Source organism: Thalassovita sp., from assembly GCF_034670005.1.
GTDB lineage: Bacteria > Pseudomonadota > Alphaproteobacteria > Rhodobacterales > Rhodobacteraceae > Thalassobius.
Map to the genome: position 1 here is coordinate 115,343 of NZ_JAXMOH010000007.1, position 56,885 is coordinate 172,227.

At 59.1% G+C, this 56,885-nt stretch carries 54 protein-coding genes; 15 read left to right on the plus strand and 39 right to left on the minus strand.

Translation table 11 applies throughout. The annotated features are described in order from the left end of the window. Window positions 1–392: 392 nt before the first annotated feature. Both VOI23_RS13245 and VOI23_RS13250 read left to right on the plus strand, forming a co-directional pair. Window positions 393–1,358, plus strand: coding sequence for an XdhC family protein (locus VOI23_RS13245; RefSeq protein ID WP_323785348.1), 966 nt, complete (start codon window positions 393–395; stop codon window positions 1,356–1,358). Then, a complete protein-coding gene (locus VOI23_RS13250; protein WP_323785349.1) occupies window positions 1,355–2,353 on the plus strand; it encodes a molybdopterin-binding protein in 999 nt (332 codons plus the stop codon). The genes VOI23_RS13245 and VOI23_RS13250 overlap by 4 nt, the downstream gene beginning before the upstream one ends. Window positions 2,354–2,400: 47 nt before the next feature. Here the strand turns inward: VOI23_RS13250 and VOI23_RS13255 are convergent, their stop codons facing one another. Further along, window positions 2,401–2,874 (minus strand): hypothetical protein, encoded by a 474-nt coding sequence (locus VOI23_RS13255; RefSeq protein ID WP_323785350.1) that lies wholly within the window; start codon window positions 2,872–2,874, stop codon window positions 2,401–2,403. Window positions 2,875–3,178: 304 nt separating this feature from the next. On the opposite strand from VOI23_RS13255, the gene VOI23_RS13260 reads away from it, so the two are divergent. The 3 genes from VOI23_RS13260 to VOI23_RS13270 all read left to right on the plus strand — a co-directional run bounded on the left by VOI23_RS13260 (window position 3,179) and on the right by VOI23_RS13270 (window position 6,315). After that, the gene (locus tag VOI23_RS13260; protein WP_323785351.1) at window positions 3,179–4,189 is read left to right on the plus strand and encodes a C4-dicarboxylate TRAP transporter substrate-binding protein; all 1,011 of its coding nucleotides are present in this window, start codon (window positions 3,179–3,181) and stop codon (window positions 4,187–4,189) included. 81 nt (window positions 4,190–4,270) lie between these two features. After that, window positions 4,271–4,915 (plus strand): TRAP transporter small permease, encoded by a 645-nt coding sequence (locus tag VOI23_RS13265; RefSeq protein ID WP_323785352.1) that lies wholly within the window; start codon window positions 4,271–4,273, stop codon window positions 4,913–4,915. Next, window positions 4,915–6,315: a TRAP transporter large permease gene (locus VOI23_RS13270; protein WP_323785353.1), complete on the plus strand. Its 1,401-nt coding sequence runs from the start codon at window positions 4,915–4,917 to the stop codon at window positions 6,313–6,315. Before VOI23_RS13265 ends, VOI23_RS13270 begins: the two co-directional genes overlap by 1 nt. 52 nt (window positions 6,316–6,367) lie before the next feature. On the opposite strand, the gene VOI23_RS13275 is transcribed toward VOI23_RS13270, so the two are convergent. The 6 genes from VOI23_RS13275 to VOI23_RS13300 all read right to left on the minus strand — a co-directional run bounded on the left by VOI23_RS13275 (window position 6,368) and on the right by VOI23_RS13300 (window position 11,741). Then, a complete protein-coding gene (locus VOI23_RS13275; RefSeq protein WP_323785354.1) occupies window positions 6,368–7,456 on the minus strand; it encodes a DUF1513 domain-containing protein in 1,089 nt (362 codons plus the stop codon). A 3-nt stretch (window positions 7,457–7,459) separates the two neighbouring features. Beyond that, window positions 7,460–8,470 (minus strand): imelysin family protein, encoded by a 1,011-nt coding sequence (locus VOI23_RS13280; RefSeq protein ID WP_323785355.1) that lies wholly within the window; start codon window positions 8,468–8,470, stop codon window positions 7,460–7,462. Next, a complete protein-coding gene (locus VOI23_RS13285; protein ID WP_323785356.1) occupies window positions 8,471–10,015 on the minus strand; it encodes a di-heme oxidoredictase family protein in 1,545 nt (514 codons plus the stop codon). A gap of 67 nt (window positions 10,016–10,082) precedes the next feature. Further along, entirely contained in the window at window positions 10,083–11,348 is a 1,266-nt protein-coding gene (locus VOI23_RS13290; RefSeq protein WP_323785357.1) for an imelysin family protein, read from the minus strand. A gap of 58 nt (window positions 11,349–11,406) precedes the next feature. After that, entirely contained in the window at window positions 11,407–11,571 is a 165-nt protein-coding gene (hemP, locus tag VOI23_RS13295) for a hemin uptake protein HemP (RefSeq protein WP_416376534.1), read from the minus strand. Between the two features lie 5 nt (window positions 11,572–11,576). Continuing rightward, on the minus strand, window positions 11,577–11,741 hold the full coding sequence (locus VOI23_RS13300; protein ID WP_323785360.1) for a hypothetical protein: 165 nt from the start codon (window positions 11,739–11,741) through the stop codon (window positions 11,577–11,579). A 231-nt stretch (window positions 11,742–11,972) separates the two neighbouring features. On the opposite strand from VOI23_RS13300, the gene mnmH reads away from it, so the two are divergent. Further along, window positions 11,973–13,031, plus strand: coding sequence for a tRNA 2-selenouridine(34) synthase MnmH (mnmH, locus tag VOI23_RS13305; protein WP_323785362.1), 1,059 nt, complete (start codon window positions 11,973–11,975; stop codon window positions 13,029–13,031). Here mnmH and selD read toward each other — a convergent pair. The 15 genes from selD to VOI23_RS13380 all read right to left on the minus strand — a co-directional run bounded on the left by selD (window position 13,028) and on the right by VOI23_RS13380 (window position 33,253). Further along, window positions 13,028–15,202, minus strand: a complete 2,175-nt coding sequence (gene selD, locus VOI23_RS13310; RefSeq protein ID WP_323785364.1) for a selenide, water dikinase SelD — start codon at window positions 15,200–15,202, stop codon at window positions 13,028–13,030. The genes mnmH and selD overlap by 4 nt on opposite strands. A 140-nt stretch (window positions 15,203–15,342) precedes the next feature. Further along, a complete protein-coding gene (gene cysG / locus VOI23_RS13315) occupies window positions 15,343–16,725 on the minus strand; it encodes a siroheme synthase CysG (protein ID WP_323785365.1) in 1,383 nt (460 codons plus the stop codon). 52 nt (window positions 16,726–16,777) lie between these two features. Continuing rightward, window positions 16,778–19,423: a molybdopterin-dependent oxidoreductase gene (locus tag VOI23_RS13320; RefSeq protein ID WP_323785366.1), complete on the minus strand. Its 2,646-nt coding sequence runs from the start codon at window positions 19,421–19,423 to the stop codon at window positions 16,778–16,780. A gap of 61 nt (window positions 19,424–19,484) precedes the next feature. Beyond that, window positions 19,485–19,814, minus strand: coding sequence for a nitrite reductase small subunit NirD (nirD, locus tag VOI23_RS13325; RefSeq protein ID WP_323785368.1), 330 nt, complete (start codon window positions 19,812–19,814; stop codon window positions 19,485–19,487). Further along, window positions 19,811–22,252 (minus strand): nitrite reductase large subunit NirB, encoded by a 2,442-nt coding sequence (nirB, locus tag VOI23_RS13330; RefSeq protein WP_323785369.1) that lies wholly within the window; start codon window positions 22,250–22,252, stop codon window positions 19,811–19,813. The genes nirD and nirB overlap by 4 nt, the downstream gene beginning before the upstream one ends. After that, window positions 22,249–22,725 carry a globin family protein gene (locus VOI23_RS13335; protein WP_323785370.1) on the minus strand — a complete coding sequence of 159 codons (477 nt, stop codon included), beginning with the start codon at window positions 22,723–22,725 and terminating at the stop codon, window positions 22,249–22,251. Before VOI23_RS13335 ends, nirB begins: the two co-directional genes overlap by 4 nt. Window positions 22,726–22,731: 6 nt before the next feature. Further along, window positions 22,732–24,414, minus strand: a complete 1,683-nt coding sequence (locus VOI23_RS13340; protein ID WP_323785371.1) for a nitrate ABC transporter ATP-binding protein — start codon at window positions 24,412–24,414, stop codon at window positions 22,732–22,734. Window positions 24,415–24,419: 5 nt separating this feature from the next. Further along, window positions 24,420–25,514 carry an ABC transporter permease gene (locus VOI23_RS13345; RefSeq protein ID WP_323785372.1) on the minus strand — a complete coding sequence of 365 codons (1,095 nt, stop codon included), beginning with the start codon at window positions 25,512–25,514 and terminating at the stop codon, window positions 24,420–24,422. 76 nt (window positions 25,515–25,590) lie between these two features. Then, on the minus strand, window positions 25,591–26,958 hold the full coding sequence (locus VOI23_RS13350) for a CmpA/NrtA family ABC transporter substrate-binding protein (RefSeq protein WP_323785373.1): 1,368 nt from the start codon (window positions 26,956–26,958) through the stop codon (window positions 25,591–25,593). Between the two features lie 256 nt (window positions 26,959–27,214). After that, the gene (locus tag VOI23_RS13355; RefSeq protein ID WP_323785375.1) at window positions 27,215–28,387 is read right to left on the minus strand and encodes an ABC transporter substrate-binding protein; all 1,173 of its coding nucleotides are present in this window, start codon (window positions 28,385–28,387) and stop codon (window positions 27,215–27,217) included. Continuing rightward, window positions 28,384–28,968, minus strand: coding sequence for an ANTAR domain-containing response regulator (locus VOI23_RS13360; RefSeq protein ID WP_323785377.1), 585 nt, complete (start codon window positions 28,966–28,968; stop codon window positions 28,384–28,386). The genes VOI23_RS13355 and VOI23_RS13360 overlap by 4 nt, the downstream gene beginning before the upstream one ends. Window positions 28,969–29,140: 172 nt before the next feature. Further along, the gene (gene nadC / locus VOI23_RS13365; protein WP_323785378.1) at window positions 29,141–29,992 is read right to left on the minus strand and encodes a carboxylating nicotinate-nucleotide diphosphorylase; all 852 of its coding nucleotides are present in this window, start codon (window positions 29,990–29,992) and stop codon (window positions 29,141–29,143) included. After that, window positions 29,989–31,560, minus strand: coding sequence for an L-aspartate oxidase (locus tag VOI23_RS13370; protein WP_323785379.1), 1,572 nt, complete (start codon window positions 31,558–31,560; stop codon window positions 29,989–29,991). Before VOI23_RS13370 ends, nadC begins: the two co-directional genes overlap by 4 nt. A gap of 12 nt (window positions 31,561–31,572) precedes the next feature. Beyond that, the gene (gene nadA / locus VOI23_RS13375) at window positions 31,573–32,625 is read right to left on the minus strand and encodes a quinolinate synthase NadA (RefSeq protein WP_323785380.1); all 1,053 of its coding nucleotides are present in this window, start codon (window positions 32,623–32,625) and stop codon (window positions 31,573–31,575) included. A gap of 160 nt (window positions 32,626–32,785) precedes the next feature. After that, window positions 32,786–33,253 (minus strand): MarR family winged helix-turn-helix transcriptional regulator, encoded by a 468-nt coding sequence (locus VOI23_RS13380; protein ID WP_323785381.1) that lies wholly within the window; start codon window positions 33,251–33,253, stop codon window positions 32,786–32,788. 286 nt (window positions 33,254–33,539) lie between these two features. On the opposite strand from VOI23_RS13380, the gene VOI23_RS13385 reads away from it, so the two are divergent. The 8 genes from VOI23_RS13385 (at window position 33,540) to VOI23_RS13420 (ending at window position 41,376) form a co-directional block, all read left to right on the plus strand. After that, entirely contained in the window at window positions 33,540–34,235 is a 696-nt protein-coding gene (locus tag VOI23_RS13385; RefSeq protein WP_323785382.1) for a fumarylacetoacetate hydrolase family protein, read from the plus strand. A gap of 319 nt (window positions 34,236–34,554) precedes the next feature. Beyond that, on the plus strand, window positions 34,555–36,816 hold the full coding sequence (hypF, locus tag VOI23_RS13390; protein ID WP_323785383.1) for a carbamoyltransferase HypF: 2,262 nt from the start codon (window positions 34,555–34,557) through the stop codon (window positions 36,814–36,816). A 270-nt stretch (window positions 36,817–37,086) separates the two neighbouring features. Beyond that, window positions 37,087–37,428 carry a hydrogenase maturation nickel metallochaperone HypA gene (hypA, locus tag VOI23_RS13395; RefSeq protein WP_323785384.1) on the plus strand — a complete coding sequence of 114 codons (342 nt, stop codon included), beginning with the start codon at window positions 37,087–37,089 and terminating at the stop codon, window positions 37,426–37,428. Beyond that, entirely contained in the window at window positions 37,428–38,234 is an 807-nt protein-coding gene (hypB, locus tag VOI23_RS13400; RefSeq protein ID WP_323785385.1) for a hydrogenase nickel incorporation protein HypB, read from the plus strand. Before hypA ends, hypB begins: the two co-directional genes overlap by 1 nt. A gap of 209 nt (window positions 38,235–38,443) precedes the next feature. Beyond that, a complete protein-coding gene (gene hypC / locus VOI23_RS13405) occupies window positions 38,444–38,734 on the plus strand; it encodes a HypC/HybG/HupF family hydrogenase formation chaperone (RefSeq protein ID WP_323785386.1) in 291 nt (96 codons plus the stop codon). Beyond that, window positions 38,731–39,867 (plus strand): hydrogenase formation protein HypD, encoded by a 1,137-nt coding sequence (gene hypD / locus VOI23_RS13410; RefSeq protein WP_323785388.1) that lies wholly within the window; start codon window positions 38,731–38,733, stop codon window positions 39,865–39,867. The genes hypC and hypD overlap by 4 nt, the downstream gene beginning before the upstream one ends. Window positions 39,868–39,946: 79 nt before the next feature. Next, window positions 39,947–40,969, plus strand: a complete 1,023-nt coding sequence (hypE, locus tag VOI23_RS13415; protein WP_323785389.1) for a hydrogenase expression/formation protein HypE — start codon at window positions 39,947–39,949, stop codon at window positions 40,967–40,969. 233 nt (window positions 40,970–41,202) lie between these two features. After that, the gene (locus VOI23_RS13420; protein ID WP_323785390.1) at window positions 41,203–41,376 is read left to right on the plus strand and encodes a hypothetical protein; all 174 of its coding nucleotides are present in this window, start codon (window positions 41,203–41,205) and stop codon (window positions 41,374–41,376) included. A 165-nt stretch (window positions 41,377–41,541) separates the two neighbouring features. On the opposite strand, the gene VOI23_RS13425 is transcribed toward VOI23_RS13420, so the two are convergent. The 17 genes from VOI23_RS13425 to VOI23_RS13505 form a co-directional block, all read right to left on the minus strand. Then, entirely contained in the window at window positions 41,542–41,742 is a 201-nt protein-coding gene (locus VOI23_RS13425) for a hypothetical protein (RefSeq protein ID WP_323785391.1), read from the minus strand. 23 nt (window positions 41,743–41,765) lie between these two features. Then, on the minus strand, window positions 41,766–42,911 hold the full coding sequence (gene flhB, locus VOI23_RS13430; protein WP_323785392.1) for a flagellar biosynthesis protein FlhB: 1,146 nt from the start codon (window positions 42,909–42,911) through the stop codon (window positions 41,766–41,768). After that, entirely contained in the window at window positions 42,904–43,710 is an 807-nt protein-coding gene (fliR, locus tag VOI23_RS13435) for a flagellar biosynthetic protein FliR (RefSeq protein ID WP_323785393.1), read from the minus strand. The genes flhB and fliR overlap by 8 nt, the downstream gene beginning before the upstream one ends. A gap of 15 nt (window positions 43,711–43,725) precedes the next feature. Then, on the minus strand, window positions 43,726–43,992 hold the full coding sequence (gene fliQ / locus VOI23_RS13440; RefSeq protein ID WP_323785395.1) for a flagellar biosynthesis protein FliQ: 267 nt from the start codon (window positions 43,990–43,992) through the stop codon (window positions 43,726–43,728). 3 nt (window positions 43,993–43,995) lie between these two features. After that, window positions 43,996–44,748, minus strand: coding sequence for a flagellar type III secretion system pore protein FliP (gene fliP / locus VOI23_RS13445; protein ID WP_323785397.1), 753 nt, complete (start codon window positions 44,746–44,748; stop codon window positions 43,996–43,998). Then, the gene (locus tag VOI23_RS13450; RefSeq protein WP_323785399.1) at window positions 44,745–45,041 is read right to left on the minus strand and encodes a flagellar assembly protein FliO; all 297 of its coding nucleotides are present in this window, start codon (window positions 45,039–45,041) and stop codon (window positions 44,745–44,747) included. The genes fliP and VOI23_RS13450 overlap by 4 nt, the downstream gene beginning before the upstream one ends. Before the next feature lie 98 nt (window positions 45,042–45,139). Then, the gene (gene fliN / locus VOI23_RS13455) at window positions 45,140–45,475 is read right to left on the minus strand and encodes a flagellar motor switch protein FliN (protein ID WP_323785400.1); all 336 of its coding nucleotides are present in this window, start codon (window positions 45,473–45,475) and stop codon (window positions 45,140–45,142) included. Between the two features lie 31 nt (window positions 45,476–45,506). Further along, on the minus strand, window positions 45,507–46,481 hold the full coding sequence (fliM, locus tag VOI23_RS13460) for a flagellar motor switch protein FliM (RefSeq protein ID WP_323785401.1): 975 nt from the start codon (window positions 46,479–46,481) through the stop codon (window positions 45,507–45,509). Between the two features lie 8 nt (window positions 46,482–46,489). Further along, window positions 46,490–47,056, minus strand: a complete 567-nt coding sequence (locus VOI23_RS13465) for a flagellar basal body-associated FliL family protein (protein WP_323785402.1) — start codon at window positions 47,054–47,056, stop codon at window positions 46,490–46,492. Between the two features lie 11 nt (window positions 47,057–47,067). Beyond that, entirely contained in the window at window positions 47,068–49,161 is a 2,094-nt protein-coding gene (locus VOI23_RS13470; RefSeq protein WP_323785403.1) for a flagellar hook-length control protein FliK, read from the minus strand. Window positions 49,162–49,228: 67 nt separating this feature from the next. Beyond that, window positions 49,229–49,600: a hypothetical protein gene (locus VOI23_RS13475; protein WP_323785405.1), complete on the minus strand. Its 372-nt coding sequence runs from the start codon at window positions 49,598–49,600 to the stop codon at window positions 49,229–49,231. Next, a complete protein-coding gene (locus VOI23_RS13480) occupies window positions 49,587–50,942 on the minus strand; it encodes a FliI/YscN family ATPase (RefSeq protein ID WP_323785406.1) in 1,356 nt (451 codons plus the stop codon). Before VOI23_RS13480 ends, VOI23_RS13475 begins: the two co-directional genes overlap by 14 nt. Next, entirely contained in the window at window positions 50,939–51,676 is a 738-nt protein-coding gene (locus VOI23_RS13485) for a FliH/SctL family protein (protein ID WP_323785407.1), read from the minus strand. Before VOI23_RS13485 ends, VOI23_RS13480 begins: the two co-directional genes overlap by 4 nt. 16 nt (window positions 51,677–51,692) lie before the next feature. Further along, a complete protein-coding gene (gene fliG / locus VOI23_RS13490) occupies window positions 51,693–52,709 on the minus strand; it encodes a flagellar motor switch protein FliG (RefSeq protein WP_323785408.1) in 1,017 nt (338 codons plus the stop codon). A gap of 4 nt (window positions 52,710–52,713) precedes the next feature. Further along, window positions 52,714–54,447 (minus strand): flagellar basal-body MS-ring/collar protein FliF, encoded by a 1,734-nt coding sequence (gene fliF / locus VOI23_RS13495; RefSeq protein ID WP_323785409.1) that lies wholly within the window; start codon window positions 54,445–54,447, stop codon window positions 52,714–52,716. Between the two features lie 41 nt (window positions 54,448–54,488). Continuing rightward, on the minus strand, window positions 54,489–54,812 hold the full coding sequence (gene fliE, locus VOI23_RS13500) for a flagellar hook-basal body complex protein FliE (protein WP_323785411.1): 324 nt from the start codon (window positions 54,810–54,812) through the stop codon (window positions 54,489–54,491). A gap of 13 nt (window positions 54,813–54,825) precedes the next feature. Beyond that, window positions 54,826–56,001, minus strand: a complete 1,176-nt coding sequence (locus VOI23_RS13505; RefSeq protein WP_323785412.1) for a sigma-54 dependent transcriptional regulator — start codon at window positions 55,999–56,001, stop codon at window positions 54,826–54,828. A gap of 345 nt (window positions 56,002–56,346) precedes the next feature. Between VOI23_RS13505 and VOI23_RS13510 the strand changes: the two genes are divergently transcribed. Next, window positions 56,347–56,652 (plus strand): hypothetical protein, encoded by a 306-nt coding sequence (locus VOI23_RS13510; protein ID WP_058264303.1) that lies wholly within the window; start codon window positions 56,347–56,349, stop codon window positions 56,650–56,652. The last annotated feature ends 233 nt before the right edge of the window (window positions 56,653–56,885 follow it).

Genomic DNA, 56,885 nt, shown 5'->3' on the forward strand with positions numbered 1-56,885 from the left:
AGCAAGGGAAGGATAAATTCATGCTACTTGACTGGAAACAGGCGCGTACTTCTCGGGGTCGTCTTCGTGCTGGCGATGATGATGGGCGACTGTCCGGGCCCTGACCAAAACCGTTCACTATGAAGCGGAGCGGGCGGGCGCGGCTCAGGTTTGCTGGTTGACTGACAAAGCGAATACGACAGCCGGAAGCAATTTTATCGCGGGTCAGGGAAACGCCGTTCATTCAGTATCGTATGTGGTTACTCTGGCCCTCAAAGGTTCCGGCGTTTTTTTACTGTCCACAGGTCGTTTGCGGTGGGCGGGTGAAGGAATTTACGCCCAGTCTTAACCGGCACCAATGGACAACACGAAATCTCGCGCTAACCTGCTATGACGGGCAGGGGAGGAACGTCATGGACCGGTTTGATAATATTCCCGAAATTGCGTTGGAATGGCATCGCGCAGGCAAGGGCGCGGTTCTGGCCACCGTGGTGCAGACCTGGGGCAGTGCGCCGCGCCGGGTTGGCAGCCAGTTGGTGATTTCCGGGCAGGGTGAAATCGAAGGGTCGGTTTCGGGCGGCTGCGTCGAGGGCGCGGTAGTGGTTGAAGCGATGGAAGCGCTGGAAGACGGCGCATTCCGGATGCTGGAATTCGGGGTTAGCGATGGTGATGCTTTCGCTGTTGGATTGGCCTGCGGCGGCACCATCCGGGTGCTGGTCGAACCGGTCGGCAAGGTGATACCCGAGGCGCTGCTGGCCGATCTGGTCGCTGCGCGGCAGGCCCGGCAGCCCATCGCGTATGTGGTCAATCCGGCCACCGGAGCCCGCGCTTTGGCTCGCGACGGATATTCGGATCGGTTTCGGATGGACCGTTCGGGTTTCGAAGAAGACGGTCAGACATTCGTGGCGATTCATAATCCGCCTTTGCGGATGCTGGTGGTGGGGGCGGTACATATCGCCCAGGCCTTGGTGCCGATGGCACGGCTTTTGGGTTATGATCCGGTGCTGATCGACCCGCGTGAAAGCTTTGGGTCACAGGCGCGGTTTCCCGGCGAAACCATCCTGAATGATTGGCCCGATGATGGCGTCAGGGCGCTGGGTCTCGATAGCCGCACCGCGCTGGTGCTGCTGACCCACGACCCCAAGCTGGACGATCCCGCGCTGGAACAGGCGATGGTGTCGGAGGTGTTTTATATCGGTGCCTTGGGATCGACCCGGACACATGCGAAACGCGTCGAGCGGCTGAAAAACAAGGGGTTTACCGATGCCCAGATCGGGAAAATCCATGGCCCGGTGGGATTGGATATCGGTTCGGCCAGTCCGGCCGAGATCGCGCTGTCGATCCTGGCAGAATGTACCGCCGTTTTGAGGCAGGGATGAAGTTCGGTCCGGTTCCCATTGCGCAGGCGGAAGGGGCGATCCTGGCCCATTCGATTTCGCTGGATGGCAAGCGGATGCGCAAGGGCGTCGTTCTCAGCGCGGCCGATATCGCGGCGCTGCGCGGGGCGGGTGTTGGTGACGTCACCGTTGCCCGGTTGGAGCCTGGTGATATCCATGAAGATGCCGCCGCGGCGGCGCTGGCCCGGGCGCTGGTGCCCGATCCCGATGCAGCTGGCCTGCGCCTGTCCAAGCCGTTTACAGGGCGGGTCAATATCACCGCCGATGGACCCGGCGTGGTGGTGATGGATCAGGATCGGCTGGTGGCGCTGAACGCGATTGATCCGATGATAACGTTGGCAACGGTGCCGCCATTTCAGCAGATGACCACCGGCGGCATGGTCGGAACGGTCAAGATCATTTCCTACGGTGTGGCGCGTGCCGATGTCGACCGGGCCTGTGAACTGGGCGCAGGGGCGATGCGTCTGGCCCGACCCGTCTGTCGTTCGGCGTCGCTTATTATTACCGATATTCCCGGCGGCCCGGGCGATAAAGGCCGTAAGGCGATTGAGGCGCGAATTGACATGTTGGGCATGTCGCTTTGTGAATGCGCGCTGGTGCCGCACCGCGAAGCAGATTTGGCCGCAGCGATTGCTGCCGCGACCGGCGATTTGGTTATGGTTCTGACCGGATCGGCCACCTCTGACGCTTATGATGTCGCACCGCAGGCGCTGCGCCTTGCGGGCGGCCAGGTGGAACGGTTCGGTATGCCGGTCGATCCGGGCAACCTGCTGTTTCTGGGTGGCTTGGGCGAACGCCCCTTCATCGGTCTGCCGGGCTGTGCCCGTTCGCCGGCTTTGAACGGTGCCGATTGGGTACTAAGCCGGGTAGCCTGCGGGGTATCCGTCAGTGCTGCGGATATCGCCGCGATGGGCGTGGGCGGACTGTTGAAGGAAATCGCGACCCGGCCGATGCCGCGGGCCGGGCGCAAAGCCTGAGCCGGGTGGCTTTCAAAGCGTGTCATTCTAACCGCAAAATGGGCTGTTCAACCTGTTAGCTGATCCGCGAAGGCCTTGATCTTGGCATCGAAATCGCCGGCTCTAATTTCGTCATCAGTCAGGATTAGGGTCGCAGTCGGAGCCTGTCCTGTTTCGTCTTCTAGTTGTTTTAAGACCTTTTCGCCGCCGCTGCCCCCCTGGGTGACAAAAGCGGCATATTTTTCCAGCTCGGTGCCCTCCTGATCGAGCCAGCCGAGTATCGGAGCGCAGATATGCCCGGCCCAGTTCGGCCCGCAGATGATCACAAGCGGATAAAGCCGCGCTCGTCGCTGCGGAGTGTCTATTTCGGCCGGTTTCCGAGTCAGGGCTGCCCATCCCGACGAAAGATATGCGCGTAATCCATGTTTTTGATTTTTTACGGAAATTTCTTCAATATCCGCATCGATATATTGCGTCAGCGCTTCGGCGGCAGTGCGGGTGAAGCCTGTGCGGGAATGGTAAACGATCAGGTATGGCTTCATTACGTTGAGTGTTCCAGAGCGGTGCAGATTAAAAAATGCTGGACTGATAAGGTGCAAATGAAATGGAAAAATTATCAAATATTACATGTCGAATTTTTGACAGTTTTGCGGTGAAGTCAATCCACAAATTTAGAAAAATTCCCGTTAAAGGATAATGCAGAAGATATGTTCTGGCAACGATTTCCTCAACGATCTGCGCTACCGCAGTTCACGGATCCAAGCCTTGGGCTTGGCATGCTCTTTCTCGTAGGCTAGCGTCTTGGCGAGCGATCATGGAGAAGATGTCGCCAAAAGGGAGAGAACTATGAAATCTATATTTGCCAAGGCCGTAGTCGCGGCGCTTGCTTTGGGCTTTGCAACCGAAGCCATGGCCGAAGAATGGAATGTTTCGGTTTGGGGCAAACGCCGCGCCTTTACCGAACATGTCGAAAAACTGGCTGAACTGGTCAGTGAAAAGACCAATGGCGAATTCACTATGAATATCAGCTATGGCGGCCTGTCGAAGAACAAGGAAAACCTCGACGGGATTTCCATCGGCGCTTTTGAAATGGCGCAATTCTGCGCCGGCTATCACGCTGACAAGAACCCGACCATAACTGTGCTGGAGTTGCCCTTCCTCGGCGTGAACACGCTGGAAGAGGAAGTGGCGGTATCCAACGCCGTTTACGCAACCGAAGCCGCGAAGAAGGATCTGGCGCGCTGGAATGCCATGCTGCTGATGCCGTCGCCGATGCCGCAATATAATATCGTCGGCACCGGTGAACCGCGAGATACGCTGGACAAAATGAACGGCATGCGGGTGCGCGCGACGGGCGGCATCGGTCAGGCGTTCAAGGCGATCGGCGCTGTGCCCACCTCGGTGACTGCGACAGAAGCCTATAACGCGTTGGAAAGCGGTGTCGTGGATACCGTGGCCTTCGCACAGCACGCACATTTCGCCTATCGTACCATTGATCAGGCCACCTGGTGGAGCGCGAACCTGAACCCGGGCACGGTGAATTGCCCGGTGGTCGTTAATATCGACGCCTATGAAGGGCTGAGCGATGCGAATCGTGAAGCGCTGGACAGTTCGATCGGCGAAGCGATGGATTACTATATCCAAAATTACGGCAAGACGCTGACCAAATGGGATCAGGTTCTGGCCGAAAAGAACGTGACCAAAGTCATGTTGTCGGAGGATGAGATCGCCAAATTCAAGGCCGCTGCCGCCGACCCGATCCGCGAAGCATGGATCGCCAAGATGGAAGCACAGGGCATTCCGGGTCAGGAACTCTATGATCTTGTCATTGAAACGCTGAAAAAACAGCGGATGTGATCCTTGACTATTGCGGACCGCCCCGGAAACCGGGGCGGTCCGTCTCTTTTATAAATACAAGAATGTATGGGGGATGACGGTATGGCAGGGTCTTCGGCTGTGCTGGAAGACGGATCAAACCTGAGCCGCCTTGACGCCGGTTTGCACCGGATCGAGACGGTACTGGCATTGATCAGCGGTCTAGCAGTGTTTTCTTTGATGGTTCTGGCGGTGATATCTGTCAACGGGCGCAATCTGTTCAATGCACCTTTGCCTGGCTATGTCGACTGGATCGAACAGGTGATGCCACTTATCGCGTTCATGGCGGTCGCCTATACGCAACGCGATGGCGGTCATATTCGGATGGATATTCTGGTTGGCCGGTTGAATGGTCGGGCGTTGTGGTTGGCCGAGATGGTCACCGCTCTGGTGTCGCTGATCCTGATCGCGTTGCTGGTCTGGGGCAGTTGGGAACATTTCACGCGCAGTTTCGATTTTTCTGCCCCGTTGTGGAGCCGTGACAGTTCGATTGATATCGGCCTGCCGATCTGGCCCGCCAAGCTGTTGGCACCAGTGGCATTCAGCGTGTTGGCCTTGCGGCTGGCATTGCAGGTCTGGGGCTATGGCCGGGCCTTTGTGCTGGGACTGTCGGAACCGGTGGCTGTGCCTCTGGTGATGTCGGCTGCGGCCCAGGCAGCGGAAGAAGCCGAGCATGTCAGTGCTCTGGATCAAGAGGGGGCGCGCTGATGGAACCGATTGAAATCGGCCTTTGGGTTTCGGCCTTAATGTTGCTGCTGGTGTTGTTGGGAATGCGGGTGGCTTTTGCCGCCGGTCTGGCCGGTCTGGTCGGGCTGGTGTGGATTTTCTGGAACAAATTCGATTACGATCCGGCACGGTTTGGCAAGGCGATGACCATTGCGGTGAAAACCGCCGGTCAGGTGCCGCATTCGAAAGTGTCCAGCCAGGCGCTTTCGCTGATCCCCACCTTCATTCTTATTGGCTATCTGGCCTATTACGCCGGGCTGACCAAGGCTTTGTTCGAAGCTGCCAAACGCTGGGTCGGCTGGTTGCCAGGCGGTCTGGCAGTATCGACCATATTTGCCACTGCCGGTTTCGCCGCTGTTTCCGGCGCTTCGGTGGCGACTGCGGCGGTGTTTGCCCGCATTGCGATCCCCGAGATGCTGCAAGCCGGATATGACAAACGCTTTGCCGCCGGGGTGGTTGCGGCCGGGGGCACGCTGGCCTCGCTGATTCCGCCTTCGGCTATTCTGGTGATCTATGCGATCATCGTCGAACAGGATGTCGGCAAGCTATTGCTGGCGGGTTTTATTCCCGGTGCGTTTTCGGCGTTGATCTATGGCGGGCTGATCATTGGGCTGGCTCTGATCATTCCGAATTTCGGTCCTCCGGTAAAGGGTTTTACATGGGGTCAGCGGCTGGCGTCGCTGCCGCCGGCCTTTCCGATCTTCTTTGTTGTGCTGATCATCGTATTCTTCATCTATAACCCGTTTGGCGGCGATGCCTGGGGCACGCCGACCGAAGGCGGTGCATTGGGGGCTTTTGTGGTATTCCTGATGGCCCTGTACCGGGGCATGCGCTGGAGCCAGCTAAAGGATGCTCTACTGGAAACCGCAAAACTGAGCGCGATGATCTTTACCATCATCTGGGGCGTGCTGATCTATGTCCGGTTCCTGGGGTTTGCCGATTTGCCGCGTGCGTTTTCCGGTTGGATTTCCGGGCTGGATCAAAGCCCGATGCTGACGCTGATCATGATCCTGATGGCCTATGCGGTGTTGGGCATGTTCATGGATGCGATCGGTATGCTGCTGTTGACCCTGCCGGTGGTTTACCCGGCGGTAATGGCGCTTAATGGCGGTGAAATGGTCAGTGCAGCCGACAGCGCCTTTGGCATGTCCGGTCCGATGTGCGCGATCTGGTTCGGGATTTTGGTGGTGAAAATGGCCGAATTCTGTCTGATCACACCCCCCATCGGTCTGAACTGCTTTGTCGTGGCCGGGGTGCGGGACGATCTGAGCGTTCAGGACGTGTTCCGCGGAGTGACGCCGTTTTTCGTGGCGGATGCAGTGACGATCGGTTTGCTGATCGCCTTCCCGTGGATTGTGTTGTGGCTGCCATCTCTGGCCTGAGGCGGCTGATATTTCAGAAGGGCGGGAAATGAGACATTTCCCGCCCTCAGTTTTACACAATCAACGCCACCAGGTGATTGTCCCATGCAACGGGGTGGTCCACTGCGGTTACGCCGCCGGCCGTGTTATAGCGCAGGACACGACCGCTTCCGGCAGTGGCGATATAGCCCGATACGCTGGCGTTCAGTCCACAAACGTCGGTTTCGTCCCAATGTCCGGCAAAGCGGGTTTTGGCGACGTCGAAGGCCTGTATCATGCCGCCGCGCGGTGACGATATGGCGATTTGGCCACCATCGGCGCTGAACGCGATGGACCCGGCATAATTCCTCATGTTCCGATGCAGGTCATCGGGTGCCTGCATCAGCTGGGGCGCAGTCGCAGATCCGGGGTGAAATAACCCTATCAGGGGCGGTACGTCGCTGCTGTTGCCCTGCCACTGCATCGCAAAACCGACCATTCCGTCGGACCGCAGCGACAAATGGCGGATTGAATTGAGCCGCAGCGCGATGTCCAGTTCGGTTACGTCGGTCACGCCGTGATCAAGGTCGAATGCGGCCAGATTGGCCCGCATGGTGGCCAGGTTGAGCGGCGTGCGGCCCGATTCAGGATGGGTGTCGATGCCGCCATTGGCGATGATAAAACGATCCGAACCGGGCAGTCGCAGGATGTCATGTGGTCCCACCCCGCCCGAGGCAAATTCGCCCACCCGGGCATAGCCCCTGGCCCTGTCCCAGAGGCCGATCCGCCCGGTGCCCCGTTCGAAATCGTTTTCCGTGGTCAGCAACAGCCTGCCATCGGCGCTAAAGGCACCGTGGCCCATGAAATGCCGTCCCTTTGGTGTCTGCATTTTGGCCAGCACCTGACCGGAAGAACAGTCGATCACTTGGGCAAAGGTGCCGGGGCGGCGGGCAAAGGCCACCGCTTCGGCTTTGGTCGGATGCGCCGCAGCAGCGTGGCCGCGCCCCTCAAGTGGCACAGAGAACAGGGCGGCCCCTTCTTCGGTCAGTCCGAACAAACGAAAACTGCCATCTGCAAGCTTGGCCGCAGACAGAAACGCTGGGCTGCCGATATCGGCCCAACTAACCTGTGGGGCAATGCCTGCAGCTAGAAAACCGGCCAGAAAGCTGCGTCTTGTCGTCATATCTCAATCTCCGTCCAGAGCATTAAAACCGGAAGCGACCCCCAATGCAGCACCCAGATTGGCGCTTTGCTGGTCGCGTATCAGGTCGATGGATTGCCGCAGCACATCCGCGTGCAGCCAGGCAGATGGATCGGTCAGATCCGCGAAAACCGGATCCTTGATCCGGTTCAGCGCCTCGTCGGCGGCGTCGAAACCGGCCTGCAACTGGTCCGCCATTTCGGGATGACCCGTGGACAGCAACACGGCGTGTTCCCGCAGGGTGCCAAGCGACAGCTTTATATGGCGCAATGACCGGCCCGAACGCCAGGCTTCGGCGCGTTTCGGGCGCGGGCGGTCGAAACTGCCCAGAGGTCGGCCCAGCCTGGTTTCCAAAGTGAATTTCAACCCGGTGGTGAAGGCTTTGTAAAGTTCCTGCACGACTTCTTCGCGGGTCCTGTAGGGGCTGTCCGCGCTGCCGGGATTGCGCATCGCAACCGCATAGTCGTCGTGCCAGTCCCGGGCGATTGCGGTCGTCGTCAACGCGATATCATGGGCGCTGGCGCGGATCAGGGCACAGGCGTAATCGGCTGGGGCGCGAAAACGGGTGTCATAAAGCAGGAATTCCATCCCGTAAAATCCGCGCCCGGCAATCGACAAATGGGCGAAGCTGTCCGGATCGTGGATTGCCGGGTCCTGTGCTGCCAACAATTGCGACAGCACTTTGGGGGTAAACCCCTTGCGATCGGGCCAATAGGCAAGACTGAAAGCGCGATTGTCGGCCTCGGTCGGACCGAAGCGCAGGTGACTGACCCGCACCCAGGCATCGAAGGCCGCGTTATAGGCTGTCCGAAGCGCTGGAGCTTCGGGGTTGCAATTTGCCTGTGCCGCAGCGTCCAGATCGGCGCTACGTGCCTCCAGCCGGTCGAAACCGGGCAGGATCAGCTCTGCAATCACCGCCTCGACCGGGTCGGTGGTTTCCGCGGTGGCGGCAATGGGCAAGCATAGGATCAGGGCGGCGATAAGGGATCGGATCATTCAGAGACTTTCCAGAAATAGTATTAAGGAGTGCCGGTCTTCGGCAGACAGGGTGAGGATTTGAGACTGGGCCGTTTGCGCTTCTCCGCCATGCCACAAGATCGCCTCCAGCAAGGACCGCGCGCGGCCATCGTGCAGGAAACCGGCGCGATCCGAAACCCGCTGAGCCAATCCGACCCCCCAAAGCGGTGCGGTGCGCCATTCCCGCCCCGTTGCCCGGGCTTCGGGGCGTGAATCAGCCAACCCGTCGCCCATGTCATGCAGCAGGAAGTCGGAATAGGGCCAGATCAATTGGAACGAACGCTCTGGCTGATCCGGTAAACGGTGAGTGACGAATTTCGGCCGGTGGCAGGCCGGGCACCCGGCCTGATAGAAAAGTTCCTTGCCGCGCAATACCTGCGGATCATCCACGTCGCGCCGCGCCGGGACGCCCAGATTGGCGCTGTAGAGCGTTAGCAGATCCAGTGCAGTGGTGTCGGCCTCATATCCCCGAATATCTGCATCGCCATGGGGGGCCATACGGCAGTCTGTCTGCGCCGGGCTGCAATCGCCCCAAGGGTCGGGAAAGACCGGGGTAGATATGCCCAGATCGGTCTGAAAGGCTGCTGCTGCCTGCTGGCGCACCGTAGGTTCTGCGGCCTTGTAACCGAACCGGCCCAGCATCGGTTGGGCATATTCAACCGACCAGACGATATTAGCGCGGCCCGAAATGCCGTCGCCGTCGCGGTCCTCGGGATCGGCCAAGGCCAGAATATCCTCGGCTGGGATCGCTTCGATCAGGCCCAGACCCAGAAGCGGCGGGGCGACGCGGGGGCTGATCAGGACGGTGTCGGCCAGCGAACCGTAAGCCAGATCGTCCAGCGTCAGTTGTGGCATACGCAGGTCTGCTGTTCCGTCGATCAGGTCGACCCGGCGCGGTTCATAACGCACTCTGATGCGTGCTTCGGGGGCATGACCGGGGGTGGCGAAATCCTGAATCTGGCTGCCGTAGGCAGGGTCAGGGGCAGTGGCCAGATATTCCGTGATCGCAGACATTCGAGCATCCGGCGCCGCAGGAACAGCCAGTTTCACCACAAAGGATACGTCGGTGTCATCCGGGCCGTCCGGGGCGTGACCACGACCATCGCCGATATGGCAGCCGCTACAGGATCGGGTGTTGTAAAGTGGACCCAACCCGTCTGAGGCCTGGGTCGAAGATGGCGAAGCAATCCAGAGTTTTTCGAACAATGCCCGTCCCAGTTCGAAATCCAGCCGGTTTTCCAGGTTTTTCGCGGCGTGGGAAAACGCCTTGCCGCCGCCGCGATAGGGTACGGTGGCGGCCCCGGCGGGCTGGTCTTCGAATGGTTCGGGGGCAGAAAAATCGGTGGGCGGGGAAAGCACGGTGGCAATTCTGGCCGTCTCATCGACGCTACGGGGCAGCGCGGACAGGTCGGGCGGGTTGAGCGACGGTTCTGCACCAACTGTGGTGCCAAGGCATAGCAGGACAAACAGACCGGGCCAAAGCGGCGGTCGTCCGGGGTTGCTATGCGGCGCAAATCTGGTCATGCGGCTGCCTGGCTGGAAAAGAAAGGGCGAATGGCGGGCGCAGTTGCGCCCACCAGTTGGCTCGGGTTTACTGGAACACCGTAGACGGATTGTCGAGGCTGTCAGAGCCTTCGACCGGCGTTTGTTCCAGCCCCAGAACCTTGACCACGCGTTCGATTGATTTGGTCTGATCGACCAATCCATTGACACCCCCCATGATCAGCGCTTCGCCCTCGGTGTTGCCGCGTTCCAGCATCTGGTCATAGGCAAAACCATTATCGGCAGCGTCTTTCAGGGCGGTGAGCGCGCCCATGGTTGCGTCGAACTTGGCCTTCATTTCCGCATCCAGAGCGGCGTCTTTGGTGACGACCAGATCGGTCAGGGCCGGGCCTTCGACAATGCTGCCGTCAACGCGGGTGTAGTGACCGAGATAGATGTTCTGGATACCCTTGCCGTCGTAATAATGGCTGTTGTGGCTGTTGTCGGAAAAACAATCCTGTTCTTCTTCCGGATCATTCAGCATCAGACCCAGACGCATTCGTTCCCCGGCCAGTTCGCCATAGGACAGGCTGCCCATGCCGGTCAGTATTGCGCTCAGCCCAGCGGTTTCATCGGCCAGAACATTGGCGCGGGCCTCACCACCTTCGGCCCATTGCGCCGCCATGTAATCCATATCTGAAACCAGCAGATCGGTCGCGGCTTTCAAATAGGCGGCGCGGCGGTCGCAATTTCCGTTGGTACAGGCATCGCCCTTGGCGTAATCAGTCCAGGGTCGGTTTCCGGCGCCGGGCTTGTGGCCGTTCAGATCCTGACCCCAAAGCAGGAATTCGATGGCGTGGTATCCAGTGGCGACATTGGAATCTATTCCGTCGGCTTCATGCAGGGTGTTTTCCAGCAGGTCCGGCGTGATGTCTGTGGCGTCCACTTCGGTTCCCGATAGGGTGAAAACGGGTGTCGCCACCACATTCAGAGCGGCATAATCGTTTTCATCCGACAGACCGTAAGAACTATCGACATAGTCGATCAGCCCTTCATCCAGCGGCCATGCGTTCACCTTGCCCTCCCAATCATCGACGATCGGGTTACCGAAGCGGAATACTTCGGTTTGCTGATAGGGGGGACGCGCCGCCAGCCAGGCATTTTTCGCAGCCTGCAGGGCATCCGCCGAAGGCGACGCGATCAGCGTCGCAACCGCATCCTGAAGCTTCTGGGCGGTGATCAGGCTATCCTGAAAGCTGGCTGCGCCGATCGTGACATAGGTTTCCAGAACCGCTTGGCGAGTTGGGGGTTCTGCTAAGGCGGAAGTGCCCAGCGTCAGTGCCAGAGCCGTGGTGCGCAAGAAAGAGGGTTTCATCAAATCGTCCTCGTTTGGGGGCGTTTTCACATTTACCAGAAGCAAGGCTTCGGATTGACTATTTTGTCAGGATCAGCTTGCCGGCGCGGGTGATGCGCAGGCTGTAAACTTGATCTTGCAGCACGATCAGCGCCTGATTGCCGCCCTGGGTCAGGGCTTCGGCTGTATGCGTTGGAAGAGCGGGGGTATCGACTTGCGCGGCACCGTCCTTGTTTAGTCTCATGTTGCTCATTCCGGGGTCCTCAGGTGTTCGAGGCGATCAAGAAACCGTTCGAGGGAAAAGCAATCGCTTATCCCGGTTTCGGTCAGGATCGACAGGACCACCCATTGATCGGAGAGCGCGGGCAGATTGGCCCACTGTCGGTCAGCCATGCTGTTTTGCACGTTTCTCATTGCGAACTTTCCTTGTTGCATCAGAATCGGGCTACCGCGGGAAGGTGCGGATGGCTTGATATGGAATGAATATCTGAGTGAATTAATCGGATATGTCAACACGAGTTATTTTGTCGGGTATAATTTTTCACAAGTCTCAACCTGCAGACACGAAAACAGGCACTATGGCGGATGGCGGCGAGATGCAGTAGGACGGGGCATCGCGGTGAATGGCACAAACGACGCTGGACTATGGCAAAGAAAGAAAAACTGACCTGTCTGCGCGATCTTTCGTCGCTGCCCTATGACGAAATCATAGATGTGCGGGCGCCGTCGGAATTTGCCGAAGATCACGTCCCCGCGGCGATCAGCCTGCCGGTGCTCAGCGATGCGGAACGGGCCAAAGTCGGCACGATCTATGTGCAACAAGATCCGTTTTTAGCCCGCAAACTGGGCGCCGCCTTGGTGGCGCAGAACGCCGCGAAGCATTTGCAGGGGCCATTGTCGGACCGGACTGGTGGCTGGCGACCTTTGGTCTATTGCTGGCGCGGGGGCCAACGGTCGGGGTCTTTCGCCTCGATTCTGGATCAGATCGGCTGGCGGGTTGGGCTGATCGAAGGCGGTTATAAATCTTACCGCCGGTTGGTGATGAAAGCGCTTTATGAAGAAGCGGTGCCGCATCGGCTGATATTGATCGATGGCGGCACCGGCACCGGCAAGACGCGGCTGCTGGAGCAATTGCAACAGAACGGGGCGCAGGTGCTGGATCTCGAAGCGATGGCGGAGCATCGCGGATCTCTGCTGGGCGGATATGCCGGGGGGCAGCCGGCGCAGAAGGGGTTCGAAACACGGATCGCTATGGCGCTGTCGCGGCTTGATCCGGCCCGGCCAGTCTTTGTCGAGGCGGAAAGCAATAAAATTGGCCGCCTGATCATTCCCCCGATGTTATGGAAGGCCATGTCGGGGTCCGATCATCTGTTGATCACCGCGCCGATAGAGGCGCGGGCACGGTTTCTGACAGACGCCTATCATGACGTGATCGACGATCCCGAGGCGCTGCGTGAGAGGCTGGGCCACCTGACGCGTTTTCATGGGGCCGAGGCGGTGGAACATTGGCAGCAGCTGGCGCAGGCGGGCAGTCATCGGCAATTGGCGCGGGAACTGGTCGAACTGCATTATGATCCAAGCTATCGCAGATCATCGCGCCGCGCACGCGCACCCTTGGCCGAAATCGCCCTGACCGGGTTGAACACAGCCGATTTGCAGGCGGCAGCGGCCCAGATTCATGAGGTTGTGGAACAGGCAGGTTAACGGCAGATGATGTCTGGCGCGCCGCCGGTCAGATGCCCGATCCGCGCCGCCGGAACGCTGGCCTCATGCAGCTTGCCCAGAATCCTGTCGGCCTGATCCGCCGCCACTGCAGCCAGCAACCCGCCCGCCGTTTGCGGATCGTGCAGCAGAGCGCCTCTGGCCCCTTGCGCGCCGATCAACGGGGCATGGGAGAAATTGGCGTCGAAAAGGCTCGATCTTATGCCAGCCTCGGCCAGGTCCAGCGCCCCATCGTAAAACGGCAGATCGTCGAGCACGATTTCCGCCCCGGTGCCCGAAGCCTTGCAAATTGCCATCAGATGCCCGGCCAGACCGAACCCTGTGACATCGGTCATCGCATGGGCCCCGCGCAGGATGTTGGCCGCTGCGGCCTGAGACCGTCCCATGATATCGAGCATGTTCATTACCTGCCGCCCATCGGCACGGCCCTGCATTTCCGCCGCCAGAACGGTGCCGGTGCCCAGCGGCCGGGTCAGGATCAACACGTCTCCGGGACGACCACCCGACTGCAATATCGGGGCTTCGGTCAGGCCCGTGAGAGTGAAGCCGATGGTCAATTCGCTGCCCAGCGTCGAATGCCCGCCGACAATTTCGGCACCCGCATCGTGGAACACGTCGCCCGCCGCATGCAAGATTTCCTGCAATGTACGCCGTTGCAGCGTCGCGTTCATTCGCGGCAGGATCACGTTGGTCAGCACCGCCTGCGGCGCCGCCCCCATCGCCCAGATATCGCCCAAGGCATGGATCGCAGTGATCCGCGCCATCAACGCGGGATCTTCGGTAAAGGCGCGCAAATGGTCGGTGGTCAGAACCTGTTGCGCACCGCCGATCCGCAGCGTCGCGGCATCGTCGCCCGCTGCTGTCAGAACATCATCACGCTGGGTCTGCGGCAGCGCGGCAATTGCGTCTGACAACGCGCCAGGCCCCACTTTCGATCCGCAGCCGGCACAGATCGGTTGCCCGCTGCCCAGTTCTTCGGCAACGCCAAGGGCCGCGACAGGCGGCAGGGCAGGAGGTTCCATCGCCGGAAGGTCTTGGAATTTCAACATGAATTTCCGGTCGATCCGGTTCTTCCAGCGCCACAACCATGGCCCCGACCAGGGGCGGTGGTATTTTTCCGCCAGCGCTGATTTGCGACCAAGGGAAATCAGTTTCAGATAATCTTTCTGCGGATGGTAACGCCGCAGAGATTGCCCCGTCAGCACAGCGCGCAGATTGTCATGCAGCACCGGTGCGGCGCGGACCGCATAAACACCGGCCTTGGGTCGGGGTGCATGGGCCATATGGGCGCAATCGCCGACTGCAAACAGATCGTTGTGGCCTGCGACCAGAAGGGTTGGGTCGACGGTGACAAACCCGTCGGTGAGCGGTAGCCCGGTCTGTTGCAGCCAAGGCTGAGGCAAGGCGCCAGCCGCGCCAACAGTCAGGGCCGACGGGATCACCTCGCCTGATTGCAATCGCGGCCCGTCCTTGGTGATCTCGGAGATCTCGGCCCCGGTCCAGAGTGTGACGCCGTTTTCCTTCAGCGCAGCCATCAGCCGTTGTCTGGTAGCCTCGCCGATACCGGTCAGCTGATCGCGCGCCTCGATCACGGTGACTTCGGCTTTGCCGATGGCCTGATGCAGGGCGTGGGCCATTGCCATCGCCAGTTCGACCCCGGCCACGCCGCCGCCAATGACGGTGACCGGGCCTGCTTCACGCTTGGCCCTGGCGGTGCTCAGAAAATCGCGCCAGCGCGCGGCGTAAACATCCAGAGGTTTCGCCCCGATCGCATGATCTGAAAAGCCACGCAGTTGTGGCAATTCGGACGTGATCCCGATATCGAGAGAGGCGACATCGTATTCGATGACACCATGGTTTTGAACCGTCACGGTCTTGGCAATCGGGTCCAGCGCCACCGCGCGCCCGTCGATGATCCGCGCACCTGCGAAACGGGCCAGTTTCACCAGATCGATTTCAAGATCGCTTTGTAGATAATGTCCGGCAATATGGCCGGGTAACATGCCCGAATAAGGTGCGGTCGGGCCGGGATTGATCACCGTCAGCCGCACGCCCGGAAGCGGCCGCATTCCCCATTTACGCAGTACCAGCGCATGCGCATGTCCGCCACCGATCAGAACGAGGTCACGGGTCAGGGGGATCTGCATCTGCATCGGCGGTGCCTTTCACGGGAGACGACACTGTTCTGGTAATCGCTTCGACACGGTTGCGCCAGTGGGGAGCGCCGATTGCGGTTGCGCGACAGACAGGGCTTGTTGTCGTTTTTTCTCAACAGGGCGGCAACTAAATCGACCTATCGCACTGCACGCGCCGGCGCTGCCATATCGCTGGGGCAGCGGATCATCAGAACCGCCGGGTTGCTGAGACCGCTTTGTGAAATGGAGTCGGCCAGATGATCGAGCCGCGACCTGACCGACTGTTCCTTCGCATGGCTTACCCAGGCCACCACATCGACATTGATATCCCCGGGCAACCCTGCCTGCAGCAGGGCCGACTGCAGCTCGGCGACCTTGTTCATTGCCATGTAGAGCACCAGAAGCGTACCCGGTAGCGCCATCTGCGCCCAGTCTGGTCCGGCACCGTCCGGTCCCAGAGTGCCAGTGGCCAATATTACCCGGTTCGTCACGCCGCGTTCGGTCATCGGCTGCAACAGGCTGGCGGCGGCGGCGCTCGCGGCGGTGATGCCAGGAACGATTTCCACCGGAATCCCCGCCGCGCGGGCTGCGTTCAATTCCTCGACCGCGCGGCCAAAGATCGATGGGTCGCCGGATTTCAGCCGCACCACTTTGCGGCCTTGTCGTGCGGCACTGAGGATCAGATCGTTGATCCGCTCCTGTGGCCAATGGCTTGCCCCGGGCAGTTTGCCGACAAACACCCGTTCGGCATCGCGCCGCGCCAGTTCCAGCAGATTGGGGTCGATCAGCCGGTCATAGAAAATCACGTCGGCTTCCTGCAATCGTTCGACTGCGCGCAGGGTCAGCAGATCACGCGCGCCGGGGCCGGCACCGACCAGACTGATCATCCCCAGATCGCTGCTGTCAGGAGCGCCGCCCGCAGCGATTGCGGTTTTCAACAGATCCGCGGCTTCACGTTCAGCGCCGCGTTTGAAGGCCATCCAAGGCGCGCTGTTGAAGCTCCAGCGCCAGAAATCGCGGCGTTTATGATGCGGCACCTTTTGCGCCACCGACCCGCGCAGGCGGCGGGCCAAAGCGGCAAAACTGCCCAGACGTGGGTCGAGCAATTGTTCAAATTCGGTTTTCAACCGGCGTGCCAGCACAGGTGCGGCGCCTTCGGTACCGATCGCCACCACTACCGGATCGCGGTCGACGATGGATGGCGTGGTGACGTCGCAAAGATCGGGGCGGTCAACCACGTTCACCGTGGCTCCGGCCTGTTTGGCGAACCCGTGCAGTAGCTCGTCGCGGTCGGCATCGCCGCTGGCAATGAAAACAAGCGCTGTATCGGCAAAGCTATCGGGCGTGGCAGGGTGGGGGTCGTGGCTGGCGCGACCTTCGGCTACGATCGCGCGCAATTCATCGTCCAGTTCCGGGGCCAGGAATACGAGCGTGGCTTCGGTTTTCAGCATCAGCCGCGCTTTTTGCGCGGCTTGTTCGCCACCACCGGCAATCACCACCCGGCGACCGGACATTTTCAAGAACATCGGAAAGGATTTCATGTGCGCTCTCCCTGCTGCGACCACATAGCGGGTCGTCCCTGTCATGCAAGCCTTATTCTGCGGCCTGTTGTACCTGAACCGTGGCCAAAAGATCAGCCAGTTCCGGCCGGCACGAACCGCAATTGGTCCCCGCGTTCAGCGCTTTTCCGATCGCTTCGACGCTCATCAATTGCTGATCAGCAATGGCGCGCAGGATGGTGTTCACCCCGACATCAAAACAGGCACAGATCGTGGTGCCAGGATCGGGTCGGTCAGCGGCGGGCCGTCCGGCCAGCGCATCGGAGGGTGCATCGCCCAGCAGGCTGGCCAGATGATTGCGCGACACCGGTACCGGGGTGCGAGCGACAAACAATGCGCCGGTCAGAACGCCATCTTCTACCAAGGCAATACGGGCGCCGCTGCGGGCCGGGTCCAGCACGCTGAGCACTTCTGCGTCCGGGTGCCCCAGTAAGGCGGTGGCGTAGCTTCCCCAGTTGTCCGGTGTTTCGGTGTCGGCCAATTCAATCCGCCACCCCTTGGCAGACCGGGCGCTGGCCCAATAGCCGCTTTGTGCGTCGGGCCGGTTTACAGTGACGGCAAAGCCGAACCAATTGGCCTGATACTTTTCGATCCGAACCGCTGAAGCCTTGGATTCCGGTTGCCCGGAAACCGGGTCCACATTGGCGCTGACCACGGCGTCGATCCGGCCCGAGGAGGCATATTGAGATGTCCAGTGCATCGGGGCAAAGACCTGACCCCTGCCGATCCGGTCAGAGATCAATACCCGCAGAATAGCACTGCCATGCAGGCTACTGATCCGCGCCAGATCGGCTGCACCCAGCTTCAAGCCAGCGGCGTCATCGGGGTGAATTTCCAAAAACGGTTCGGCCAGATGCTGCGACAACCGGGCCGATTTCGCGGTGCGGGTCATGGTGTGCCAGTGATCGCGGACACGCCCGGTATTCAGCACGAACGGATAGTCCGCGCTTGGCTCGGATTGTGGCGCGCGGAAATGGATCGGCATCATGCGGCCGCGTCCAGACGGTGTGAAGAACTGGCCATCACCAAAGAACCGCCCCCCGGCGCGATGGGCGTTTTGCGGCCAGTATAACGGGGTCAGATCGTCATATTCTGCGTCCGACACGTCGCGCATTGCCGAAATGTCGAAATCGCGGCCCAGCTGTCCCGCGATGCCGGACAGGGCGGCATGTTCGCGGAAAATCTCGGCCGGGTTCTGATAATCGAAATCCGTCGGCCACCCCATCCTGCGGCCGACATCAGCGATGATATCCCAATCGTGCCGGGCTTCACCGGGTAGGGGCAGGATGGCACGTTGGCGCGACATACAGCGTTCGGAATTGGTCACGGTGCCATCCTTTTCGCCCCAGCCGGTGGCGGGCAGGATGACGTCGGCCAGTTTAGCGGTATCGGTATCGCCAAACATATCCGACACCACCACGAAATCGCAGCCTTCAAGCGCTGCGCGTACTGCATCCGCTTCGGGCATCGACACCACCGGATTGGTGCAGATGATCCAGATTGCCCTGATCCGGCCATCGCCCACAGCCTTGAACATGTCGACCGCTTTTAGTCCGGCCTCGACCGGCATTGCCGGGGCGTTCCAGAACGTTTTGACTGCGCTGCGATGTTCGGCGTTTTCGATATCCAGATGGCAGGCCAGCATATTGGCCAACCCGCCGACTTCGCGCCCGCCCATTGCATTGGGTTGGCCGGTCACGCTGAACGGACCGCAGCCCGGCTTGCCGATCCTGCCTGTCGCCAGATGGCAATTGAGGATCGCGTTGACCTTGTCGCTGCCAGCGCTGGATTGGTTCACGCCCTGACTGAATACGGTGACAACTTTTTCGGATTTGATCCACAGATCGCAAAACGTCCGCAACTCGGTCTCGCTCAATCCAGTGACCGAGGTGTCACATCTGCTGGCGGCGTCCAGTGCAGCGTCGAAACCTTCGACATGATCACGGATGTACGCGGTATCCATCGCGTCCTGTTCGTGGATGTCCAGCAGCAGGCGGTTGAACAGGGCGACATCACCGCCGGGGCGGATCGGCAGGTGCAGATCGGCAAGGTCCGATGTCGCTGTGCGGCGGGGGTCGATATTGACCACTTTCATATGCGGCCGCGCCTTTTTCGCCGCAGTGATGCGTTGATAAAGAACCGGGTGGCACCACGCGAGATTCGATCCGGTCAGCACGATCAGATCGGCCTGTTCCAGATCGGTATATTGCCCCGGAACGGTATCGGTACCGAAGGCGCGTCTGTGCCCGGCGACGGTCGAGGCCATGCAAAGCCGCGAATTTGTGTCGATATTGGCGGACCCGATGAAGCCTTTCATCAGTTTATTAGCAACATAATAGTCTTCGGTCAGCAACTGGCCCGAGACATAGAAAGCAACACTATCGGGCCCATGTTTCGCGATTGTATCCCGGAATTTCTGCGCGACCAGGTTTAGCGCGTCATCCCAGCTGGCCCGCCCACCCGCGACTACCGGATACAGCAACCGGTCTTCGGTTGTGATGGTTTCAGCGAGTGCCGAGCCTTTGGAACACAGTCGTCCTTGATTGGCGGGGTGGTCAGGGTCACCCTTGATTGTCATTCCGCCGGTCCCGTCCGGGGTCGCCAACACGCCGCAGCCGACACCGCAATAAGGGCATGTGGTGCGCAGGGTGCAGGGCTGGGCAAGTGTGGGTTTGGTCATGGGAAACCTCAGGTCGTCGTGAAAAGCGCCCGCGCCGATTGGCGCGGGCGAGTTGGGGGAATTACGCGGCCTGTCGTTTCAGGCGGGACACATCCAGAAAGATGCGCCCGTTCTCGATCCGAGTGGCATAGGTTTCGATAGTGCCGTCATCGGCGCCCTGCGCCTGACCGGTTTCCAGGCTGAATACCCAGTTGTGCAGTGGGCAGGTGACGGAGCGGCCATGAACGATACCTTCGCTTAGTGGTCCGCCTTTGTGCGGACAGCGGTCGGCCGTGGCGAAAACTTCGTTGTCTGTTGGTCGGAAAATAGCGACGCAGCCCTGTTGGGTTTTCACCACACGCGCACCGTGCAGGGGAATTTGTTCGATCGGACCTATATCCAGCCAGTTCATTCCGCAGCCTCCAGTGTCAGATCGGCCAGCGGGCGGAATCGCTCCGCTTCGCCGGGTTGCGCCTGTTCCGCCCACGGGTCCTTGCGATAGACAGATTGGGAAATCTCGAACCGCTCGCACAGCGCTTTGCGGTTTTCCAGATTGTCGACGACCTGTTGCTTGACCCAGTCGAGCCCGACCTTGGCGACGAATTTGTAACCACGATCCAGATATTTGCCGTTTTCACGGTAAAGCTGAACATAGGCGGTGGTGACTTCTATGGCCTCTTGTTCGGTGCTGACTTTGGCCAGCAGCTCGGTTTCCTTCACATCCATGCCCGCCGCTCCGGCAACGCTGACTTCGTAGCCGCTGTCGACGCAGATGATACCGACATCCTTACAGGTCGCCTCGGCGCAGTTGCGTGGGCATCCCGACACGCCCAGTTTGACCTTATGCGGCGTCCACGATCCCCAAAGCAGCTTTTCCAGCTTGATACCAAGCCCGGTGCTGTCCTGTGTGCCAAAACGGCAATGGTCTGATCCGACACAGGTTTTCACCGTGCGCAATCCCTTGGAATAGGCATGGCCAGATACCAGCCCGGCTTGGTTGAGGTCGTACCACATCGAGGGCAGGTCTTCGCGCTTGACCCCCAGCAGGTCGATCCGCTGCCCGCCGGTCACTTTTACCGTCGGCACATTGTATTTTTCCGCTGCGTCGGCAATTGCACGCAATTCCTGTGGCGTAGTGATGCCACCCCACATGCGCGGTACGACGGAATAGGTGCCGTCCTTTTGAATATTGGCGTGACGGCGTTCGTTGACGAAACGCGACTGCGGATCGTCGGCATAGTCCAGCGGCCAGTCGGCCAGCAGGTAATAATTGATCGCCGGACGGCAGACATGGCAACCGTTACGGGTTTTCCAGCCCAGTTCCTGCCAGACTGCATCTTGGCTTTTCAGCTCTTGTGATTTGATCAGGCGCCGGACGTCCTCATGGGTCAGGTCGGTGCAGCCACAGACCGATTTTTCGGTCGGTATGACGAAATCATCGCCCAAGGTGACGGACAGAACCTGTTCAACCAAGCCCGAGCAGGTCCCGCAGGATCCGCTGGCCTTGGTGACGGCGCGCACGTCCTCCAGCGTATTGGCGCCGTTATTGATTGCAGTGACGATCTGCCCTTTGCAAACGCCGTTACAGCCACAGATTTCCGCATCATCCGGTAAGGCTGCAACGGCTGCCAAAGGGTCCGCTGCGGCCCCCCCCTGATAGGCAGGCCCAAAGATCAGGGTGTCACGCATGTCCGACACATCGGTGCCGTCCTTGATCAAGTTGTAGAACCAGCTGCCATCGGCGGTATCGCCATACATCACGGCACCGATGATCCTGTCATCCTTGAGCACCAGTCGCTTGTAGACTCCGCGTGTCGGGTCACGGTAAACGATGTCTTCGCGGTCCTCGCCTTCGGCGAAATCGCCGGCCGAAAACAGATCGCAGCCAGTGACCTTCAGCTTGGTCGACACTTCCTTAGGGGTGAAAGTGGCGGCCTGACCGGCCAGTGTCTGGGCGATAACCTTTGCCTGATCGTAAAGCGGAGCCACGAGACCGAAAAGCTGGCCTCGGTGTTCCACGCATTCGCCCAGCGCCAGAATGTCGGGATCGGATGTCAGCATGGCGTCGTCCACAGTGATCCCGCGCTCCACTTCAAGATGCGCGTCGACGGCGAGCCGCGTTTCAGGACGAATCCCGACCGCCATCACCACCATATCGGCTTCAAGGCCGGTATTGTCTTCAAGCATCACACCTTCGACCCGCTCTTCGCCCAGAATGGCAGCGGTGGAGGCGCGGCAGATCACCTTGATCCCGCGGTCCTCAAGCGCACGGCGCAACAAATAGCCGGCGGCTTCGTCGAGTTGGCGTTCCATCAGGTGCCCCATCAGGTGCAACACAGTCACATCCATGCCGCGCATTTTCAGCCCGGCCGCCGCTTCCAGACCCAGAAGACCGCCACCGATCACCACCGCCTTGGCCCCAGGACGCTGAGCGGCGTCGATCATCGCATTGGTGTCGTCGAGATCCCGATAAGAGACCACACCGGGCAAATCCTTGCCAGCGACCGGAATGATGAAGGGAGCCGAACCGGTTGCGATCAGTAGTTTATCGTAAGGCACTTCACCGTTTTGCCCGACCACGATCTTGCGCGCCCGGTCAATCTTGACAACATGTTCACCAAAGCGGCAGGTGACGCCATTGGCGACATACCAATCATCGTCATGGGTGACGATTTCCTTGTAGGTTTTTTCACCCGAAAGAACAGGCGACAGCATCAGGCGGTTGTAGTTGCCGCGTGGTTCCGCGTTGAAAAGGGTGACTTCATAAGCGTCGGGAGCTTGTTCGAACAAATGTTCAAGCGCCCGGCCCGAGGCCATGCCGGCCCCAATGACGACGAGTTTCTGTTTCATGCCCAAAACTTCCAGAATGGTTTGGTGGGGGCCGTCGCCGCGATCACTTCGGGTGACGGGGCGGCGGGATAGGCGGCCTCTTTCATGACGCCGCTTAGCGTGGTGTAGGCGGATATCCAGGCGTCTTTCACCTCGGCGGTGAACCCATCGCCCAATCCCTTTTCCAGTGTGAACAACAGCGATGCACCGACCGCGTCGTAATCTTCGGCCTGAACGCCATAATCGACATGTTTGATCGCCAGCTGTTGGGCCACGGGCACGATTTTATCCAGATCGCGCAATCCGTTTACCACAACGCCCAGAGTGGCCATCAATTTCGATCCCTGATCCTTCATGTCGGAATGGGCGAAGTAGGGTTTTACCTGCGGGGCGGTTTCGAACAGGTTGGCATAGAATATTTCCGCCGCCGCGTCCTTGATTGGTACGACCAGTGCAAAGCTGTCCTGTACAAGGGTGATCGCTTTTTCGTCCATTATGGCTTACTCCGCTGCTATGGGTTTGGGAGGGGCTTCTTTCTTGGGCTTTGCGCCGTGTTCGTATTCTTCCAGAAAATCGAGAACTTCCTGGCGGAAGTTGTAATAATCAGGATGCCCCAGAAGCGCCTTGCGGCTACGTGGACGCGGCAGGTCGACATCGACGATCTTGCCGATGGTGGCCTGCGGCCCGTTGGTCATCATCACCACCCGGTCGGCCAGAAGGATTGCTTCGTCCACATCGTGGGTGACGCAGATCGCAGTGACCTTGGTGCGATCCCAGACTTCCATTAGCACTTCTTGCAATTCCCAGCGGGTCAGGCTGTCCAGCATACCGAACGGTTCATCCAGAAGCAGAAGTTTCGGGCTAAGGGCGAAGGCGCGGGCGATGCCGACGCGTTGCTTCATGCCGTTTGACAGCGAATGCGCCGGGCGGTCCATCGCTTCGGCCATGCCGACCCGTTCGAGGTAATATTCGATCACGTCCTGACGTTCGGCGCGCGACGCTTTGGGATACACCTTGTCCACCCCTATGGCGACGTTTTCCTTGGCGGTCAGCCAAGGGAACAGGTTGGGCGACTGGAACACCACAGCGCGTTCGGGATCGGCGCCTTCCACATGACGACCGTCAAGGCGGATAGCACCCTTGGAAATCTCGTTCAGGCCGGCGGCCATGGTCAGCACTGTAGACTTCTCGCAGCCTGAATGACCGATCAGGGAAATGAATTCGCCGCGATTGAGCTTGAGATTGAAATCCTCGACCACGGTCAGCGGTCCCTTGGGGGTCGCATAGATTTTGTGGAGTTGCGAGAAGTCCAGAAAGTTATGTTCAATCATGCCCTTGGTGGCGTCTTTTACCGCCGCAGGCATGCCGTGGATTGGTTCCACATCTGGCAGTGTGCGAGTACCTTCGGTCTTGGATTCGATACCGACATCCATCAGGTACTTGGTGATTCCGGCGCGCAACGCCTTGAAACCGTCATGGTGGTTCATTTCCATCCGGTCGCGGGGGCGAGGAATGTCGACTTTGAACGGCTCGGCCAGTGTGCCATCGGGATTGAGCGGAATAATCCGGTCGCCCATGATGATGGCTTCGTCGACATCGTTGGTGATCAGAATGCAGGTCTTTTTATCCGCGTTCCAGATATCAAGGATTTCGTCGGCCAAATTGGCTCGGGTCAGCGCATCGAGTGCCGAAAGCGGTTCGTCAAGCAACAAAACCTCTGGATTCATTGCCAGCGCCCGGGCCACGTTGACCCGTTGGCGCATCCCGCCAGACAATTCCGCCGGGCGCCGGCTGCCTGCGTGGCTCAACCCAACCATCTTTACAAATTGATCTACCTTTTCAGCGCGTTCGGCCTTGTTCAGATTGGGGAAAATCGTGTCCACCGCCAATCCGACATTGCCGTTCACCGTCAGCCACGGCATTAGCGAATAGTTCTGAAAAATTACGCCACGTTCGGGCCCAGGGCCGGTGATCGGTTTGTCCTTGAAGTTCACTGTGCCAGTGGTCGGGGCTTCCAGCCCCGCCATCAGGTTTATCAGTGTGGTCTTGCCGGATCCGGAAAAGCCCAGCAGCACCAGGAATTCGCCTTCTTCGACCTGAAGGTCGATGTTTTTCAAGACGTCCTGACGGGCGGTGCTGGCCCCGAAGCTTTTGCAAACATTGTTGAATGAGATCACTGACATGGCGCTCACCGATTGTTCGAGAAGGTAAAGAGCGACTGCAGGGCGAACATCACGCGATCCAGCAGGAAGCCGATGATGCCGATGGTGAAGACGGCAACCATTATCTTGGCAAGGCTCTGCGAGCTGCCGTTCTGAAATTCATCCCAGACGAATTTGCCTAAGCCTGGGTTCTGCGCCAGCATTTCTGCGGCGATCAGAACCATCCAGCCAACCCCGAGCGACAGGCGCAGACCGGTAAAGATCAGCGGCAGGGCCGAGGGCAGCACCAGTTTGGTAATCTTGGTCCACGTGTTCATCTTCAGCACCTTGGAAACAGACACCAAGTCCTTGTCGATCGTGGCCACGCCGAGCGCAGTGTTGATCAATGTGGGCCAGAGCGAACACAGGGTCACGGTGATCGCAGAGATCAGGAAGGATTTAGAAAACAGCCCGTCATTGCTGGAAACCGTGGCCGAAACGATCATGGTGACAATCGGCAACCAGGCCAACGGCGAGACCGGTTTGAATATCTGGATCAACGGATTGACTGCGGCATTGGCGGTTTTCGACAATCCGGCGGCGATGCCGACCGGAACGGCGACCAGCGTGGCGACCAGAAAGCCGAAGAAGACGGTTTTGATCGAAGTCCAGATCTGCTGATAGTAGGTCGGTTTGCCAGTGTAGTCGCGGAATTTGACCTTGTCGTCCTTGCCCGCCGCGATCAGCTTGGCATTGCGCGCGGCCTGACGGTCATAGAATGCGGCGGCCTTGTCCATTTCGCGCAGATGGTCGGTATGCAGGTTTTCCACCTGTTCCCAAACCTGCGCTGGCCCTGGGATCGCGCCCAGAGAGGTTTGCACTTTGGGCGCCAGATTCGCCCACAGGCCAATGAAAATCAGGATTGCCAGCAGCGGCACGCCCAACAACTGCCAGACCTCTTTGGCCTGCGCTTTGGGATTGTCGCCAGCAGCGGCTTTGAGCATCGGGGTGATCCAGGCCAGCCCCAGCACCTTGAACCAGGCATCCAGTTTGTTGATGCGGGTGAACATCCGGGCGCGGCGGGCTTCCTTTTGGGAAGCCTTGTCCGCGGCGGACAAACTATGCGGGTCGATAGCGGTCATTGATCTGATCCTGCGGGAAAAAATTGCGAGAGACACAGCCGGGCGGCAGGGAGAGGAAACCGCCCGGCCATCGGCATCAGCCTTTGACCTGATTGCCGTCGACGACCTGATCGCCCTTCAGGCCGATCGGCAGGCTATCAAGATAGGTATTGGGCTGTTTGCCGTCGTAAGCGATACCGTCAATTACGTCCTCGGCAGGGGTCGCAGCTTTGTATCCATCGCTGTTCCAGGGGAAGTCGGCTTCGTTTGCCAGACCTTCGTCGACCAGCATACGGGCCGCTTCGAGATAGATTTCCGGCTTGTAGACCGACTTGGCCACTTCGTCATACCAGCTATCTGGTTTGGCTTCACCGATTTGGCCCCAGCGACGCATTTGCGTCAGGTACCAGACCGCATCGGAGTAGAACGGGTATGTGGCGTTGTAACGGAAGAATACGTTGAAATCGGGCACGTCGCGCTTGTCGCCCTTTTCGTATTCGAATGTGCCGGTCATCGAATTGGCGATGACTTCGTAATCGGCGCCGACATATTCCGAACGGCTGAGGATTTCGACCGCTTCGGGGCGGTTGGCGTTGTCGTTCTCATCCAGCCACATCGCCGCGCGGATTAGGGCCTTGGTGATGGCGATGGTCGTGTTGGGATTTTCATGTTGGAACTCAGCGCTCAGTCCGAAGACTTTTTCGGGATTGTTCTTCCAAAGCTCGTAATCGGTGATGACCGGAACGCCGATGCCTTTGAACACCGCCTGCTGGTTCCACGGTTCACCGACGCAATAGCCATAGATGGTGCCGGCCTCCATCGTCGCGGGCATCTGCGGCGGTGGGGTCACTGACAGCAGCACGTCGGCGCCGATCTGACCGGTCACGTTGTCGGCGCTGTAATAACCCGGTTCCAGACCGCCCGCGGCCAGCCAGTAGCGCAATTCGTAGTTATGGGTCGACACAGGGAACACCATGCCCATGTTGAACGGCTTGCCTTCTTCCTTGTAAGCGTCGACCACCGGTTTCAGTGCGGACGCACTGATCGGATGGACCGGCTTGCCGTCAGCATCGGTGGGAACGTGTTCTTTCATCTGCGCCCAGATTTCGTTCGATACGGTGATGCCGTTGCCGTTCAGGTCCATCGAGAACGGGGTGATGATATGGGCTTCGGTGCCGAAGCCGATGGTCGCGGCCAGCGGCTGACCGGCCAGCATATGCGCGCCGTCGAGAGTGCCCGATATCACGCCATCAAGCAGAACCTTCCAGTTCGCCTGCGCTTCCAGCGTAACGAACAACCCTTCATCTTCGAAATAGCCCTTTTCATAGGCAACGGCCAAAGGTGCCATGTCTGTCAGCTTGATGAAGCCGAATTTCAGTTCATCCTTTTCGACGTCCAGCAGTTCTGCTGCCGCCGGTGTAACCAGCATGGTCGTGGCCGCGAGGATGGATGCGATGCGTTTCATGATCTGTGGTTCCTCAGTTGGGTCCGAATTTCCAAAAACAAAAAAGCCGCTGACGCACACCGTATTGAAACGGCGGGTCGAGCGGCTTTGCTCCGGGTGTCCCGATCATCGGGGAATTCTGTGAAAAGACGAAACGCCCTTGCTTCGTCTTGTCTCTTTGTTGCGATCCGCGGCGTAGATCGCAACAGTTTAAGGCTGAAACGGGGAAAAAATGCTGCACTGCCGCAAGGGCTGGGCTGGTTTGCCTATTTAGTAATCAAACAGTTTCAGTTGGATCAAAAATTCGTCCATCGAAAAACTGATCTGGCAGCAAAAACAGCTTGCCCGATTCTGACGCGACCGCAGTTTCCCGGCTCAGAGACCCTTCGATTTTTTCGGAGGCACCGGGCAGATCGCTGGTGGTTCGCGACAAATGCTGACGGTGCAGATCGCTGCGAAACACCTCACGCGCTTTGCGCATGGCGTCGTCCCGGTCCAGCCCCATCCGCGCTGCGATCTGACCACCGATCCATGCGGCTTGTGATTTCCACGGGAAGGTGGCGGCACCATCAAAAAATTCTACGAAGTGCGGTGTTTTGCGTTCACCGCCACGGGCGGAAATGACCAGACGACCGGACAAAGCCCGGTCGATGATTTCCGCAGATACGCCCAGGTAATCGCCGCGCGACAGGATTTCAGCGGCGGTGGTGGTATTGCTGGACTGTCCCAGCCAACGGCCCGCCCGCCAGACCGCGCGCATCAGGCGCCCGGTCAGGTCGGGATCGGTATCGGCCCAGCCCTTGCGGGTCGCCAGCACTTTTTCAGGGGCGAAGTTCCAGATTGCTTTGCCGGGCAACAGCAATTCACCGACCCCGTTTTCGACCGCGATAGATCCCCAAGGTTCACCGACGCAGAAGGCATCGATTTCGCCATTCGCCAACGCCTGCGCCATCAACGGCGGCGGCACAGTGCGAATATCAAGCGCCTGCGGCGCAGGTAGTCCCAGCGAACTCAGCCAATAGAACAGCAGCTCGGCATGCATCGAAAACGGAAACGGCACCCCGATGCGCAACCTTTGGCCGGTGGTGATCAGGGCCTGACCTGCGGCGGTGGCATCCTTGAAATCGAACTTGTAGCCCTGTTCGCGCAGCCGCAGGGCGAGCTGAGGCGAAACACCGGTGACGTTGCCGTTGACCGACAGCACCGATAGCGCCTCCAGTTGCACTGGCATACCGCCAAGGCCAAGCGCAGTGGCAACCGGAACCGGGGCCAGCATATGCGCCGCTTCAATCTGGCCCATCGCCAGCAGATCGCGCAAGGTCGACCAGCTGGGGGCCTTGTGCAGTTTAAGTGCCAGTCCTTCTTCGTCGGCAAAGCCCAATTCACGCGCGATGATCAGCGGGGCTGCGTCGACCAGCGGAATATATCCGGCGTTTAAAGTGATGCTCATGACAGCAGCCCTGCCGTGGTCACCAGCGCCTGCGCCACTTCGATCACCTTTTTGCCCTGATCCATCGCGGCCTTGCGCAGCAGGGCATAGGCTTCGTCCTCGGACAAACCGCGCGCCTTCATCAGGATGCCCTTGGCACGATCAAGCGTTTTGCGTTCTTCGAGTGCCTGCTTGGTTGCTTCCAGTTCGGTGCGCATCCGATGGAACATGTGAAACCGGGTAATGGCGGCGTCGAGGATCGGTTTAAGCCGGTCTGCGCGCATCCCGTCCACCACATAGGCTGACACGCCCGCCTCGATCGCAGCCTTGGTCAGGGTGTCGTCGGACTGATCGACGAACATCGCCACCGGACGTTCCATCGGACCAGAGGCGATTGCCAGTTCTTCTAACGTATCGCGTGACGGGTTGGTCATATCGATCAGTACAATATCAGGACTCAGGCTGGCGACGCGCCGGGCCAGACCGGATTCCTCGGCAATGACCGAGATTTCGTAATCGCCCGAAAGAGACAACGAATCCACGATCTGCATGGCGCGTTCGCGGTCCTTTTCGACGATGATGATGGAAAGCTTCTTTGACACGGGCGCGCTGTTTCCTGTTCCGTCTGGTGTTGTGCCGCTGAGACAGGGGTCGGTACAATGCCAACAATAAGGAAATGCGCCGATATGAGGCGAAATATCCCGTTTCGGTCAAAAAATAGGCATTTAGGGTTGGCTTGAAGCGTTTCCCGCGCCGGCAAACGCCGGGGCCAGATCAGAAATCCAGCCCAAGATCCAAGGTTTGTGCCGAATGGGTCAGCGCGCCGGAAGAAATGTAATCGACCCCGGTCGCGGCGACCTCGGCAATCCGGTCGAGCGTCATGTTCCCTGAGGCTTCCAGCACCAGACGGCCGTCGGTGATCGCAACCGCCTGTCGCAGCGTGGCCGTGTCCATATTGTCGAGCAGGACCACATCAGCGCCACCAGTTTCCAGCACCTCTTGCAACTGGTCCAGCCGGTCGACTTCGATTTCCACCCGAACCATATGGCTTGCATGGGCCTTGGTCGCCTCCAGCACCGCGCGCACACCGCCTGCGGCTGCGATATGATTGTCCTTGATCAGGATCGCGTCGGACAGGCTGAAACGATGGTTAAAACCACCGCCATGCAGTACCGCCTGCTTTTCCACGATACGAAGTCCGGGGGTGGTTTTCCGGGTGCAGGTAATGCGGGCCTTGTGCCCCTTGGTCTGCTGTACGAAGCCCTGCGTTTTGGTGGCGATGCCGCTCAGCCGTCCGGCAAAATTCAACGCCACCCGTTCCGCCGACAGGATCGATGCGGCCGCGCCGTCGATTTCCATCAGCGTGTCGCCTTTGGCAATGGCATCGCCATCCCGCTTCAGCGTGGTGATCTGCAATGACGGGTCGACCAGCCGAAACGCGATCTCTGCGATCTGCATCCCAGAGACGACGCCATTTTCGCGCGCGTTCAATCGCGCTTTGTAGGTCACATCGGCCGGGATGACCGCCCGGGTCGTGATGTCGCCGTAGGTTCCCAGATCCTCCATCAGCGCATGTTTGACCAGCGGTTCAAGGATCAGGTCGGGGAGAGAGGCATAAGAATTCATGCGGTTTCCTTTGCGATCTTGTCGCGCAGCGCCAGTGCTTCACTGAGAGTCAGCATGCTACGGTGGCCTGTGTCGCCCTTGGGGGCAGGGAAATCACTGCGGTAATGCGCCCCGCGGGATTCTTCGCGCAGGAGCGCGGCTGCGGCGATCAATGTGGCGGTGGCGGTCATGTTCACAAAACCCGGGCAATCGATATTGTCAGCCTCCAGCTTGGCAATGGTCGTCAGGGCCAGTTTCAACCCATCTGCATCACGCACCACACCGACATTATTCGTCATGCAGCGACGCAGCCGGTCAACAGCATTGGCATCTGGCGAAATGCCCCCGGGTTGGAAATCCGGGGCGATTTCGGGCGCGGTCAACGGGCGGGTATCCAGTGCGGACTCAATCCCGACGGCGCAGATCCGGGCATAGACCAGAGCCTCCAACAGCCCGTTCGAAGCCAGGCGGTTGGCGCCGTGCAATCCGGTCGAAGACGCTTCGCCGCATACCCAGAGGTTCCCCAAGCTGGCCTTGCCATTCTGATCCGTGGCGATGCCACCCATGTGATAATGCGCGGCGGCAGCCACGGGGATCGGATCACGTACCGGGTCGATTCCTGCGCGGGCGCAGGCTTCGGCGACGGATGGGAACTGGGTCAGCACCTTTTCGCCCAGAACCGCGCGGGTATCCAGCATCGGGCGCTTGCCGGCCTGAGTCTGCGCATAAATAGCACGGGCAACGATATCGCGCGGGGCCAGTTCTGCATCGGGATGGATCGCGGTCATGAACCGTTCGCCATCGGAATTGATCAACGTGGCACCTTCGCCGCGCAACGCTTCGGTGGCCAGCGGCGCGGGGTCTTCGCCCATATCGATGGCGGTGGGGTGGAATTGCACAAATTCGGCATCTGCAATAACTGCACCGACACGCGCAGCCATGCCGATCACCTGACCACGGATACGGGCCGGGTTGGTGGTCAGCTTGTATAGACCGCCAGAGCCGCCGCCGGCCATCAGATAGGCGGCACCTCGCAGCACGATCGGTTGCGATCGGTTTTCGGAAGACGTTTCGATCCTGACCCCAGTCACGGTGCCATTTTCGACCTCGAGCCCCGAGGCCATTACGCCTTCCAATACCTGGATCGAGGGCGTTCGTAGCACCTGAGCGATCAGCGCCTTCATGATCTCGGCCCCGGCCTGATCGCCCTTGACCCGGACCACACGGGCGAAACTGTGCGCCGCTTCGCGCGACAACACGTAACCGCCCTTGTCGTCGCGGTCGAACGGTGTGCCCAAATCGGTCAGGTTGAGGATATGTTCGTGCGCTTCGCGGGTGACTTGGGCTGCGACCTGCGGATCAACGGTTCCCGCTCCAGCGCGCATCGTGTCAGAGGAATGGCTTTTGGGGCTGTCGGCGGGATTCATCGCGGCTGCGACACCGCCCTGGGCCCAGGCCGAACTGGCCCCTTCGCCCAGCGTTTCGGGCGAAATCATCACCACCGGCCGCGGTGCCAGTTTCAGAGCCGCATAGAGCGCACCCATGCCTGCGCCGACGATGACGACGCGATCGGTGGTGATTTCCTGCATCTAACGCGGTTCCTAAATGCCCAGCTGTTTCGACAGATCGATCATCCGCTGTACTGCCAGCCGTGCCTTTTCCGCGACCGCCTTATCGACCTCGACCGGCGTGGTCATGGTGTGCAGTGAATAGAGCACCTTTTCCAGCGTGATTTTCTTCATGAAGGGGCACATGTTGCAGGGGCCAACGAAATCGACTTCCGGAAGCGCGTCGGAAATGTTGGAGGCCATCGAACATTCGGTCACCAGCATCGCCTTTTGCGGTTTTTCGCGCTCGACAAAGGAAATGATGCCGCTGGTCGATCCGGAATAATCTGCCTCGGCCACCACGTCGGGCGGGCATTCGGGATGCGCGATGATGCGGGTGCCCGGATTCCATTCGCGGAATTCTATCAGGTCCTGCGCGGTGTATTGTTCGTGCACGATGCACGACCCTTCCCACCAGACGATACGCTTGCCCGGCACCTGTTTCGCTACGTTCTGCGCCAGATACTGGTCGGGGGTCATGATCACGGTGTCGCTGTCCTGCGCCGCCACGATCTGGGCTGCGTTGGAAGAGGTGCAGCAGATATCCGAGGCCGCTTTCACGTCGGCGGTGGTGTTCACATAGGTGACGACCGGCGCGCCGGGATATTTCGCGCGCATCTGTGCGATGCCCGCAGGGGTGATGGATTCAGCCAGCGAACAGCCTGCTTCCATATCCGGCATCAGCACGGTTTTCGCCGGGTTCAGGATTTTCGAAGTCTCGGCCATGAAATGCACACCGCATTGCACGATCACATCTTCTTCGACCTCGGTCGCTTTGATTGCAAGTTGCAGGCTGTCTCCGACGAAATCCGCCACCCCGTGATAGATGTCGGGGGTCATGTAATTATGCGCCAGAATGACAGCCCCGCGCTTTTTCTTCAGCGCGTTGATCGCCACTACATACGGGGCATAGATGGCCCAGTCAGCCGGTGTGACGACGCGGTTCATTCGGGCGTAAATATCTTTGGTGGCCTCAGCCAAATCCACCGACGGGGCGAGATCATAGTGTTCCGCCAGTCCGGCACGAACGGTCATGAGATCGAGCAACCAACTATCCTCCAGCAATAGCTTGGAGCGTTGATATATGTGGAAACTACGGTATTTGCTAGCGCTATTCGCGTTTGCGGCAATTGATCTTGCGCTCCCCGATGCCGTGGAAAACTCTGGCAATGCCTGTTGTGTGTCGCGCAAATGAGGTGGCGGGGCCTTAGTCACCTTTCGGGCGCATCAATGGGGCCCGGCTCAACAGATTGCCGGCATCGACCGTTTTCTGCATCAGTCGCAGCATTTCACTACGTTCATCGGCGCTCAATCCCGCCAGAATATCCGTTTGCAGCGACCAGACGAGCGGCGTGACATCTTGCAGCAGATCGTGACCCTTGTCTGTTAGGTTAAGAACCTTGGCGCGGCGGTCACTCGGGCTTGTTCTGCGTTCGATCAGCCCCTTGTTCTGCAATCGGTCCAGAACTGCCCCCATTGTCACCCGGTCATGCCCGATCAACCCGGCCAGCGTGGCTTGATCGACCTGTGGATTGGTTGCGAGTGCAGACAATGCGCTGAACTGCACCGGGGTCACATCGAAGCCGGCCTCGCGCATGCGTTCGCTGAAAACCGATACGGAAATCTGGTTTAGTCGTCGGATCAGGTGACCCGCCATGCCGTAGAGTTCCAGCACTGCTTTTGTCCTTTGAGTTTCGTAGTCCTGAGACGTGTTGTGACAGCATATAATCGATAATCTGACGAGTTTGCTAATAATTAGAATGCTTATATTGAAGTGATCTCGTCCAATGCGCGCATGTTAGGGTCGCTTCGGCACCCCGTTCATGTTTAGCTGCCTTCCATGTCGTGACGGGACGTGATGTAACGATAGGGAATGGAGCGCGGATTGAATATGGCCTCGAAGCCGTTTTAGAGAGCACCCCCATGACCGTAAGCTTTTACAATAAAGAGGAAAGCGCAAGATGAGTGGCTATCTTTTCGCTCCCCCCAAGGTTCATTCCGTCCCGGTAAAGGGTGAGACGGAGGAATACCCGATCAACCGCATTTTTTGTGTCGGCCGAAATTACGCCGCCCATGCCGCTGAAATGGGCGGGGAGGTTGACCGCGATGCGCCGTGGTATTTCACCAAATCCCCGACCGCGCATGTCGCCAGCGATACGACCGTGCCCTATCCGCCGGGCACCGAGAATTTTCACTATGAAATGGAATTGGCATTGGTGCTGGGCGCGCCGGTGTTCCGCGCGGATGAGACCGAGGCGAAGGCGGCGATCTACGGCTATGGATGCGCTTTGGACATGACACGCCGGGACCGGCAACAGGATGGCAAGGACCATCGCCGCCCTTGGGATCTGGGCAAGGATGTCGAAAACAGCGCGGTGATGGCACCGCTGACGCGGGCGTCCGACTGGCACCCGGAGGGGCAACGCATCCATCTGGAGGTCAACGGTGAAACGAAACAGGACGCAACACTGAAAGACATGGTATGGACCGTGGCCGAGATCGTGTCGCATCTATCAAGATTTTATCACCTGTCGCCCGGCGATGTGATCATGACCGGCACCCCGGCGGGGGTTGGCCCTGTGGTGGCGGGTGACAAGATCACCGGCGGGATTGACGGGCTGGATCCGATCGCACTGACATTGGGTGATCCAGAGTAACGTCTGGGAACAGAACCTAGAGTGTCGCCGGACTGGCTTGTGCGACTGCGTCGGACGGACAAGTAACCATTCAATTCCTACGAAAAAGGACCCTTTCGGCCCTTTTTTTCTGTGCGGTTACGGGACTTCCGTTTCCAATGATGGGGCGCTACCCTGCTCGACGAGGGGCGCTATGTATCCGGGTCAGATTGGTATGCCGGGGGTGAAGGATCAGGGCCCGGTCGGCAAAGGACATTGACCGGGTCGGGCAGGGGGCGCTGCCCCCCGCGTTGAACCCCTTTGGAGTTTCAACGCTTCCCCCCGGAGTATTTTGACCAAGATGAAACAGGAGAGATCACTGTTGCAAGGGCGGCGTATCCGGGTTCGCGGACAGGTGCAGGGGGTCGGGTTCCGACCCTTCATTTGGCAACTGGCGCGCAGAATGAGGTTGCGTGGCGACGTGTTGAATGATCCCGAAGGGGTATTGATCCGGGTTTCCGGGACCAATCTTGATGGTTTCGAGGCGGCGATCCGGGCCGAGCCGCCGGTGCTGGCGCGGGTCGACGCGATCGAAAGCGCTGGGCTGGATTTCGATCCACCAGAAGGTTTCGATATTCTGCCGTCGCAGGGACAGGGTGGGAAAACACGGGTGACGCCTGATGCGGCGACCTGTCCGGATTGCGTGGCTGAAATCCGCGATTCCGGGGATCGCCGTTTCGGCTATGCCTTTACCAATTGCACCCGGTGCGGCCCGCGGTTCACGATCCTGAAGGCGCTGCCTTATGACCGGGCACGAACCACGATGGCCGCCTTTCCGATGTGCCCGGACTGTGCCGCCGAATATGGCGATCCGGGGGACCGGAGGTTTCACGCTCAACCGGTGGCCTGCGCCGCCTGCGGGCCGCGTCTGTGGCTGGAGGCTGGTGGAGTGGAGATCACCGGCGATCCAATTGCAGCGGCAGCCAATAAGCTGCTGCGGGGCGAGGTGGTGGCGATTAAGGGATTGGGCGGGTTTCACCTGTGCGTCGATGCCGCCCAGCCGCAGGCCATAGCATTGCTGCGGCAGCGCAAGCAGCGGCCCGACAAGCCGCTGGCGCTGATGGCGGATGAGGCGACGATTGCGCGTCATGCTACGGTGTCCACCGAGGAATGGGCGCTGCTACGCGATCCGGCGGCACCGATTGTTCTGTTGCGCAAACGCGGTGCCGCTCTGCCCGGGGTGCTGGCACCGGGGTTGGACGTTTTGGGCTGGATGCTGCCCTATACGCCATTGCATCACCTGTTGATCGACGCGGTGAACGGACCGTTGGTGATGACCAGCGGCAATCTGTCGGGCGAACCGCAGGTTATTGGCAATCAGGAGGCGCGGGACAAGCTGGGCAGCTTTGCCGACGCCTTTGTGATGCATGACCGTGATATCGCGCGACGTCTGGATGACAGCGTCGAACGGGTTACTGAGCACGGGCCGATGGTGCTGCGACGGGCGCGGGGCCGGGTGCCGGGAACCTTGCCTGTGCCCATCGGATTCGATGATGCGCCGCAAGGGGTGGCTTATGGCGGTCAGATGAAAGCCGCAATGTGCCTGCTGAAGAAGGGACAGGCCCTTCTGGGGCATCATCTGGGCGACTTGAGCGACGCCTTGACCTGGGACGCGTTTCAGCAGGCGGATCGTGATTATACCGCTCTTTTCGATCACCGGCCCGAATGGGTGGCCTGTGATCTGCACCCCGATTTTCGCGCGTCGCGTCACGCGGAGGAAACCGGTTTGCCACTGATGCGGGTGCAGCACCATCATGCTCATCTGGCGGCCTGTCTGGGGGAAAATGGCTGGCCATTGCGAGGCGGCCAGGTGGCTGGGATCATCCTGGACGGGTTGGGGATGGGACCAGATGGCACCGTATGGGGTGGCGAGGTTTTGCTGGGCGATTATTTCGGGTTTGAGCGTCGCCACTGGTTGACGCCCGCGCCACTGATCGGCGGGGACCGGGCGCAAATGGAGCCATGGCGGAATGCGCTGGCGCGGCTGGATCAGGCCGGACTATCGGATTGGGCCGACGCATTGTTCCCACAAGCGCCGCGTGAGTTGGTGCGGCAGGCGGCCCGGGGCGGGATCAACGCGCCGATTTCGTCCAGCGCCGGGCGGGTGTTTGATGCCATCGCCGCGTGCTTGGGGATTTGCCCAATGGGACAGAGCTTCGAGGGACAGGCGGCGATGCTGCTGGAGACGCTGGCCCGGCAGGCGTCGGATACCCAAGCGGGGTTTGGCTTTGACATCCGTGGCGACGAGATCGACCCGGCCCCGATGTGGCAAGAAATGCGTCGTTTGCAAGGTTCAGGGGCACCAGCCGGGCAGATTGCATGGCAGTTTCATGCCGGGCTTGCTGGCGCTTTTGCCCGCGTGGCGCGCGCTTTGGTCGAGGCCGGAGAGGCGCAGGCCGTGGCGTTGTCGGGGGGGTGTTTTCAGAACGAATTATTATTGAAACTGACCATTGCGGCACTTGGAGATGTCCCCGTCCTGATCCATCGCACGACCCCTGCCAACGATGGCGGGCTGGCGTTCGGGCAGGCGCTGGTCGCGGCGGCACGGGGTCTGAAGGAATAATAAGGATGTTTCTGATCAATGGATCAGGCCGGGGTGGCACCGAAGGACATGACCGGTCGCGTGCGGGGGCCGGGCGTTGTCCGGCGGCGCTGACGAAGGTTGTTTCTGGGCGCCCCAATCTGTGTCGCCAACCGATCGCATGCTTGCCCCCAGTTGCAGAGTGGCGCAATCCTTGGTGGGGTGTGATGCGCTGGGCAGGTCTGCCGGCGTTTTGGATTGTGACGCTATTTGGTCCCAGCAGTGCGGTCATGCTGAAGGAGACACGGGAAGATGCATGAAATGTCGCTCTGTGAAGGGATCCGCGAGGTGATCGAGGAACAGGCCCGCATTCATGCGATTAGGGCTGTGAAGCGAGTGCGACTGGAAATCGGCCGGTTTTCCGGGGTGGAGAAATCGGCTCTCGAATTTGCCTTTGACGCGGTGATGCGCGGTTCGGTGGCCGAAGGCGCGCAGTTGGAAATGCTCGATCTGCCGGGCCGGGCGATGTGTTATGATTGCATGAAAGAGGTCGAAATCGACGACCGGCTGGCACCCTGTCCACAGTGTGGCGGGGGCAAGCTGATGCCTGTTGCGGGCAACGAGATGAGAATCAAAGATTTGGAGGTGATCTGATGTGTACAGTATGCGGATGCGGAACGGATCAGGTGGAAGGTCATCGGCACAGTCACGCGCAGGGCCCTTCCCATCACCACGGCGATATCCATTTCGGTCAGGGCCCGGCGGGCATCGAAATGGCCGGGATGACGCAGGAGCGGTTGATCGAGATTGAAACCGATATTCTTTCGAAAAACGACCGTTATGCCGCGACGAACCGGCAGGCGTTGCGGAAAATAGGAGCGTTTGCCGTTAATCTGGTGTCGTCGCCGGGATCGGGTAAGACAACCCTGTTGTGCAAAACCATCGAAGCCCTTGGAGATCAACCGCTGGCAGTGATCGAAGGCGATCAGCAGACTGCGAATGACGCCGACCGTATCCGCGCCACCGGAGCGCAGGCGGTTCAGGTCAATACCGGCAAGGGCTGCCATCTGGATGGACATATGGTGGGCCACGCGATGGACCATCTCGATATTGCGGCAGGGTCGCTGCTGTTTATCGAAAATGTCGGTAATCTGGTTTGCCCTGCTGGTTTCGATCTGGGCGAGGATTGCAAGATCGCGATCCTCAGCGTGACCGAGGGCGAAGACAAGCCACTGAAATATCCCGATATGTTCACGGCATCGAAATTGGCGCTGCTGAACAAAATTGATCTGGCACCGCATTGCGATGTCGATATGGAGCTTTATGAAGAAAATTTGCGTCGGGTGAATCCACAGATCGAGATCATCCGTCTTAGCGCCCGAACCGGCGAAGGGATGCAGAAATGGGTGACTTGGCTGACCGCCAATCTGGTCGCCAAATCCGTCACAGCGGCGGAATAGGCGATGTTGGACTGCCTGCCCGCGGGGGGCTGGTTGATGATGCCGAACAGTCCGGGCCGCCATGCGGATTGATCTCGAAGACAGCTTTGACTGTATCTTCGCGGCGATGGATCTGGATCTTAACGAGGTCGGGGTTCGTGTCAGGTTCGAGTTCTAAAATATTGTGAAAACAGAATAGTCCGAGATTTGCGTAGAAGAGGATAACTGACATGTGCTTAGGCATTCCCGGCCAGATCATTGCCGTGACGCAGCCGGAAAAAATGATGGCGCTGGCCGAGGTGTCGGGGGTTCGTCGAGAAGTCAACGTCGCCCCTGTTGCCACCGGTCCGTTGGATGACCTGATCGGCAAATGGATCCTGATTCATGTCGGCTTCGCCATGGCGCTGATCGACGAAGACGAGGCAGCGGCGACGCTGGAAGCATTGCGCGGTCTGGGCGAGGCGCAGGAAGCGCTGGATGCGATGGCGGCGGGTGATGCGGCCTTGGAGGGGGGATCATGAAATATGCAGAGGAATTCCGCGATCCCAAGGCGGCCAAGGCGTTGCTGACGTTGATTTCCGAGGTGGTGGATGACATCGGCGCAACCCGGGAAAAGCCCATTCACATCATGGAAATCTGTGGTGGGCATACCCATGCGATTTTCCGCTATGGGCTCGACAAGCTGGTGCATGATGGGATCGAATTCATTCACGGGCCCGGCTGCCCGGTCTGCGTTCTGCCGATGAGCCGTGTCGATGAATGCATTGAAATTGCAGGCAAAGAGGGGGTGATCTTTACCACTTTTGGCGACGCGATGCGGGTGCCGGGGACACAGAAATCGCTGTTGCAAGCCAAGGCGGAGGGGGCCGATATCCGCATGGTCTATTCGCCGCTCGACGCGCTGGAGCTGGCGCGGCGCAACCCGGATCGCGAAGTAGTGTTCTTTGGGTTGGGATTCGAGACCACCACGCCTTCGACAGCCTTCTCGATCCAGGCCGCGGCGCGCGAGGAGCTGACGAATTTCAGTATTTTTTGCAATCACATCACCGTGCCAGCGCCGATCAAGGTTTTGCTGGACGATCCGCATATGGTGCTGGATGGATTTGTCGGACCGGGTCATGTCAGCATGGTGATTGGAACCCATCCCTATGATTTCATAGCGCAGGATTATGGCAAACCGATCGTGGTGGCGGGGTTCGAACCTCTGGACCTGCTGCAATCGGTATTGATGGTGTTGCAGCAGATTCGTGACGGGCGTGCAGAGGTGGAAAACCAATATGCCCGGGTGGTGCCGGAACATGGCAACCCGGTGAGTCTTGCCGCCATTTCTGATGTTTATGAACCACGCCCAAGCTTCGAATGGCGCGGGTTGGGCGAGATCGAGGAAAGCGGGCTGCGGATCAGGACCCGCTATGCGGCGTTCGATGCGGAGGTCAAGTTTGGCATCGGCTATGCTGCGGAGACGAGGGGAGTGGAAGAACCCGAAGGGTGTTCTTGCGGCGCGGTGATGACCGGGCGGATGAAGCCGGTGCACTGCATGCAATTCGGTCGCGGCTGCACACCTGAAACGCCGTTGGGGGCGTTGATGGTCAGTTCCGAAGGTGCCTGTGCGGCCTATTACCAATATGGCGGTGCGCGGGCGGCCGCGGAATGAGGGGGGCGCTGCCCCCACCGTTGAAAATCATGGATTATCAACGACTCCCCCGGGATATTTGTAAAAAGAAGAAAACGGTATGGCATTGAGAGATGAACGGGTGACGCTGGCCCATGGGGGGGGCGGCAAGGCGATGCGGGATTTGATCGAGGAGGTGTTCACATCCGTTTTTCATCCCGACGGGATGGAGGATCAGGCGCGGTTGCAGGCCGACGCGCTGTCCGAGCCGGGCGCGCGGCTGGCGTTTACCACCGACAGTTTCGTGGTCGACCCGGTCGAATTTCCTGGTGGCGATATTGGCAAGCTTGCCGTCTGCGGCACGGTGAACGATCTGGCGGTGGGGGGCGCGCGGCCGCTTTGGTTGTCGGCTGCTTTTATCATCGAGGAAGGCGTGGAAGTGGCGCTTCTGCGCCGTATCGTGGCCTCGATGGCTGCGGAAGCGGACAAAGCCGGTGTGCGGATCGTGACCGGGGACACCAAGGTGGTCGGGCGCGGCATGGCCGACAAGGTTTTTGTCACTACCGCCGGGGTTGGGGTGATCCCGGCGGGGTGCGATTTACGGGCGGAACATGTCCGGGCGGGCGACGTGGTGATTGTCAACGGCGTTCTGGGCGATCACGGCGCAGCAATTCTGGCGGCGCGGGGAGAAATGGCGCTGAGTGCGGAAATCGTTTCGGATTGTCAGGGGCTGGGTCATCTGATGGCAGCGGTGAGTGCCGCGGTTCCGGACTTGAAGACGGCACGGGATGCGACGCGAGGGGGAGTGGCATCGGTTCTGAACGAGATCGCCGACGCTGCTGGCGTTGGTATCGAGATCGATGAAACAGCGCTGCCGCTGCGGGCCGAGGTCAGGGGGATGTGCGAAATCCTTGGTCTCGACCCGTTGTATCTGGCCAATGAAGGGACGCTGGTCCTGTTCGTGCCGGAAGAGCAGATCGAGGCGGCGCTGAGCGCGATGCGGGCGACTGAGGCCGGGCGCGATGCCGTTGTCATCGGGCGGGCCTATGACGGTCCACCGGGGCGGGTAACAATGCGGACCGCCTTTGGTGGTCAGCGTATCGTGGACATGCTGGTTGGCGAACAACTGCCGCGCATTTGCTGAATTCATGGCGGTTTCCCGCCCGGGCAGATCAGACTACGGGAATTCCCGCATTGGTAGATCGCCGCGATGAGGGCATACATACTTTTAGTTAAAACTACAGCAATATGAGCAGGACGATTGTCCCTATGCGACGTGGAAACCGAATGAGAACAAATGCAAGGATGGTGCCAGGCGATCAAAAACCGCCGCAGAGCAAACGCTTCGTATCAAGGACTACTGAAAGGGAGGCCACCATGTCGTTCCAGTTCCAACCCTCCGATTTGGCTGACAGCACTCTTGTCCCTCTTTCTGCCCCCCAGAAGAAGGAATTCACGCTGAATTCGGGATGGTGGATGCTTCCTTTCTTGTCCAGCGGCGCGTTGTTCTGGTTCTGGTTCGTCCCCACGGTTGCCCAGAACCTGTCCTGAGCTACGGGGGCGAGGATTCATCCCCAGAATACCTCGTCCCTGTACAAACTTTCGTCTTTTCTCATATGAGCAGGGCGTGCCGATGGCACGTCCTGTTTCGTTTTCAGTCCTGTACGGCAGGAATGAGGGGAGGCGGGGAAGGATGAGCCGGACCAGATGGCGGGGTCAGCGAAACCAGCCAGCCAATGTGGCGATCTGAAAGCGCAAGGCGCCTGACAGGCTGAGAATCGCGCAGCTGATCAGAATGAAAACCCGGAACGGGTCGTTTTCGGTCATCACCGCTTCGGCGATCAGCCACAGGCCGACCCCCAGAAAGCAGAGTGTGGAAATCATCTGTCCGACAGAGCCTTTGCGCGAATTTTTCATCTGTTAAGTCTCCTTTCGGCCAATCATGCAGCATTCATGCCATTTTCATCGAAGCGGAAGTCACTGGGCAGATCGATTTCGGGCATATTGTCATCGCCGCCCTGATCAAGCTGATAGATATAGGCCAGGATCGTGGCGACGGCGGCATAGAGCCCGGGATGGATTTCGCCGCCGATCTGGCTGGAAAAGTAGATGGCGCGTGCCAGCGGCGGGGCCTGAAGGATGCGAATGTCATGTTCGGCGGCGCGTTCGCGAATCTGAAAGGCCATCGAACCTTCGCCAAGCGCCAGCACGATCGGAGCCACGGATTCGCCGGGAACATAGCGCAGGGCGACCGAGAAATGTTTCGGGTTGGTAATGATGGCGGTGGCATTGGGCACATCTTCAAGCGCCTTGCGCTGGGTCGCGCCCTGCTGGGCTGCTTCCATCTGGCGGCGGCGGATCGCACCTTTGACTTCCGGCGAACCTTCGGTCTGTTTCGATTCGTCCTTGATTTCCTGCTTGGTCATTTTCAGGTTCTTGTTCATGCTGAATGCCTGCCAGAACAGGTCGACCGCCCCGATCATCGCCAGCCCCAGCACAAGCGCGCTGAGCACCCGATAGGTGACCTGTGACAGCGTCGACATCGCGCCGCCCACGGTCATGAAGGCGGTAGTGTCCAGCGTCGGCAGCCATTGCCACAGGACCCATCCTGCCAACCCGCCCAGCAAAAATACCTTCATCAGCGCCTTGCCCAGTTCGACCAGGGCCTTGGTCGACACCATTTTGGCGACGCCTTTGAGAATGTTGAATTTTTCGAATTTGGGTTCCATGTTCTTGCTGGAAAAGATCAACCCGCCCATTGCGGCCTGCATACCCAGCGTCACCGCCAGCAAAGGCAGACCAATGGCAAGCGAGATCAAGCCGACATATTTTGTCCCCAGTAACAGGCGCGAGGCCAGCAGCGTGTCCAGCGTTTCAGCAGAGCCAAAGCGGAAAAAGCTGCTCCAGGCATGTGCGATGGTAGACCCGAACAGGCCGGCCGCCATCAGGATCGCGATGGCCCCGCCCATCGAGGCAAAGACGAACATTTCCTTTGAGGTGATAACCTTGCCGTCGTCGCGCGCATCCTGTTTCTTTTTCGGCGTCGGTTCTTCTGTTTTTTCCTGCCCGTCGTCGCTCTCAGCCATTGGCGGCCTCCATCATCATCTGCATCAGCGCGTCGATTGATGCCTCGATCAGTTTGTCCATTGCCATGCCCAGGATCGGCGCACCGAGATAAAGTAGAACGATCGTGACCGTCATGGTCAGCGGGAAGCCGAAAGAAAAAATGTTAAGTTGCGGGGCAGAGCGGGTGATCACCCCGATCCCCATATTGACCAAAAGCAGAACCGACACGACCGGCATCATCAGTCGCACCGCAAAACCGAACATTTCGCCCGCCGCTGCGATACCGGACTGGATCAGGATACCGGTATCGAACAGGGTTCCGGGCGGGATGACTTTGTAGCTGTCCAGCATGATACGCAGGGCGATCAGATGGCTGTCGGAAGCGACAAAAAACACCATCAAGGCCAGGCTGAACAATTGTCCCACCACCGGGGCCTGCGTCCCCGAGGCCGGGTCAATCTGTGCGGCAAAGCCGAGCCCAGCAGTCGAGGCGATCCGGTCCCCCGCCATCACCGCGGCAGAGAAGAAAATCATCAGCAGAAGCCCGGCAGAAACCCCGATGGCCAATTCACCAAGGACTAACCCGACTGCGCGCGCTGTCATGAGCACTTCGGGATCGGGCAATTCTGCGAAACTCATCACCGGGATGGTCAGGATGACCGAGGTCACAATGCGGACCTGCAGCGGAATGAAGCGCGCACCGAAAACCGGCGCGGCGATGATGAAACCGCCGATCCGCAGCATGGCGAACAAAAACAACAGCGCCATATCCAAAGCTTCGCCCAGTTGCAGGGCGGGTATCCCGGATTCGTATGACACCAGATTTTCCATTGATCACCGCAGGCTGGCGACCATGTCGAAGACATGAGTGAAATAATCGGTCAGATTGGTCATCATGAAACCCGATGCCAATCCCATCGTGACCAGCACGATGGCCAGTTTCGGCACAAAGCTGAGCGTCGCTTCGTTGATTGAGGTCGCGGCCTGGATGATGCCGACGAATAGACCCACCGCCAGCGCCACGCCCAGCACCGGGCCGGCGGTCATCAGAATGTTCCAATAAGCCATTTGCAGCTGTTCGATATTGGCGTCGAAATCCATCTGTTATCCTCCTACGCCGCTGGAAAAGCTGTTGACCAGTGACCCCATTGTCAGGGCCCAGCCATCGACCAGAACGAATAGCAACAGCTTGAACGGCAACGACACCAGCATCGGTGACAGCATCATCATGCCCAAAGCCATCAGGATCGAAGCGATCACCATGTCGATCACCAGAAACGGCAAGAACAGCAGGAACCCAATCTGAAATGCGGTTTTTAGTTCAGAGGTGATGAATGCCGGCAGCATCACCGAGACCGGCACATCGGCTTCACTGTCATACGGGCCGTCACCAGCCAGATCGGCAAACATCATCAGGTCGTTTTTGCGGGTGTTTTCGATCAGGAAGCCGCCGATCAGGTCGCGCCCCCGTTCCAGCGCGGCAGGCGCGGCCATCTGTCCGTCCAGATAGGGCGCGACGGCTGTATCATAAACTTGGGTCAGCATCGGCTGCATGACGAAGAAACTCAGGAACAAGGCAATGGCCACCAGCACCTGATTAGGCGGGGTCTGCTGAGTGCCAAGCGCCTGACGCAGGATCGACAACACGATGATGATACGGGTAAAGGCGCTCATCCCGAGCACGATCGAAGGTAGCAGAGTCAGCGCTGTCATCAGCACCAGAATTTGCAGAGACAGGGAATATTGCGTTTCGCCGTCGCCGCCGGGGCTGGTGATTTCCAGCGCTGGCAAACCCTGTGCGAGGGCAGGGCCTGAGGCCAGGATCAGGGTGAATACAATCGCAAGCAGCCGTATCATGCCGCCACCGTCGCGAGCGCCGGCTTCGACGGTTCCGGTGTCAGTGCTGTGATGACTGGAGGCTGACGTTTGGTGGTGACAACCAGAAATTCAGATCCATCCACGCTGAGCAGCATCGCGCGGGCGTCGGGGCCGAGCGCGGTGACCTCGGCCAGTTGCATCCGGCGGCCTTTGGCGATCCGACCGGATAATTTCGAACGATTGGCCTGAACCAGCATCAGCACAGCAACCAATGCAGCCAGAAACCCGCCGACCGTCAATAGCTGGTCGATTTGCAGGATATCGGTACTCATAACACGTCTCTCCTAAACGGTTAACTAACCGATTAGGGGCATGTTTCATGCCAAACTGCGACGTCTGGCAAATTTGGCTGGATTCTGATTTGGAGCGATCAGATATGCATCCGGTCTTTCGGGTCGACGATGTCACCAAAACGAATGCCGAAACGTTCACCAACCACCACAACTTCGCCCTTGGCGATCGTGGTGCCGTTGATCTGAATATCCAGAGGATCACCTGCCAGCCGGTCCAGCTCGACCACCGATCCTTCGTTCAGTTTCAAAAGATCCTGAATGGTAATCTCGGTTCGGCCCACTTCAACGGTCAGGCGTACCTTGACCGTTTCCAGAACGCCCAGACCGCTGAGCAGCTGGCTGGCTTCCGATTCTTGGGGTTGCGGGGTGGTGGCGGGAAGGGCGGGATCTTGCACGGTGGTTTCGTCACTCATCGCGGTGGTCCTTTCAAAAATGAGGGCCAGATCAGTCTGGAATTCTGCGGGTCAGGTTCAGGGCGGATTTGCCGGCGGATTCGCCGAGGTCTGCATCGAATATCGGTCGGCCTTCGACCAGCAAACGTGGGGCAGGGGTCATCTGCACCGGCACGACTTCTCCCGGAGAGACATTTCCTATCCGGCCCAGCGAAACCGATGGTTCGGCCAGAATGGCGGTCAGGCTCAGCGGTACGTTCAGCACGGCGCGTTCCATCTTTTCGCGCCAGGTCATATCTTCTTCCAACAGATCCGAATGCATCCGCGACCGCAGCTGCCCGGCAATCGGTTTCAGTGTCTGCAAGGGATAAATGATATCGAAATTCGCCGGATCGGTGTCGGGCAGTTGCACCATGAAGGAACAGTTCACCACCAGATCGTCGGCATCTGCAAAGCTGGCAAAGCTAAGGTTTTCTTCACGGTTTTGCAGTTCAAAGCTGATCGGCATCAGATCGCGCCAGGCCAGCGCCATAGATTCGTTCAAACCGTTTGAAATCAGTTCGATCACCCGCTGTTCGGTCGGGGTGAATTCAGTCCTTGAATTCTGGGTTTTACGGATAGTGCCGCCATAATAGGAATCGGTCAACATCGAGATAAAGCTGGGTGGGATGACCATCATCTGGTTGCCGCGCAGGGCCTCGATCCGGCTGGTGGTCAGGCTGACAAAATTTTCCACCTCGTCGCTGTAATCGGCAAAGGTCTTTACCTCGGGCGGGAATGCCGAAATCCGTGGTTGCAGTCGCAGCATCGGCAGGAACACCGACCGCGCCAGTCGGCAGAACCGTTCGTTGATCATCCTAAGCCCGTAATAGTCGCCCATCAGAGACAGGTTGTTGTCCCCGAATTGATACGGTTTGTAAGATATGTCGCCGTCCTTGAGTTCGTCCTCTTCGGTCGAATCAAGTTCCATCAAACCGCCGACGAGGGCGGCGAGTTCATTGCTGGAAAGTTTATGCGTGCCAGACATATCGTTCCTCATTGCATCACGAAAACAGGAAAAAACACACCCTCGATACCACCGAACCCTTCTAGCTGTTCCAGCCGGTGGTTGATGGCGTCGCCCAATGCGGCTGACAGCGCATCGCGGCCTGCGGTTCCTTCGACATCTTCTTCGGTAAAACTGCTGATCACGGCCAACATGTCAGAGCGTAGCGCCATCCGGTGGGTTTGAACATTGCGCAACACCGTTTTGTCATATTGGGTCGACAGGCCAATGCCCAATTGCAGGAAACGGGTCGATCCCTTCAGATTTGTAGTCAGAGGTTCGGGGAATTCGTAATATTGCGTCTCGAAAACCGGGGCGTCAGGCAAATCGCGCGGTACTTTTTGCGGATTGTCGCCGGCGGAGTGGTGAACACCATCCGAGCCGGTTTCCTCAATCAGGCGCAGCACTTCATCTGCCGGACTCATCGTGGATTGGGCAAAATACTGACCAGCGACAAATCCACCCGAAGCCAGCCCGCTCGCCAAAATCAGCTGAAACAGGGTCTTCAGGATGCCGCCCTTCTTCTTGGCTGATCCATCAATTGTAACGTTTGCCATAACCATTTACCTCAGGCGATAATATCAATGCCGTTATCGGGATTTGTTTGCGTGGATTGGATCGAAGCCTCTGCGGCGGATTGAGCCTGCTGTTGCGACGGTCCAGATTGGGAATTCCGATCCGAGTGTCCCTCTTGGCCGTTCTGGTTCTGGAACCCCTGGCCGCTGTTGGCCTGATGCTGGGTCAGATCGAGACCGGCCTTTTGCATCATATCGGCCAGACGGGACTGCGTGTCGTTGAGCATCCTCGCGGCTGCGTCGGATTCAGTGACGATATTGACCGCCACGGTGTTGCCGTCGCGCATGTCCAGCTTGATCGTCATCCGGCCCAACTTTTCCGGCTGCAGCGCGATTTCGATTTCGTGCTGCCCCATTTCGTGCGCTTCGCGGACCATTGCAGTCAGTTTGCCGGGCCATTCAGCATCAACCAGTTGCAGGTTGCGCGGCGCTGCGAAAGCAGCATTTGACGCGGCAGTATTGACGCTGTTTTCAGGGCCACGGAACTCTCCGTTCTGGACCGAATTGTGGGTCGGGAGCGGTGCTGGAGCTTCGGCTTTGTGTTGCGGATGCGGCAAGGTTTCGGAAGCCGTTTCCTGCACAGGTCCTGCCGCTGTTTGCAGCTCAAGCTGCTGAGGGGCCGGGGACGTCGAGGATTTCATATCCGTGGGTGCCTGAGCTGCTGGGGCTGTCGTGATCGCGAGCTCGGGACGCTGGGTCGCAGTTTCCGGGCGCAGTGCCTTAGCATGACCAATCTCTCCCGGAGAGCCCGGCGCAGTACCTTCTATACTGAAACGGATTTCGTTTTTAGGGGTCTCCGCGGCGGACTTAACGTCGGCCATTTCCGCGACATTACCACCTTGCGGTTGCGCGCCCTGGCCCTGACCGCCTGTCTGAGGCTGGCGCGCCTCTGCTGCTATTGCTTGTGCTGCCGCGTTCATAGCGGGGCTGCTTATATCGGTGGACTTGCCTGGCTCTGCCGGGATCTTGTCGTTTCCGGCCCGTACGAATTCGGCCCGGTTGACCTGACCGGCTGCCGCTGCCAGCGCCTGATCCGACGCGGAGCCGGGCAGAGCAGCCATCGGGGTTGCAGGTTTGGTGGCGTCTGGTATGTCCGCCGCTTCTGGGTCGACTGTCGTCTCGGAGGCAGTCTCGTCTTGGTTCAGGGCGAGGGTTTCGGGGGCAATTGTCTTTGGCCGCAGTGCCGACACATCCGGGCGCGGGGCGTCGGGTTGCGAGGTTTCCGTAGCCTCCGGATTGGTCTGAGTCGCGGTCGGGTCGGCCTGTGCCGCCCACGGGATGCCGACCATGCCCGCCTGTTTGGCGTCGGTCGCGATCGTGGCTTCGCTACCGGTCTGCACCGGATCGGGAACGGGGTCGGTTCGGGACAGTATCTTTGCTATTTCTTCTGTTTGATCCTGAGTGATTTCGATCTTCAGGTCTTTACCTTCCTCGCCGGTTTCAGGAGGCAGTTCTGGCGCGATAGCCTGTGATGGCTCGGAAAGCGATTTGGGTGCCATGGCTTCGAGGGTAGCAATCTGTTCTATCGCCGGTTCTCTTTCCGCCAAAGCAAGATCACTGCCTGCGGACGTGGAAAGCGTCGCGGCTTCGGATGCCATCAACGTATCTGGGGCGGTGGCGATTGGGGTGCCCAAAGCAGGATTGACCTGTTCCGGTATCGAAGCTGTATCTGATTTGGCGACAGCCAAGGTCGCTAGAGGCGGAAGCTGGTCCAGGGTTGCGGGATGCTGATTTGTTCCCGCTGTGGTTTTTGCCGGTCTCCCGGACAGAACATCAAGTGGCAGCAACGCCGGGTCCGCAGTTACACCTTCGGCTGTCATCGTCAGGTCGAGTTGGTCCGGCTGGATGTTTTCGTTGTCGGGCTGGAAAACCAATTCCGTTGCCGGGAGAGTGGTTTTTCCCTGCAATGCCGTTGGGTCAGTTGCTTGGGCGATGCCACCGGGAACGCTATTGATGTTTTGCGACCCTTGCAGAAGCTCTGCAAAGTCCTGTCCTTCTTCGATACCGGACGGCTGAATCCCGGAAACATTGCCCAGAAAAATCGTGGGCGTTCCGGGAGCAGGTGCAGGGGTAACGGTTTGCGGCATTGGTATTCCGTGGCTATTTGGTCTTCTTCTGCAAATGTGGTGCAGGTTTCGTGCCAGCCCGTGACGATTATTCGTTTTCCGTCTGCTGTTTGGCGATCCTGGCTTTTTCGCTCAGAATGTCGAGCTTATGACCCGAATGCGCCAAGGCCGTGCGTGCCCGGTTCAATCGGTGTTCAGATTGCTTCATCTGACTGGTCAGTGTTTTGCGGTGGCTTTCCAACTGATGCCCGACCCGCATGACATTGGCCAGTTGCGCGGTGGTCTGGGAACCAGGCGCGGCTAGCCGATGCTCGTCGAGCAATCGTTCCAGCGATCCGGCCTGTTCCGCGATACGGTTGGTTTCGTCCTGCACCTGACGCAGCTTGCGGGCCAGATCGGCTTGTTTGATCGTTTCGGCCTTGGCCATCATGCGCAACAGGTCGCCCTTATGCTTGCTCATTCAACCCTCCTACCAGCTTGAACAGTTGTTCGGCACTTTCTTCAAAGGTCACTTTTTCGCTTTTCAGCTGGCAGATGAACGCCTCGATTTTCGGCCATAGCGCGATGGCCTGATCCAGATCCTTGTCCTGACCGGCGCTATAGCCGCCCATCAACATCAGATCGCGGTTGTCCATATAAAGCGAAATCATCCGCCGCAGTCTTTGGCTGGCCACCACATGATCCGGGCTAACGATGTCGTTCATCACCCGACTGATTGACGCAGGCAGATCGATGGCGGGATAAATTCCACGCTGCGCCTGGGATCGCGATAACACCATATGGCCGTCCAGAATGGCGCGGGCGCTGTCGACCACCGGATCGTTGGTGGTGTCGTCGCCATCGGCCAGAACGGTATAAAGCGCGGTGATAGTGCCCTGACCGGGCAGGCCGGGGCCGCAACGTTCGATCAGCGCCGGGATCAGCGAAATGACCGATGGAGTGTAACCTTTGGCGGTGGGTTGTTCCCCCAGGGCCAGGCCTGCTTCGCGTTTGGCATGGGCAACCCGGGTCAGGCTGTCCATGATCATCAGCACATCCTTACCCTGATCACGGAAATATTCGGCAATGGCGGTTGTGCGGTTGGCGGCGCGCAGCCGGAGCAGCGGCGACCGATCAGCAGGCACCGCGACAACGCAGATACGCTGTGCAGCTTCGCCGGTCATTACCCGGGACACGAAATCCCCCACTTCGCGGGCGCGTTCACCGATCAGCCCGACCACGATCACATCGGCAGTGGTATTGTGGGTCATCATTTCGATCAGAACCGATTTGCCGACCCCCGATCCGGCCATGATACCGACGCGTTGCCCCCGCCCAATGGTCATGGCGGAATTGAGAATGCGTACACCGACATCCAGAACCTCTCGGACCGGAGTGCGGGCCAGCGGGTTCAGCGGTTTTCCAGCCAGTGGCCAGCGGTCCGACGGGCGCGGCGCAGGACGACCGTCCAACGGTGCACCACTGGCATCAATAACCCGGCCCAGAAGTTCCGGGCCGACATCACACATCCGTCCCGCGCGACGCAGAATGATAGGGTCGCCCAAGGTGATCTGCGCCCCGGCCGTGTCTAAAAACAAAAGGTTTTTGCCGTTGGAAAAACCGATCACTTCGGCTTCGATCGCGGCAGTGCCGGGGGCTGCATGGCGTGGGATGATCTGACACAGGTCGCCGGGGCTGGCCGGAAAACCGGAACTTTCCACCACCAGTCCATCATAGCGCAGAACCTGGCCGCTGATCTGAGGCGCGCAACGATCGGTCAGCGTCGCGAGATCGTGTTCCAGCCGTTCCAGCAGTGCAGTCATTCAGCATCTCCCGGCAGCGGGGAGTCTGTTTCCGCCAGGATCGTTTGCACGCGATTGGGGCCGGATTTGATATCCACCGCGCCACGCATCAGCCGGTTATCGGCCTGCAAGGTGCATTTGGGCAAAATATCGGTCTCGGGCAGGCAGGGGGTAATAGCGTTCAGGTCGTCCGGGTTAATTGAAATGACCGTGCTTTCCACCTCTTTGCCAATGCGTTCCACCAGATCTTCGATCTTGCCGGCAAAGGTCTGGGGCAGGGCGTCGATGCGGCTGCCGGCCAATTCGCTGGCCAACGCGATCAGGGTGGATTCCATCGCCCGGCGCAGAGAGGTATGATGCGCCTCGGTATGATCGACCAGAGCACGCGACAATTCGACAAAGACCGCGCGGGCCTCTTCCAGTTGTTCGATGCTTTCAAGCTGATCGGGGTCGGGTTGTGGTTCCGGCTGCGGGTCCGGTGCCGGGGCTTCGACCAGGCCCTGCTGATAGCCTTGGGCAAACCCTTCGGTGAAGCCGGTCTTATGAGCCTTGGCGCGGACGTCTTCCAGATCAGGAGGCGGCGGGGCCGGGGCGGTGTCCGTTTCGTGGACGAATGGATTGTCGCTGTTGCCTGACTCTTCGGGGACCGATGCATATTCGCGCGGCCGGAATTCGGTGTTGCGGTTGTTGCGCAGCAGTGATGACAAGCTTTCAAGATTCAGCTTTCGAACCGGAATGTCGGAATGATACCCCATTAGGCTGCTTTCCCCTTTACACCATGATTTCGCCGCCGCGCCCGGCCAGCATGATTTGGCCGCTATCCGACAGGCGTCGGGCGACTGCGATGACTTCTTTCTGGGCGGTCTGAACTTCGGTCAGACGGACCGGGCCTAGCGATTCCATTTCTTCGCGGATATTGGCTGCGGCCCGTGACGACATGCAGTTGAGCAACTTGTCCTGCAATGCTTCATCCGCACCGCGCAGAGCGATCACGAGACTCCGTTCGTTGACCTCGCGCAGCAGAGTCTGGATTGCGCGGTCGCCCGACTTGATCAGGTTATCGAAGACGAACATGTTGTCCTGAAGCGCAATCGCCAGATCCTTATCGTCTTTGTTGATGACCTTCAGGATCCGCTGTTCCATATCCTGTTTGGTGAAGTTCATGATCCGCGCGGCCGCTTTCACCCCGCCCATCTGCGAGGCGCGCAATGTGGTGTTGGCCTGGAATTTACGCTGGATCACTTCTTCCAGATTTCGCAGCGCATCTGGCTGTACAGTGCTGAGCTCGGAAATCCGCTGCACGATGTCAGGTTGCAGTTCCTCGGGCAGCATTCTGAGCACTTCGGCCCCGACCGAATGATCCAGCGCGGCAACGATCAACGCGATGATCTGCGGATGTTCATCCGCGATCAGTTCGGCCACCGCTGGCGCGTCCATCCATTCCAGAATCTGGATTGGGTGTTCGTTGCTGCTCGGCGGGATGCGACTAAGCACCGACTGGGCCTTATCCTGTCCAAGAGCTTTGGTCAGCACATCCTTAATATAGTCATTGGCCCCGACGCCCAGCCCTGTCTGTTCGCGCAGTTCATGAAGAAATTCATTCAGCACTTCGTTGACGGTCGTGTGATCAACGTTGCGCACCCCGTACATTGCCGTTCCCAGCTGTTGTACCTCGTGCGGGTTGAGCAATTTAAGGACGGCCGAAGCTGCTTCTTCACCGAAGAGCATCATCAGGACTGCGGCTTTTTTGGTGCCGCCAAGTTCGGAAATGGAGGGGGTACGGGGCATGTGCTTACTTCAACTGGCTGTTGTCATCTTCGATCATCGCCTTGAATGCAGTGGCGATGCGGTCGCTGTCGGTCTTGGTCAATTCGCGGACCAGCGAAAGCTTTTCTTCATAGGATACCTGGGCCCAAGGGTTGCCGACCGGGTCGAACCCATCCAGACGGGCGCGGACTTCGGCCAGAGTTTCACCTGGGCCAACTTCGATGGCATCGCTGGGCAGACTGCCGCCGTTCTGCATCGGGATCGGAGCACCCATCAGGGTGGACCCGGCGACCGGTGCAGCCGGTGAAAACAACATCCGGTCGAGGATCGGGCGCACCAAGCCAAGCACGATAATGGCGAGAACCAGAATTTGAGCGACATAGCGAGCGGCAGTGGCGACCCAGCTTTCCTTGTACCATGGCGTGGCGGCATCTTCGAATGGGTTGACGAAAGGCTGGGCAGACAAAGTCACGCTATCGCCGCGTTCCACCTGAAAGCCGATCGCGCTGCGCACAAGAGCGTTGGCATCTTTCAGAACCGAAGCGGGCAATTCACCGGGTACCAGAGACCCGTCTTCGGCCATCGTGCCAGATGGGGCGCGCAGCAATACGGCAGCATGGATCCGGGTGATCTGGGCCATCGACGGGGTGGTGGTTTCCACAACGCGGCTGACTTCGTAATTGCGGGTCGAATTGCTGGTCAGGTTTTGCTGCGTGCCGGCCTTCTTTGCGGCGTCAGACGGACCATCGGCTACCATATCCGTTTCCGGCGGCGGCGAGTTCGACACTGCGCCGGGGATACCTTTAGCCAGCATTCCGTTCGATTGTTGGGTCATTTTCTGTTCCGACCGGATCACAGAACCGTTCGGCTGATATTGCTCAGAGGTAATTTCGGAACGGGTGAAATCCATGTCGACGGTCACTTCGGCGGCGACATTGCCGGGGCCGACGATGGGGCTGAGCAGAGCCTCGATCCGTTCGCGATACAACGCTTCCATCCGCTTGCGATGGGCCAGTTGCTGATCGGTCAGTTCGCTGAGCGGGTCACTGGCTTCACGCGACAGCAAGCGGCCGTTCTGATCTACAACCGACACATTGCTGCGGGCCATGCCGGGGACCGAGGTCGAGACCAGGCTGACGATGGCGGAAACCTGACCTTCGTCCATCGCGCGGCCCGGGGCCACCTGAACAAAAATCGAAGCCCGTGGCGGTTTGGTGTCGCGGATAAAAGCGGTCTGTTCCGGCAGCGCCAGATGAACGCGGGCGGCGGTCACATTCTGGAATTCTGCGATCGACTGACCAAGGTCGAGTTCCTGCATCCGGCGCAAACGGGCGGCTTCGACCGAACGGCTGGCCCCCATCGGCATATCGGTCAGCGCCGACATACCGTCAGGCGTCCCTGCAGGCAGGCCTTCAGTGGCCAGGATCATCCGGGCGCGGTGATAGTCAACTTCGGTGACGCTCAGCGCGCCGGAGGATTTATCGAGAGACGCGTCGATGCCGCTGGAATTCAGCACTTCAACGGCGCGGGCCTTGTCGGCTTCGGGCAGATCGGAATAGAGCGTCAGACGGGAGGGCTGGCTCAGCATCGCATAAAGTGCCAGCCCCATAACGGCCACCGTGACCATAACGATCGCGGGCAATGCCCGGCGTACCGCCGGTTGCCGCGTGATGGCCTGAAACTGCATCAGATAGGCCTTGCCGCGGTTGGCGACAGCGGTGCTTCCGGTCTGGGCAAGGGGGTTCGTCGTGCTATCCATGCAAATTCCCTAGTCTCGCGCCTTGAATTGAGCCTGGTGGGTTAGACCGGCATGTTCATGATGTCGCGATAGGCGGAAAGCGCCTTGTTGCGGACGTTGAGGGTCATCTGAAATCCCAGAGACGCGACTTGCTGATCGACCATGACGCCTGCCAGGTTCTCGGTTTGGCCGGTTTCGTAGGCCGTGGCCGAGGTGGAGGCTTTGTTCTGAGCCTGAGCAACCTGTTCCAGCGCGCCGCCCAGTCGTTCGGAAAACGACGTCGTCTGTTTGGCGGTATTGGCGGAATTGGTGTCCTGGACCGGCGTCGTGCTGCGCGACGTAAGCGCCGCGAGCGTGGATTGTCCTGACAGGCTTGAAATCGTCATGGCTTAACTCCGATCAGGCGGCGCGTGCGGCCATTGCGGCGGTGGGGATCATACCCGGAAGGATCGCCGTTTGGGTCGTCAGCATGATGTCGCTGGCGCAGACCTTGTTGCCGGTCCGCAGCACCAATGCCCGCTGCACCACGTTTTCCAGTTCGCGCACATTGCCGGGCCAGTGATAGTCGCGCAGCGCGGCCATTGCGTCATCGCTCAGCAGCGGCAGCGGGGCGGTTTCCCCGACATGGCGGCGGATCATGGCAACGGCCAGAGCAGGAATATCATCGGGACGGGTGGCCAGCGCTTCGGTGGCCAGCGGGAAGACGTTCAGGCGGTAGTACAGGTCTTCGCGGAAATTGCCCGCCTGCATTTCGGTCAGCATGTCGCGGTTCGACGTCGCGATCACGCGGATGTCGACGCTTTCTTCTTTTTGCGATCCCAGCGGGGTGACTTTCTTTTCCTGCAGCACCCGCAGAAGCTTGGCCTGTAGACCAAGCGGCATTTCGGAAATTTCGTCCAGCAGCAGGGTGCCGCCATCGGCGGCACGGAAGATACCGCGATTGGCTGTCGAGGCACCGGTGAAGGCACCCTTTTCATGGCCGAACAGCATCGCTTCGAGCATGTTTTCCGGGATCGCGGCGCAATTGACGGCAATGAAGGGTTTGCCGGCGCGGGGGGAACGATCATGGATCAAGCGCGACAGAACTTCCTTGCCGCTGCCGGTGGGGCCGTTGATGAACACGGTGACATCGGATTGGGCGACACGGGCAGCAAGGTCGATCAGGGCGCTGGTGCTGGCGGCGGCGGCCACCATGCCGCCATGCGGGGTGGCGATCAGATCGGACAACGCCAACAGCGAGGGCGTATAGAGCGGAGGCTGAGCTTCGCCGCGCAAGGGCAGGGTGACGCGCTGCATACGACCGCCGAGTTCGGCTTCGACGGAAAAGTCTTCGCCGGGGGCGACGATCACCAACTGGGTGATGCCCAGTTGCCGTGCGCCAGTCACAAGACCCGACTGACCACCCGCAGCCTGTTCGGCCGCAGCGGTGCAGACCAGAGTGTTTCCCTTGCCGGGGTTGGTGTCCGGAGCGCCCAGGCCATCGATGACAATGCTGTCGATGCGACGACGGGTAAGGAGGTCGGCGAGTGCGCCAGCGTCGTCAAAATCTTGTCCGATGATAAAAACCTTAGCCATGGTACGCTCCTGCAATTTGCTGTCGGTTTCTAAGAAGCAGGGACCGTACCAAGTGGTAAATTATTTGCTAAAATGATTTTAAGTATCTGAAATATAATAAAAGAAAAAACTAAAATATCTAAAGTATGTACCCCTGAAATACCCTTCGGATATGTCGGTTTGACGGCATTCCGCATGGTGTCGAAGTTCTGACGTTATCCCGACATCCCCGTATGCGCAGCCTCCCATACTTAGGGATGTATCGGGTTCCGAATGATAGGCCATATCTTTTGCGGGTGGTCTTAACTTTTCTGGGCGGCGGACGTTCCCCTAAGCAGACGTAAAACCAAACTGCAGGCGTGTTCTATGTTGTCAAAAACGTACCATCTTAAATTTCCCAGCCTCGATGCAGCTCAGATCGCCGCACCTTTCGTTACAGAAACGCTTGGTAACGCAATTCCTGAATGCCGCCTCTCGGGGCTTACCGTTCTGATCAGTAAAGAAGGGGATATTTCAGTCAATCTGTTCTTCCCTTCAGTTCCTGACCTCAAGAACTTCGAGAAAAAACACGGAGGCTTCGTCGACATGATGAAGAAGACCTTCCTGTTCAAATCAACCGGTTTCGATGGAGTCTGTATCTTCAGCTTCGACGGAAACGAAAACGCGGCCTAGTGCGGTCCGAGTAAGTCCCTTGAGACGCCGTAAATGGTGAAGAGTTGAGTAATATAAAGGATCAAGGTCAGAATGTCGGCTGAGATTGAAACCGTTGCAGACAAGCAAGCTACCGCTGGTGCCCTTCTGCGGGTCTCGTCGCAGAAAATCAGTCGGCTGATGGATCTTGTCGGCGAATTATCATTAAGCGTTACGGAGACTGTGAATTCTCCGGATTTGGATCACACTGGGGA

What these genes read in the sequence shown, in the direction of transcription:
- VOI23_RS13245 (WP_323785348.1), top strand. Translation starts at nt 393, where the DNA reads ATGGACCGGTTTGATAATATTCCCGAAATTGCGTTGGAATGGCATCGC.
- VOI23_RS13250 (WP_323785349.1), top strand. Translation starts at nt 1,355, where the DNA reads ATGAAGTTCGGTCCGGTTCCCATTGCGCAGGCGGAAGGGGCGATCCTG.
- VOI23_RS13255 (WP_323785350.1), bottom strand. Translation starts at nt 2,874, where the DNA reads ATGAAGCCATACCTGATCGTTTACCATTCCCGCACAGGCTTCACCCGC.
- VOI23_RS13260 (WP_323785351.1), top strand. Translation starts at nt 3,179, where the DNA reads ATGAAATCTATATTTGCCAAGGCCGTAGTCGCGGCGCTTGCTTTGGGC.
- VOI23_RS13265 (WP_323785352.1), top strand. Translation starts at nt 4,271, where the DNA reads ATGGCAGGGTCTTCGGCTGTGCTGGAAGACGGATCAAACCTGAGCCGC.
- VOI23_RS13270 (WP_323785353.1), top strand. Translation starts at nt 4,915, where the DNA reads ATGGAACCGATTGAAATCGGCCTTTGGGTTTCGGCCTTAATGTTGCTG.
- VOI23_RS13275 (WP_323785354.1), bottom strand. Translation starts at nt 7,456, where the DNA reads ATGACGACAAGACGCAGCTTTCTGGCCGGTTTTCTAGCTGCAGGCATT.
- VOI23_RS13280 (WP_323785355.1), bottom strand. Translation starts at nt 8,470, where the DNA reads ATGATCCGATCCCTTATCGCCGCCCTGATCCTATGCTTGCCCATTGCC.
- VOI23_RS13285 (WP_323785356.1), bottom strand. Translation starts at nt 10,015, where the DNA reads ATGACCAGATTTGCGCCGCATAGCAACCCCGGACGACCGCCGCTTTGG.
- VOI23_RS13290 (WP_323785357.1), bottom strand. Translation starts at nt 11,348, where the DNA reads ATGAAACCCTCTTTCTTGCGCACCACGGCTCTGGCACTGACGCTGGGC.
- hemP (WP_416376534.1), bottom strand. Translation starts at nt 11,571, where the DNA reads ATGAGACTAAACAAGGACGGTGCCGCGCAAGTCGATACCCCCGCTCTT.
- VOI23_RS13300 (WP_323785360.1), bottom strand. Translation starts at nt 11,741, where the DNA reads ATGAGAAACGTGCAAAACAGCATGGCTGACCGACAGTGGGCCAATCTG.
- mnmH (WP_323785362.1), top strand. Translation starts at nt 11,973, where the DNA reads ATGGCAAAGAAAGAAAAACTGACCTGTCTGCGCGATCTTTCGTCGCTG.
- selD (WP_323785364.1), bottom strand. Translation starts at nt 15,202, where the DNA reads ATGCAGATGCAGATCCCCCTGACCCGTGACCTCGTTCTGATCGGTGGC.
- cysG (WP_323785365.1), bottom strand. Translation starts at nt 16,725, where the DNA reads ATGAAATCCTTTCCGATGTTCTTGAAAATGTCCGGTCGCCGGGTGGTG.
- VOI23_RS13320 (WP_323785366.1), bottom strand. Translation starts at nt 19,423, where the DNA reads ATGACCAAACCCACACTTGCCCAGCCCTGCACCCTGCGCACCACATGC.
- nirD (WP_323785368.1), bottom strand. Translation starts at nt 19,814, where the DNA reads ATGAACTGGCTGGATATAGGTCCGATCGAACAAATTCCCCTGCACGGT.
- nirB (WP_323785369.1), bottom strand. Translation starts at nt 22,252, where the DNA reads ATGAAACAGAAACTCGTCGTCATTGGGGCCGGCATGGCCTCGGGCCGG.
- VOI23_RS13335 (WP_323785370.1), bottom strand. Translation starts at nt 22,725, where the DNA reads ATGGACGAAAAAGCGATCACCCTTGTACAGGACAGCTTTGCACTGGTC.
- VOI23_RS13340 (WP_323785371.1), bottom strand. Translation starts at nt 24,414, where the DNA reads ATGTCAGTGATCTCATTCAACAATGTTTGCAAAAGCTTCGGGGCCAGC.
- VOI23_RS13345 (WP_323785372.1), bottom strand. Translation starts at nt 25,514, where the DNA reads ATGACCGCTATCGACCCGCATAGTTTGTCCGCCGCGGACAAGGCTTCC.
- VOI23_RS13350 (WP_323785373.1), bottom strand. Translation starts at nt 26,958, where the DNA reads ATGAAACGCATCGCATCCATCCTCGCGGCCACGACCATGCTGGTTACA.
- VOI23_RS13355 (WP_323785375.1), bottom strand. Translation starts at nt 28,387, where the DNA reads ATGAGCATCACTTTAAACGCCGGATATATTCCGCTGGTCGACGCAGCC.
- nadC (WP_323785378.1), bottom strand. Translation starts at nt 29,992, where the DNA reads ATGAATTCTTATGCCTCTCTCCCCGACCTGATCCTTGAACCGCTGGTC.
- VOI23_RS13370 (WP_323785379.1), bottom strand. Translation starts at nt 31,560, where the DNA reads ATGCAGGAAATCACCACCGATCGCGTCGTCATCGTCGGCGCAGGCATG.
- VOI23_RS13385 (WP_323785382.1), top strand. Translation starts at nt 33,540, where the DNA reads ATGAGTGGCTATCTTTTCGCTCCCCCCAAGGTTCATTCCGTCCCGGTA.
- hypF (WP_323785383.1), top strand. Translation starts at nt 34,555, where the DNA reads ATGAAACAGGAGAGATCACTGTTGCAAGGGCGGCGTATCCGGGTTCGC.
- hypA (WP_323785384.1), top strand. Translation starts at nt 37,087, where the DNA reads ATGCATGAAATGTCGCTCTGTGAAGGGATCCGCGAGGTGATCGAGGAA.
- hypB (WP_323785385.1), top strand. Translation starts at nt 37,428, where the DNA reads ATGTGTACAGTATGCGGATGCGGAACGGATCAGGTGGAAGGTCATCGG.
- hypC (WP_323785386.1), top strand. Translation starts at nt 38,444, where the DNA reads ATGTGCTTAGGCATTCCCGGCCAGATCATTGCCGTGACGCAGCCGGAA.
- hypD (WP_323785388.1), top strand. Translation starts at nt 38,731, where the DNA reads ATGAAATATGCAGAGGAATTCCGCGATCCCAAGGCGGCCAAGGCGTTG.
- hypE (WP_323785389.1), top strand. Translation starts at nt 39,947, where the DNA reads ATGGCATTGAGAGATGAACGGGTGACGCTGGCCCATGGGGGGGGCGGC.
- VOI23_RS13420 (WP_323785390.1), top strand. Translation starts at nt 41,203, where the DNA reads ATGTCGTTCCAGTTCCAACCCTCCGATTTGGCTGACAGCACTCTTGTC.
- VOI23_RS13425 (WP_323785391.1), bottom strand. Translation starts at nt 41,742, where the DNA reads ATGAAAAATTCGCGCAAAGGCTCTGTCGGACAGATGATTTCCACACTC.
- flhB (WP_323785392.1), bottom strand. Translation starts at nt 42,911, where the DNA reads ATGGCTGAGAGCGACGACGGGCAGGAAAAAACAGAAGAACCGACGCCG.
- fliQ (WP_323785395.1), bottom strand. Translation starts at nt 43,992, where the DNA reads ATGGATTTCGACGCCAATATCGAACAGCTGCAAATGGCTTATTGGAAC.
- fliP (WP_323785397.1), bottom strand. Translation starts at nt 44,748, where the DNA reads ATGATACGGCTGCTTGCGATTGTATTCACCCTGATCCTGGCCTCAGGC.
- VOI23_RS13450 (WP_323785399.1), bottom strand. Translation starts at nt 45,041, where the DNA reads ATGAGTACCGATATCCTGCAAATCGACCAGCTATTGACGGTCGGCGGG.
- fliN (WP_323785400.1), bottom strand. Translation starts at nt 45,475, where the DNA reads ATGAGTGACGAAACCACCGTGCAAGATCCCGCCCTTCCCGCCACCACC.
- fliM (WP_323785401.1), bottom strand. Translation starts at nt 46,481, where the DNA reads ATGTCTGGCACGCATAAACTTTCCAGCAATGAACTCGCCGCCCTCGTC.
- VOI23_RS13465 (WP_323785402.1), bottom strand. Translation starts at nt 47,056, where the DNA reads ATGGCAAACGTTACAATTGATGGATCAGCCAAGAAGAAGGGCGGCATC.
- VOI23_RS13470 (WP_323785403.1), bottom strand. Translation starts at nt 49,161, where the DNA reads ATGCCGCAAACCGTTACCCCTGCACCTGCTCCCGGAACGCCCACGATT.
- VOI23_RS13475 (WP_323785405.1), bottom strand. Translation starts at nt 49,600, where the DNA reads ATGAGCAAGCATAAGGGCGACCTGTTGCGCATGATGGCCAAGGCCGAA.
- VOI23_RS13480 (WP_323785406.1), bottom strand. Translation starts at nt 50,942, where the DNA reads ATGACTGCACTGCTGGAACGGCTGGAACACGATCTCGCGACGCTGACC.
- VOI23_RS13485 (WP_323785407.1), bottom strand. Translation starts at nt 51,676, where the DNA reads ATGGGGTATCATTCCGACATTCCGGTTCGAAAGCTGAATCTTGAAAGC.
- fliG (WP_323785408.1), bottom strand. Translation starts at nt 52,709, where the DNA reads ATGCCCCGTACCCCCTCCATTTCCGAACTTGGCGGCACCAAAAAAGCC.
- fliF (WP_323785409.1), bottom strand. Translation starts at nt 54,447, where the DNA reads ATGGATAGCACGACGAACCCCCTTGCCCAGACCGGAAGCACCGCTGTC.
- fliE (WP_323785411.1), bottom strand. Translation starts at nt 54,812, where the DNA reads ATGACGATTTCAAGCCTGTCAGGACAATCCACGCTCGCGGCGCTTACG.
- VOI23_RS13505 (WP_323785412.1), bottom strand. Translation starts at nt 56,001, where the DNA reads ATGGCTAAGGTTTTTATCATCGGACAAGATTTTGACGACGCTGGCGCA.
- VOI23_RS13510 (WP_058264303.1), top strand. Translation starts at nt 56,347, where the DNA reads ATGTTGTCAAAAACGTACCATCTTAAATTTCCCAGCCTCGATGCAGCT.